This window comes from Jatrophihabitans endophyticus, assembly GCF_900129455.1.
Classification (GTDB): domain Bacteria; phylum Actinomycetota; class Actinomycetes; order Mycobacteriales; family Jatrophihabitantaceae; genus Jatrophihabitans; species Jatrophihabitans endophyticus.
Genome location: NZ_FQVU01000002.1, coordinates 962,250 through 1,017,319, shown reverse-complemented (window position 1 = coordinate 1,017,319; position 55,070 = coordinate 962,250). Strand labels below are relative to the sequence as shown.

Below are 55,070 nucleotides of genomic sequence, written 5' to 3'. Positions count from 1 at the left end.
TCACCGTTCCCCGCGCGGCCGAGACCGGGGTGACCGCCACCGTCACCGAGCGCGTCGGGCTGACCTACCTCGCCACCGACCCCGCGTCCCTCGCCGTCGCCGACGCGACCGCCGCGCGTGGGCACGCCACGTTGCAAGCCGTCCTGCACCCCAAGCCCGCGGTGACGGTCGACGGGCCCGCCCTGCTGCTGGCCGACGGGTCCTTCCGGCCGGCCGCCGCCGTGACCGGCACCTACGGCTACCCGGGCACGGGGACGCTGACGCTCACCGGGCCGGTGCAGGCGAGCGGCGGCGCCGGGTGTCGCAGCCTGGACCCGGAACGTCTCCGCGGGGCCGCGGTGGCCTGGCAGGACGCGTACAGCTTCACCGGCGACGCGCGCTACCGCGCCACCGAGACACCGCAGCTGACGCCCGGCTGCTACGCGCTGCGGGCGACCGCCACGACGCGCAGCTCGCCACCGGCGACGGCCGAGTCGCGGCTGAGCGCCGACGACTACCTCACCGTGGCGACGCTGACCGTGAGCACGGCCGCGAAGTCGCCGGTCGCGGGACCGGGCGACCTGGCCGCGATCGTGACCGGCACCGACCCGGGCCGCGCCCGCCTGACCACCTCGGTGACCGCCCGCGGCCCGTTGCCCACGCACGACGGCAGCTGCCGCGGGGTCGACTTCGACGACGCGCCGACCGTCGGCACCTCGGCGCCGGTGACGGCCTCGCGGGTCGGCGACGCCCTGCGCGCCACCGCGACCGTGCCGTCGGTCGACGAGCTCGGCTGCTACTCGCTGACGGCCACCAGCGAGGTCAGCCTGGACGGCGCGACGGTCGATGCCCCGGCCACGCCGGCGGGCCCGCAGACCACCGTCGCGGTGCTGCGGCCGTCGCTCACCGTTGCGACGGCGGCGACCTCCGGCGAGCAGGGCAAGCCCATGCCGGCGACGGTGCAGGTCGCCGGCGCGCACCGCTACCCCGGCGAGCTGGCCGTAGGGCTGGTCCGCGGCGACTCGGTCCCGATCACCGGGTGCGGCGACGCGCACTACCCGGCGCCGGCGTCGGCCGGGGGCACGTCGTCGTCCGCCGCGGCCGCGATGCCGACGCGTACCCGCTCGCGCACCACCGGTGACGGCAGCTACGCGGTGCGTACCCCCGTCACCAGCGCCAACGCCTGCTACGCCGTCGTGGCCGAGCTGACCCTGACCGACAACCGGGCCGTCACCGCGTCGTCACCGGTGTCGACCACTACCGCGGTGTTCGTGGCCGGCGTCCGACCCGTACAGGCGGCGCCGGCCGTGGTCCGGCACGCCACGGGCGGCGGCTTCGGGCTGCGCGCCCTCGTCATCGGCTCGACCTTCGTGCTGCTCCTGCTCGCAGGCTCCGTGACGGTCTTCGTCCGGACGTTCCGCGGCGCCCGCACCCGGGCCCGCTGGCACTGGCGTCCCTACACCGACGACGACGGCTCGCTGCCGTCGCTCGGCCTGTCCTGAGCGCTACTCGACGAGGTCGTCGGCGGGCAGCGGGCCCAGCCCGCCGAAGCACTCGACGTAGGGCTCGACGTCGCCCTGCGTCGTCCAGGCCCGTAGCTGCGCCGCGGACCGGCGCGAGAGCACCAGCCGAGCGAGGTCGAAGTCGGATGCCCGCACCACGACGTCGGCCTGCGGTGGACCGAAGTCGTAGTTCTCGCCCTGCAGCCGCAGCGGCTCGAGCTCCCGGGCCACCGCGCGGTCCTCGCACGCCCCGGCCATCCGCTCGAACAGCGAGCGCAGCGCGTCGCCGTCCCGGGCACCGGGCGCCTCCAGGGCGCCGCGGAGGTCCTGCTCGTGGATCACGACGTCGCCCATGGGTCGGGGGTTGTTGTCGCGCATCCACTGCTGCAGCGGCTCGGTCATCGCCCGCCACTCGGCCACGAGCGTCGCGACGTCGTGCCCGGCCCGGTCGTCGACCTGCCGCTGCGTCCAGGTCGGGTTGTGGTCGTCGGGCTCGTTGCCGGCGAGGATGTCGGCGTCCAGCCCGATCATGTGCGAGAGCAGGTCGCGGACGGTCCAGTCGGGCGTCGCCGGCACGCGCCGCTCGACGGCCGCCGCGTCGAGCGACTCGACGAGGTCGATGACGCGGGCCTGCGCGGCGGCCCATTCGGCGACGGGATCCACTAGATGAGCCCGGGTCCGCTGCCGACCGCCTCGAGCAGTGTGTCGGTGTCGGCGAAGGTCTTGGCAATGACGGCCGTGCGCTTCACGTAGTGACCCACCGGGTACTCCATCGTCATCCCGATGCCGCCGTGCAGCTGGATCGCGTCCTGCCCGACGTGGCGCGACGACAGGTCGATCTGCACCTTGGCCGCCGCGACCATGCGGTGCCGCTCCGCCGGATCGTCGACGGCCAGCGCGCGCTGCGCCAGCATGGACATGCTGCGGGCCTGCTCCAACGACACGAACATGTCGGCCGCGCGGAACTGCAGCGCCTGGAAGGTCGCGATCGGGATGCCGAACTGCTGCCGTGTCTTGAGGTAGTCGACGGTCAGCCACAGCATGCGCTCCATGGCGCCGACGGCCTCGGCGCACAGCATCGCGGTGGCGGTGTCGACGACGAGCTCGATCGCGGCGAGGGACTCCCCCGGCGTACCGAGGGCGCGCGCCGACGTCCCGGCGAGCAGGACGTCGGCCCCGCCGAGGCCGTCCTGCTGGCGGTAGGTGTCGCGTCGCACGTCCGCGGCCGCCACGAGGAAGAGCCCGACCTCGCCCTCCGGCGTCCGCGCCGTGACGAGCAGCTGGTCGGCGACGTCGCCGCCCAGGACGGCGATCTTCTCGCCGTCGAGCGTCCAGTCCCCGCCTGCGGGCGTCGCCGTCGTCGTGACGTCGGTGAGCGACCACCGGGAGCCGGCCTCGGTGTGCGCGAAGGCGAGGAGCGTCTCGCCGGCGGCGACGTCGGGCAACAGCTCCTGCTTCTGCTCCGGCGTTCCCGCCGCCGACACCAGCGACGCGCCGAGCACGACGGTGGCGACGAACGGTTCGAGGACGAGGGCGCGGCCGAACTGCTCCATGACGACGGCGAGCTCGCCGCTGCCCATGCCGGCACCGCCGCACTGCTCGTCGACGGTGAGCCCCAGCAGACCGAGCTCGGCGTACTGGCGCCACAGGTCACGGCTCCAGCCGTCACCCTCGAGCAGCTGCAGCCGGGCGTTGGCGTCGTAGCGCTTGTCGAGCAGGCTGCGCACGGCGTCGGCCAGCATCTTCTGCTCGTCGGTCAGGTCGAGTTCCATGTCGGCTACCTCAGAACTTCAGGATCTGCTTGGCGATGATGGTGCGCTGGACCTCGTTGGACCCGCTGTAGATCGAGGCCTTGCGCCAGTTGAAGTACGTCGGCAGCGCGTCGACGGCACCGTCGGGCAGCGCCGCGAAGCCGTCCGGGACGTCGGTCGACTCGCGGTAGGCCAGTCCGGCCGGGCCGAGGACGTCGACCAGCAGCTCGGTGGCCTCCTGCTGCAGCTCCGAGCCCTTGAACTTCAGCACCGACGACACCGGGTCGGGCGTGCCGGGGCCGCGGCGGCGCTCGCCGTCGAGCACGCGCAGCACGGACATCTCGATCGCGGTGAGCTCGATCTCGAGCTTGGTGAGCCGGGCGCGGAACAGCGGGTCGTCGATGAGGGCACGGCCGTTGGACCGGGTCTCGGCCGCGACCTGCTTGATCCGCTTGATGCGGGCCTTGGTCTGGCCGACCGCGACGACGCCGGTGCGCTCGTTGCCGAGCAGGAACTTGGCCTGGTCCCAGCCGGAGTTCTCCTCGCCCACGAGGTTGTCGACCGGCACCCGGACGTTGTCGAAGAAGACCTCGTTGACCTCGTAGCCGCCGTCGATGAGGTGGATGGGCCGGACGGTGACGCCGGGCGTCGCCATGTCGACGAGCAGCATCGAGATGCCGCGCTGCTTCTTGACCTCGGGGTCGGTCCGGACGAGGCAGAAGATCCAGTCGGCGTACTGGCCCAGCGTCGTCCACGTCTTCTGACCGTTGACGACGTACTCGTCGCCCTCGCGTACCGCGGTGGTCTTCAGCGAGGCGAGGTCGGAACCGGCGTTGGGCTCGGAGAAGCCCTGGCACCACCAGATGTCGAGGTTCGCGGTCTTGGGCAGGAAGCGTTCCTTCAGCTCCGGCGAGCCGAAGGTCGCGATGACCGGGCCGATCATCTGCGTGTTGAACGACAGCGGCGCCGGGGCGTGCGCGAGCAGCATCTCCTCCGACCACAGGTGCCGCTGGACGGGCGTCCAGTCCTGGCCACCCCACTCGGTCGGCCAGTGCGGGACGGCGAGCCCGTGCTCGTTCATGATCCGCTGCGAGGTCACGATGTCCTCGCGCGACGGGTGCCCGCCGTGCGCGAGCCGCTCGCGGATCTCGCTGGGGATCTCGGTGGTGAAGAACGTCCGCATCTGCTCGGCGAACGCCCTCTCCTCCTTGCTGAGGACGATGTCCATGGACGGGCTCCCGGGGTCTACCTGCTGGTAACCACAGCATGCCCGCCGGGAGCCGGTTGCAGGCAGGTGGGGGGCGGTCAGCCCGGGAGCTGCGCGCAGCGACGCGTGTTGCGGGGCGAACGGCGCCGCTCGAGGCGGCCGAGCAGGATCCCGCGGGCGACGTCGTGCCGGCCGGCCCGGGTCGCGGCGAGGATGAGCGTCTCCTCGACGATCTCGCGCTGCGCCGCGCTGCCACCGAGCGCCTCGACCCCGCGCAGGCCCAGCAACTCCTCGGTCGCGCGGTCGGCGTCACCGTGGACGAGATCGGCCAGCGCGTCGGCGAGCGGCGCGAGCGTGTCGCGGAACGCGGGCTCGGGCCGCCGGGACGCCGAGCGACGCAGCCGGGCGAGGCCCTGGCAGTCCCCCGCCGCTGCGAGCGCGACCGCCGCGTGCAGCCCGATGAACGGCGTAGGCGGGTCGGCGACGAGGTCGGCCGGCACCGAGGCGAGCACCTCGCCGACGTCGGCACTGCCCCACGCCCCGTTGACGTAGCCCCGCCACAGCAGCGACGCCGAGTCGACGAGCGCCCGGACGCCGGACACCGTCGGCGGGGCCAGCTGCCCGGTATAGCGACGCAGCGCCGCCCGGTCGTCACCGAGGGCGAGCTCGTGCAGCGCCGCGTGCCAGGAGAAGTGCGCGCGGTGCGACGCGCGCGCGCCACAGGTGGTGATCCAGCCGTCGAGCCAGGCGAGGCCGGCCGCGTGGTCGCCGGTCTCGTAGTGCACGTGGGTGCGGGCGTGGACGGCGTGCCCGGCGGCGGGCTCCTCGGCCAGGGACCGGTCGGCGAGCTCGCGTGCCTCGTCCCAGCGGCCCTGCTCCTGGCGGACGAAGGCGAGCAGGCCGCGGTGCCACCAGTCACCGCCGTACGCGGGGGTGAGCCCCTCGACGAGCGCCCACGCCTCGGCCGGGATCTCGGTGGCACCGCCGAAGGCGATGGTCGGGACGGCGATGCTGACCGCCAGGGCGTCCTCGGGGTAGGTCTGGATGTAGGCGAGCAGGCTCGCGGCCGACGCCGCGCCGGGCTCGCGCACGCGGGCGGTCGCGACCTCGACGAAGCGCCGCTCACGCTCGTCGCCCTTCGCCATCGCGCGGTGCGCGGCATGCAGCGACGACGCGACGTCGACGTCGGCGCCCCATTCGACGCCGAGCAGCGCCTGCACGGCGTGGCCGAGCGCGAAGTCGGGGTCGGTGCTGACGGCCTCGGCGAGGAGGTCCTCGGCGCCCGACTGCACGCGCAGGATGCGGCCCAGCGCCTCGACGTAGGCCTGCGCCGCCCCGTCGGTCGCGGTGAGCGGCAGCCCGTAGGGGTCCCGCGCGCGGCGCCGCAGCGACGGCGCCGGGAGCGTGGCGACGAGATCGGCGGCGAGGTCGGCGGCCTGGCTGCGGATCTCGGGGACGGCCGTGCTCTCCCACAGCTGGCCGCGACGCAGCGGCCCGATCGCCCAGATCGAGGCGGCCGGACCGGACGCGGGGACGAGGCGCCCGGCGGGGTCGGTGGCGAAGCCGAGGTCGAGCGGCCCGGCCTGCGCGGTGCCGGCGTTGAGCAGGTTGAGCACGAGCGGGTCCTCGTCCTGCTGCACCGCCACACACGTGCCCGTGCAGTTGAAGACGGCCGCGGCGCGCACGGTGGTGCCGTCGCCGAGCTCGACCGCGAGCCCGCCCGCGACCTCGCGGGCGTCGCTGACCTCCCCGGCGTGCACCACGAGCGAGCCGTCGGCGACCCGCTCCCGCAGCCAGGCGTCCACGGCCGGGTCGACCCGGTGGCGGACGCGGTCCCAGCGGCGGGCGGCCGTGCGCAGGAAGCCGCGCCGGGCGTGCTCGTCCATGCGCGACCACAGCGTGGTCGTCACCGGACGCAACCCGTCGATCACGCGGCGCCAGTCGCCGTCGTTGGCCCGCACGGCGTCGAAGACGACCCGCCGCACGTCGCGCAGGGTGAGCGGCGCGGTGTCGGGCAGCTCGGGCGCCGCGGCCGGGGACTGCGGATCGCGCGCGTGCGGCAGCGGCAGCATCCCGTGACGCGACACGACGTGCACCCGTACCCCGGCCCGGCCCCAGCGCTGGGCCATGTCGGCCATCGTCAGCCCGGCGCCGACGAGCAGGATCTCGTCGCCGCTGCGGACGGCCGGGGCCGCCGACCCCCGCCAGGGGTCGGCGACGAAGCGGTGCGAGCGGCGCAGCGCCTCGGGTGCCCACGACACGGCCGGCGCGCCGTGACCGGTCGCGAGCACGACGGCGTCCGCGGGGCGGCTGGTCCCGTCGTCGAGGGTGATCCGCAGCCGGCGGCCGTGCCGACGCACGTCGGTGGCCCGGGCGCGGACCTGCGTGCACCGGACCGAGTCGCCCCCCGTCTCGTCGGCGAGGCACGCGGCGAGGTACTCGGCGTACTGCATGCGCGGCGCGAACCCGCCGGCCGGGAAGTCGACGGCGACGTGGCGGCGCAGCCAGCGCAGGAAGTGCTCGGGATCGTCCGGGAAGGCGCTCATGCCCTTGGCCGGGACGTTGAGGCGGTGCCGGGGGTCGCGCGTCGAGTACGCGAGACCCTCGGCGACCTCGGCCGGCTCCACCAGCACGATGTCGACGCTGCGCCGGGCCGCCGCCGCGGCGCGGGCGACGTGGACGGCGGTCAGCGTCCCGCTCGCCCCCGCTCCGACGACGGCGACGACGGCGGGCCCGGTACAGTCAGGCATCGTTACCCCTCTTTGCCTACGGATATGAGCGGGAATAGTCGAATAGTAGCCCGAACACGATCCGAACGTGCGTCCGTCGTGACCCCGCTATCGTTCCCGGGGTGCCCGCTGCCGACCGGCCGCGCGGTCTCGTGCTCGTCGTCGAGGACGAGCCTGCGATCGCCGACGTCATCCGGCTGAACCTGTCCGGAGCCGGCTACCGGGTCGAGATCGAGGGTCGCGGCGACCGCGCGCTGGATGCGGTGCGGCGGCACCGGCCGGCGGCGATCGTGCTCGACGTCGGCCTGCCGGGGCTCGACGGCGTCGAGATCTGCCGTCGGCTACGGGCCGCGGAGGACTGGACGCCGGTGCTGTTCGTGACCGCCCGCGACGACGAGGTCGACCGGATCATCGGCCTCGAGCTGGGTGCGGACGACTACGTCACCAAGCCGTTCTCCCCACGCGAGCTCGTCGCCCGGATCGGCGGCGTGCTGCGCCGCGCGCAGGGCCCGCCCAGCAGCGCGCCGCGGACGGTCGGCGGCGTCACGCTCGACACCGTCCGACGACGCGCGTTCCGCGGGGACGAGGAGCTCGCGCTGACGGTGACCGAGTTCGACCTGCTCGCGCACCTGATGCGCCGGCCGGGGCAGGTCTTTACCCGCGAGCAGCTGCTCAGCGAGGTGTGGGGGTACTCGTCGGTGGCCGGCGCCCGCACCGTCGACGTCCACATCGCGCAGTTGCGCGCAAAACTGGGCGACGCCAGCCCCATCCGGACGGTGCGTGGAGTCGGTTACGCCGCCGAGAACGCGTCCGCATGAGCCGGCGACGGCGCACCACCCTCGCCACTCGTATCGCGCTGCTCAGCGTCGGGATCGTCGTCGTGACCGCGCTGGTCGCGGGAGTGCTCGCGACGGGGCTGATCCGCACGTCCGGCGCCGACACCGGCCGACGCGCGCTCGCGCGGACCGCCGACATCGCGCAGACGGTGACCGTCGACCGACCGGCGGCGCAACGCCAGGTCACGACGGCACTGCGGCAGGCCCGCATCCGGGTCGGCCTCGTGGGCGCCCGCGGCCGGGTCCGCACCAACGCGACCCTCGTACGCCGCGCGCTGACGCCGGCCGATCTCGCGCGGCTGCGCTCCGGCGCCGAGCTGTCCGCGACGCGGGACGCGGGCGGGACGACGGTCTTCGTCGAGGGGCGCGCGGTCGGTGACGGGCGGGCGCTCGTGCTCGTGCAGGCCCGCCGCGACGCGACCGCGGCCGACGAGCGGGCGATCCGCCGGATCGCACTGGCCCTGCTCGTCGCCGGGGCGGTCGCCGCGTTGCTCGGCTTCGTCGTCGCCTGGCGGCTCGCCCGCCCACTGCGTCGCACCGCGGCGGCTGCGCACTCCGTGGCCGCGGGGAACCGCGACGTCGTGCTCCCGGCCCAGGGCCCGCGCGAGGTCGTCGAGGTCAGCGACGCCGTGAACGGCATCGCCGGCGCGCTCGCGCACTCGGAGGCCCGGCAGCGCGACTTCCTGCTCTCGGTCTCGCACGACCTGCGCACGCCGCTCACCGCGATCTCCGGGTACGCCGAGTCCCTGGCCGACGGCATCGTGCCGGCGGACGAGACGGCCCGCGTCGGTGCGGTCGTGCTCGGCGAGGCCCGGCGCCTCGAGCGGCTGGTCGGCGACCTGCTCGACCTCGCCCGCCTCGGGGCCCAGGACTTCCGGGTCGACCTCGCCCGGGTGGACCTCGTCGCGCTCGCCGGCGACGCGGCGCGGGTGTGGCAGGACCGGTGCGCGGCGGCGGGGGTCGAGTTCCGCCTCGAGGCCGCGGCCGCCGAGCTGCCGGCCCGCACCGACGCCGTCCGCGTCCGCCAGGTGCTCGACGGGTTGTTCGACAACGCCCTGCGCGTGACTCCGGCCGGCCGCCCCGTCGTGCTCGCCGTCCGCACCGAGCCGGGGGCGGCGGTGGCCGAGGTGCGCGACGGCGGCCCCGGCCTCGCACCCGACGACCTCGCCGTCGCGTTCGAGCAGGGCGCGCTCTACGAGCGCTACCGCGGCGAGCGGCGGGTCGGCACCGGGCTCGGCCTCGCGATCGTCCACGGTCTCGTCACGCGTCTCGGCGGGACGGTCGAGGCCGGCCACGCGGCCGAGGGCGGCGCCCGCTTCACCGTGCGCCTGCCCCCGGCCTGACGGGCTACTTCTTCGGCAGTTCCACGACGTGCTTCGCGGTGACCTTGCTCGTCCCGGTGCCGACGACCGCGACGTTGTCGCCCTTCGCGATCTTCGACAGCGACGAGGCGGTGGGCTTGTGCCCCTTGCTGCGCTCGCGGTACTTGGTGTCACCGTTCAGCGCATAGGCCTGCGACTTGCCGTCCGCGGCCTTCACGGTCAGCGAGGACGAGGACACCGCGGTCACGGTGCCGTGGTAGATCGTGCGGGTCACCGTGGCGCCCTTGTGGCGCGTCACGATCTGGGCGTGCTCGACCCCTCGCAGGGCGCCGTGCTTCTTCGCGTGCTTCCCGGCCGGCTTGGCCGTGCTCCCGCTCGGGGTCGCCGTCGGTGCCGCCGCCTGCTGCGCGCCGGCGCCGGTCAGCGTGCCCGAACCGGTGGTCGCGAGCGCGGTGCCGCCGACACCCAGCAGGGCGACGAACGTCCCGCCGGCGGCGAGGGTCTTGCGATAGGTGAGGTTCACGAATGCTCCTTCTCGAGTGCGGTACGTGATCACTCTGCGGTGCGCGTGTACGCGCGAGCGTCGGGAAGTATTCGGGTTCGGTTCGGGTCGATACCCTCGGCGCACCTGCCGCCCGTCCTGAGAGCCGATGAACGATCTCGCCGAGAAGGCCCTGCACGGCCTCGACACCGCCCGCCGCCAGGTCACCGACCGACCGGTGGCCGCGCTGGCCATCGCGGGATTCGTGGTCTCGGCCGCCGTGGTCGCCGCCGGCGGGGTCGAGGCCGCCACCCGGCCGACCCGCGTCCTGAGCGGCTGGCTGGGGCTGCAGGACGACCACGGCCTGACCTCGCGCGCGCTGGCTCCCGCCACGCTGCTGCTGCTCGCGGTCGTCCTGCTCGTGCTGCTGTGGCTGGCGGCGCTCGAGATCGTCCGGCGCACCGAGGTGCCCGAGCACCGGATCTGGCTGCTCGTCGCCGCGTGGAGCACGCCGTTCGCGATCGGGCCGCCGCTCATGGACACCGCCGCCTACGCGTCCGCCGCCTTCGGGTTCGTGCAGCGCGCGGGGCACGACCCGTACACGAACCCGCCGTCGTCACTGGGCGCCGACACCCTCGTGGACGCCGTCGACCCGGCCGCGAGGGGCACCGTGAGCGCGGCGGGCCCGCTCGGCTCGATGCTGCAGCACCTCGCCCCGACCGTGGCCGGCGGGACGGCGCTCGGCGCGGTGCTCGTGCTGCGCGTGCTCGGCGTGCTCGCGGCGATCGCCATCACGAGACTGGCCGCCGAGATCGCCGGCGCGGCCGACACCGACTCCGTCGCCGGGCAGCGTCGCCAGGCGATGGTGCTCGCCGGGCTCAACCCGCTGCTGCTGTTCTACGTCGTGTCCTCGCCGCACGTCGACGGGCCGATGACCGCCCTCGTGCTCGCCGCGCTGCTCGCCGCGCGCCGGCGCCGGTGGTCCCTCGCCCTCGGCCTCGCCGCGCTCGCCGGGTCGGTGTCGCCGCAGGCCTTCGTCGTCGTGCCCGTGCTGCTGGCGGTCCACGTCGCCGGCCGCCGACGCGCGCCGGTCTGGCTCGTCCTCGCCCGCGACGTCGCGGTGGCAGGCGTGGTGGCCGTCGCCGCCGGTCTCCTGCAGCCGCACGGCTTCGGCTGGCTGGGGGCGCTGTCGGAGCAGTTCGCCGCGCACACGCCGTACGCCGCCGGCAACGCCGCGGGACGCCTGCTCGCCCCGATCGTCCAGGGCGCGTCCTACGACGACCTCGCCACCGCCGGGCGCATCAGCGCGGCGGCCGCGGGCGTCTGCACGGTCGCGTACCTGCTCGTCTCCGCCCGGCACCGTCCGGTCGAGCGCACCGCCGGCTTCGCCCTCCTCGCGCTCGCGCTGCTCGCCCCGAACCTCTACCCCTGGTACCTGACGTGGGGGCTGCTCTGCCTCGTGCCCGGCGCGACGGGCGAACGACGGCGCGGGGTGATCGCGCTCGCCGCGGCGGGGTGCGTGCTCGTGCCGCCGGGCTTCGCCGACACCAGCGCGACGGTCGTGACCGGCGTGGGGCTGGCCGTCGTGGCGGCGGTCGCCCTCGTCGTCGCGGCCCGCGCCCGGGGCGGACGGGTCAGCGCGGCCGAGTGACGAGGCGGGCGCCGCGCGCCGGCACCTGGGTGATGTTGCGGGCCCGCGACGGTTCGGCGTGCCCGGCGGGCTCGATGTCGACGCTCGTGAGGACGGTGCGCAGCACGGCCACGGCCTCGACCATGGCGAGCGCGGCGCCGAGGCAGCGTCGCAGCCCACCGCCGAAGGGGATCCAGGTCGCGGGTGGCGGGGTGACGCCGAGGAAGCGTTCGGGGCGGAAGGCCAGCGGCTCGTCGTAGAGGTCGGGACGCAATTGCACGAGCTTGATGGACGGGAACACCACGACGCCCGCCGGCAGGTCGTAGCCCCCCACCCGGACGGGCTTGGCGAGCCGGCGCGCGACCTCGCTGATCACCGGCCGCAGCCGCAGCGACTCCTTCACGACGGCCTCGAGGTAGTCCTCGTCCCCCTCGTCGGCGGCCCGGCGCGCGCGGGCGAGGACGTCGGGCGTCCGGGCGAGGTCGTGCAGCGTCCACGCGAGCGTCGAGGCGGTCGTCTCGTGCCCGGCGAGCAGCAGCGTCATCAGGTGGTCGCGGAGCTCCGCGTCGCTCTGCTCGGGCGCGGCGACCAGCAGCTTGGAGAGCACATCGGTGCGCTCCGCGAGATCGGCGACGGTGCGCCGCTCGGCGATCTCGGCGTAGACGAGTCGGTCGACGGCGGCCTTGAGCCGCAGGAAGCGGCGCCACGGGCCGATGCGCTCGAGCTGCGGGTAGACCCAGCCGAGCAGGATCGTCGGCCCGATGCGCACCAACCGCTGCAGCAGCGGCCGCATCCGGGCGAGCCGGGCATCGTCGGACACGCCGAAGACGATGCGCAGGATGACCTCGAGGCTCACGTCGTTGAGGTGCGGATGGACGGCGAACGGCCGGTCGACCGGCCACGTCGCCACGTCGCGGGCGGCGACGTCGGCGACGACCGGGCGCCAGCTCGCCGTCGTCTCGCCGCGGAACGCCGACATCACCCGCTTGCGAGCGACGCGGTGCTCCTCCTCGTCCAGCAGCAGCACCGAGTGCTCGCCCATGATGGGGCCGAGGATGGCGTTGCCCTCACCGGCGTGGAAGGTGTCGGCCGGGCCGTTGAAGACCTCGCGGATGTGCTCGGGGTTGCTCAGCACGATCCCGTGCCCGGCCGGCGCGACGTGGACGGCGAAGACGTCGCCGTACCGGCGACGCCAGATGGGGGCCACGATGTTGCCGAGCCCGAGGAACAGCGCCGTCTGCACCGGGACGGGCAGCCGTGGGCCCGGTGGCAGCGCCGCGGTGTCGAGGTGCCGGGCGCGGTGGGTGACGAAGTCGGCGACGGACGTCATGACGACCCCCTGGTCGTGGGTGCGACTGCAGGCGCCCAGATATACGCCCGTATAAGACGGATGTCTAGGCCCCGCTCACTAGGCTGGCACCGTGGGTCATCGGGAACAGTTGCTGGCCGCGGCGCGCCGGCTCATCGAGGAACGCGGCTACGCGCGCATCACCGCGCGCGACCTGGTGGCGGCCTCGGACACGAACCTGGGCAGCATCGGCTACCACTTCGGCTCGAAGGCGGGCCTGCTGAACGAGGCGATCGAGCTCGCCTTCCGCGACTACGCCGAGCAGATCGCCGGGCAGGCGATGGCCGGCACGACCGCGACGCCCCTCGAACGGGCCGCGGCGACATGGACGACGGCGATCGACAACTTCGCCGACCAGCAGCCGGTGCTGCAGGCCTACGTCGAGGCGTTGGCCCAGGCCATGCGGGTGCCCGAGCTGCGGGCCCAGCTCGCCGGCCACTACGCGCGGGCCCGGAGCCGGGTCGCCGAGCTCGTGGCGGTCGCGTTGGCCGACGGGTCGAGCGCAGACGAGCCGCACTGTCGGGCCGTCGCCGCCGTGGTCATCGCGACGTGCGACGGCCTGGCGATGCAGTGGCTGCTCGACCCCGAGGGCGTGCCCTCGAGCGACGAGGTCGGCGCCGGTCTCGCCGCCGTGCTGGCGGCGTCCTACCGGCCGCCGGAGACCTCGCGGACGGCCGGCCGGACGTCGGCGAGGTAGATCATCGCCGCGACGACCGACGCGAGCGAGAAGATCGACACCACGGCGCCGGGCGTGGCCGGGCTGCTGAAGAACGTGCCGAGCAGGCCGGCGATCAGCAGGATCGCGACCCAGGCGGGCTTGGTCAGCTTGTCCACGGCCGGGAAGGCCGCGGTCTTGCGGGTGAGGCAGTCGACGAGCGCCCACGCCCGCAGCGCGACGAGGCCCCAGTAGACGACGATGTTCGTCCAGAAGTACAGGCCCTCGACCAGATCCACGACAGGAAGCCTACCTACCCCGACACGATGCTGCCCCGTTCCCGGCGGGGGAACGGGGCAGCATCGTCGGCGTGGGCCGGCACCGTGCGACTCACCCCCGTGTCGTCGCCCGGCTCCCGCCGCACACGGTCCTGGACCTGCCGTTCGCGACTCACCCCCGTGTCGTCGCGGCGCAGGTCGGGACCGGCCCGACCGGGTCGGTCAGGCGCTGGTCGCGCGCTTGGCCGCAGCTTTGCGCGTGGTGGTCTTCTTGGCCGCGGGACGCGTGGTGGCGGCCTTGCGAGCCGCGGTCTTGCGCGGGGTGGTCTTGGCCGCCGGCCGCGGGCTGCCGGCCGGCGCCGTGGTGGTGCCGCGACCGGTCAGCGACTGCACCGGCTTGACGACCCGCTCCTGCATCGTCTCGACGACGGCGTCGGAGACGCTGTCGGCGACGTCGAAGGCCCGGGCGAGGCGCGGGTCCTTGCGCAGCTCGGCGAAGATCGCCTCGGCACGGTCGGTGACGGAGGCCTGGTAGCCCTTGGCCTGCGCGACGTAGGGCTCCAGCGCGGCCTTGATGGCGTCGACGTTGACGGCCTTCTCGGCCGAGGCGCGCAGGTCGTGCACCGCGCTGTTGGCGCGGTTGACGATGTCGTTGGCCTGACCGGTGACGCCGCCCAGCTGCGCCTGCGCGGTGCTCAGGGTGGAGTCGAGCACCTTGCGGCCCTCGGTCACGGCGTTGTCGGCGTAGGCGCGGATGTCGCTGGCGATGGACATGGTCGGTTCGCTCCTCGAAACGGGTCGGTCGGGACGGGTGGTTCGGCGGGCCGGGGTCAGCGGGCCGGGTCGGCCGCGGCGTGCGCCACGGGTGCGGACGCCGTGTCGGCCTCCGCCCGCAGCTGCGAGTTCTCGCGTCGGAAGGACTCGTAGATGTCGAGCAGCACCTGCTTCTGCCGCTCGTTGAGCTCCTCGTCGGTGAGGATCGCCGCCACGATCTCCGGGTTGCCCTCGCGGAACTCGAGGAAGCCGGCCCGGACGTACAGCTGCTCGGCCGAGATGCGCAGCGCCTTGGCGATCTGGGCCAGGATGTCGGCGCTCGGCTTGCGCAACCCGCGCTCGATCTGCGAGAGGTACGGGTTGGACACCCCGGCGAGACGGGCGAGCTGACGGAGGGAGACCTGGCCCTGCTCGCGCTGCTCACGGATGAACTCCCCGATCGCGGCACCGCTGCGCTTGGCCTGTTCCTTCGGCCCCTCGGCTATCACGTATCCGAGTCTGGCCGAGTACTGCTAGCTATTGCAAGCAGGCCAGCTAGCGACGTCGGTCACGCTGCGAGCAGATCACGGGCGGCACGTCGCGCGGTCGCGACGGCGTCGGCGTCGCCGCCGGCCGTCAGCGTCACGATGGCGCCCTCGTAGAGCAGGTGGACGGCAGCACCGAGGCGGGCCGCCCGCGCCGCCGGCATGCCCGCGTCGCGCAGGCCCTCGACGAACCACGCTCGCATCCACTGCTTCTCGGCCCGCACGACCGCCTCGATCGCGTCGTCCCGGCCGCCGTACTCGGCATAGGCGTTGACGAACCCGCAGCCGCGCCGCTCGGTCCGGGTCCAGCTCGCCAGGGCGTCGAACACGGCCAGCACCCGGGAGATCCCGGGCCGGCGCCGGTCCGCGACCTCGGCGAGGTAGGCCTGCCAGCGTCGGCCCCGGCGCACGAGGTACGCCGCGATCAACGCGTCCTTCGACCCGAACCGGTCGTAGAGCGTCTTCTTGGTGGTGCCCGCCGCCTCGGCGATGGCATCGACACCGACGGCATGGATGCCGCTCTCGTAGAACATCGACGACGCCGCGGCGAGGATGCGCTCCCCGGCCGGCGGCAACGGAGCGGGCTCGGCGAAGAGGTCGGTCATGGTCGTTCCCGTCTGGAGGCGTCGGGGTGCACTGCGAGTATACCGACCGGTATGGTTATGTCGACGGCATGAGACGTTCGCCCGCCACCGCCCTGCTCGCCGTCCTGCTCGTCGTGTGCTGGTCCTCGGGCTTCGTCGGCGCGACGCTGAGCACGCAGGTCGTCCCCTTCGACACCGCACTCGCGTGGCGGACGATCGTCTCCGCCGGCGTCCTCGCGGTCATCGCCCTGCTCCGTGGCGAGCGCGTCTCGCTCGCCGACGCACGCCGGCAACTGCCACTCGGACTCCTGGTGCAGGTCGTCTATCTGGGGGGCGTGTTCGCGGCGGCTGAGGCAGGTGTGCCGACGGGGACGGTCGCGTTGATCGCGGCGTTGCAGCCGCTGCTCGTCGCGGGCCTCGCCGGCCGCGTCACCGGCACGTCGCCGACCCCCCGCCAGCTGGCCGGGTTGCTGCTCGGCGCGGCGGGTGTCGGCCTGGTGGTGGCCGGCGACCTCGGCACCGGCGCGGCGCCGGCCGCTGCGTTCCTGCTCCCGGTGCTCGCCGTCGCGGGCCTCGCCGCCGGCACCCTGCTCGAGGGCCGGTGGCGGCCCACCACCCCGCTCGTCTCGTCCCTCGCGCTGCAGAGCGGCGTGGCCGCGGTGGTCTTCGCCGCCGTCGCCGCCGGCCGCGGGCACCTCGCCCCGCCGCCGACCGCGCACTTCTGGTGGGCCGTCGCCTGGCTGGTCGGGCTCGCGGCGCTCGGGGGTTACGGCAGTTACCTGCTCACCGTCCGCCGCAGCGGCCCGACCTTCGCGAGCGCGCTGCTCTACCTCACCCCGCCGACGACCGCGCTCTGGGCGTGGGCGATGTTCGGCCAGGTGCCCGGGCCGCTCGCCGCGCCCGGCGCGGTCGTGTGCGCGGCCGGTATCGGCCTGTTCGCCGGCCGGCGGCGCAGAGCGGTCGTCCGGTCGCGTCCGGCCGTCCCGTCGCCGCGGGCGGCCGTGCCCTCGCACTAGCGACGGGCGAGCGCCTGGGCTGCGAAGCCGGCCACGAGGAGCAGCAGCGCGCGCGTGTCGGCGTCGATCTCGCACCGTCCGGCCCACCCCACGGCGAGCGTGCCGAAACTCGCCCCGGCCACGGTCAGCGGCAGGTGCGCGACGCCGTCGATCCCGGCGGCGTCGAGATGCGCACCGACGCCAGGCGTGGCCCGTTCGGCGGCGTCACGGTTCACGTGGAAGACCGGGTCGGCCTCGAGCGCGGCCCGGGCCACGGGGCTCGAGCCGTCGAGCGGGAACGCGATCCACCGCGCCGCACGATCGACCGGGACGGGGTCGAGGCTCAGGAAGCGGAGCACGCCGTCGTCGGTGTCGGTCAGCGCGATGCCGACGCAGACCGCGCCGACCTGGTCGCGGACCGTGTGCGTGATCGTGTCCGCGACCTGCTCCGGGGTGGCGGCGCGACCGACCGCCTCGACGACGCGCAGCAGCAGGCGTGACCGGTCCCGCGCCGTGCGCGGCGCGGGAGGGCCGACCTGCCGCCCGTCGGCCGCGGCGCTCGTCCCGACGCCGCGGTCGCCGACCTCGATGCGGAACCAGGTCGTGGTGGTGCGGTGCCGCCGCGTGACGCCCCACTCGGTCGCGAGCCGGTCGACGATGCCCATCCCACGGCCCGTGGTGGCACCGTCCGGCACCGCCGTCACCGACGCGACGACGTGGCGCGGCTCGGCCGACGGGCGGTCCTCGTGCACCTCGACGCCCACGGCGTCCGCGTCCGCCGTCACCACCACGCCGACACGTTCGGAGCGCGCGTGCCGCACCACGTTCGTGACGAGCTCGCTGGTCAGCAGCTCGGCCTGCGCGATGACGGCGCGCTCGACGGCGTGCACCAGGAGCGTCGAGCGCACCTGCGCCCGCGCGAGCGCGGCGGCCTGCGTGCCGGCCTCGAACCACGCGACGTCGCGATTGCCCGCGGCGTGTTCCGCCACGTCGTGACGGGCGTCGGCCGCAGCACCGGAGCCGGCGGTCGGGACGCCCTCGGACGACGGCGATGCCATGCGCTCGGCCCCTTCCGCGACGCCCCCGGGTGCCGCTGCGCGCGGCAGGCAGTCAGTCAACTAGCGGCGGGCCGCCGGGTCAATCACCGACGCGATCGTGGCGACCGGTGCGCGGTCGCGGGCACCGTCGATTGCCACCCTCTCGGGTCCCCCTGACCGGTGGCCGGGACCCACGCGGCGATCACTGCTACTGTCGGTCCCGGTTGTCAGCACCTCCTTCTTCGGCACGACCAGCGACGCAGGGATTTGTTGAGATGCGTCTGTCGTAGCCCCGGTGCCCAGTCTTCGAAAGCCACGTCGCCGCAGACCGCGATCCGCGCACGGTGCGCGTGATCACTGGCTCCCGAGAGGACCAACAAGCATGGCTCAAGGCACGGTCAAGTGGTTCAACAGCGAGAAGGGCTTCGGCTTCATCGCCCCCGACGACGGCACCAAGGACGTTTTCGTCCACTTCTCCGCCATCGCCGGTGACGGTTACAAGAGCCTGGACGACAACCAGCGCGTCGAGTTCGACACCACGCAGGGCCCGAAGGGCCCGCAGGCGGAGAACGTCGTCGCGATCTGATCGTCCGGCCTCCGGGCCGACAGCTCGGCCACCGGCGCCGATCGCATTCCCGCAGGGGACGCGATCGGCGCCGCGTGCATTCCGGCGGCGGTGCCGACCAGATGTGATGCCTAGGCCTCGTCGAGCGCTTCCAGCGAGTGGATGACGGGGCGTCCCGCGAAGCCGTCGCCGGCCTTGGCGAACGCCGCCGCGATGTGCTCGGAACGCATGTGCGCCGCCAGGTCGTCGGCCTCCCGCCACGACTCGACGGTGACGAACACGGTCGGGTCCTCGGTCGAGCGGTACAGCGAGTACGCGAGGCATCCCGATTCGTCGCGGGTCGGGGGGACGAGCTCGCTCAACGCCTCCCGCACGAGGTCCTCGGAACCGGGCTTGGCCGTGATGACGGCGACGACGGGCAACGGCATGGCGGGTCCTTCCGCTGACGGTGCGGGCATGCGCGACGTCGGTGTCCGAAAACCGCCGGACAATTCGGCGCGCGTGCCCGAGAGTGACGTCCTGGACGATAACCGGCCCGTGCCTGTGAGGAGTTCCCCGTGACCGAGCTGTTCCGTTCGCTGCACGTGCCCGGCCACCCGCTCGTGCTCGTCAACGCCTGGGACGCGGGCAGTGCCCGCGTCGTCGAGGCCGCCGGCGCGACCGCGGTGGCCACGACGAGCGCGGGCGTCGCGTGGAGCCTCGGCGTACGCGACGGCGACGCGCTCGACCGCGACACCGCGCTCGCCGCGGTGCGGCGGATCGTCACGGCGGTGGGTGTCCCGGTCAGCGCCGACTGCGAGTCCGGTTTCGCCGACGACCCGGCCGGCGTCGGCGAGACGATCGGCCTGCTCGTCGCCACCGGTGCCGCCGGCGTCAATCTGGAGGACGCCTGGCACGGCGGCCCGACGCCGCTGCGCGAGACCGCCGACCAGACGGCACGACTCGCGGCCGCGCGTGCCGCCGCGGGCACGGAGCTGTTCGTCAACGCCCGGGTCGACACCTACCTGCGCGACGTCGGCGACCCCGAAGGCCGCCTCGCCGACACCGCCGCACGCGCCGCGGCGTATCTCGACGCCGGCGCGGACGGCATCTTCGTGCCCGGTGTGGTCGACCCGGCCACGGTCGCATCCCTCGTCGACGCGATCGACGCGCCGCTGAACATCCTGGTCGGCCCGGGCGCGCCGCCGGTGACCGAGCTCGCCGCCCTCGGCGTGGCCCGCATCAGCCTCGGTTCGTCGGTCGCGGCGGCCGCGTACGGTCTCGCGCGCAACGCCGTCCGCGAGGTGCTCGCGTCCGGCACGTACGAGTCCTCGGCGGACGCCCTGCCCTACGGCGAGCTCAACGGCCTGTTCGGGTAGTCGGGGTCGGCAAAGGTCACCGGCGCCTCGAAGTTCGCCCGGCGCGCGGCACGACGGAAGGTCGCGAGCGCGGCGGGGCCGACGACCAGGATCGCCACGAAGTTGGTGACCGCGCGCCCGGTGTCCCAGCCCAGCGAGGTCGCGAGGTCGAAGAGCAGGTAGCGGTGCCACTGGTCGCTGAACGAGGCGCCCGGGAGGAACGCGATCGAGCTGTTCGGGTCGACCGAGAACGGCCAGAACGACAGGTTGAGCATGAATCCGAAGAAGTACCCCGAGAGCGCGCCGTAACCGGCCAGCATGGCGATCTCGACCCGGCCGCGCGCCCGCGGCAGCAGGCCCGCGAACAGCCCGACCCACGCGCAGCCGAACATCTGGTAGGGCAGCCACGGCCCGACGCCCCCGGTGAGCAGTGCCGACGCGAACAGCGACGTGCAGCCGAGGCTGAAGCCGAAGCCCGGCCCGAAGACCCGGCCGGCGAGCACGAGCACGAAGAACACCGTCTCGATGCCGGCGGTCCCGGCGCCGAGCGGGCGGAGCGCGGCGTTGACGGCCGACAGCACGCCGAGCATGGCCACCGCCTTGGCGTCGATGCCGCCGTCGGCGATCTCGCTGAACACGACGGCGAGCACCAGCACGAGCAGGCCGCCGAACATGAGCGGCGCCATCGTCCGGTCGTCGAAGCGGCCCGGGTCCACCAGGAACGGCCACAGGAAGGCCACGAAGCCGACGAAGCTCGCGAGCGTCACGCTGATCACGGTCCGGCGCGGGATGCGCACCGCCCGCGCGCGGCGTGCCGGCGTCGTCGCGGTCACGACGCCGCTCCCGGCAGCGCCCGCGCCACCTGGGCGACCGTCAGGTAGGGCAGCGGCCGGAGGATCTTCGCCGTCTGCGGCGCGAACGCCGGCGACGCGACGACGACCTCCGCGGTCGGGCCGTCCGCGACGACCTCCCCCTCGGCGAGGACGACGACGCGGTCGGCGGCCGCGGCGGTGAACTCGACGTCGTGGGTCGAGATGATCACGGCACGCCCCTCGGCGGCCAGCGCGTCGACGATGCCGATGAGTGCCTGCTTGGCCAAGTAGTCCAGGCCGCGCGTCGGCTCGTCGAGCAGCACGACGCGCGGCGCCGCCCGCAGCTGCACGGCGAGGACGAGCGAGAGCCGCTGCCCCTCGGACAGGTCACGGGGATGCAGCTCGTCCTCGATGCCCGGTGCGAGCCGGTCGAGCAGCGCGCGGGCGCTGCCGCCCGCGGTCGCCGCGTCGACGCCCGCCTCGCGGTCGGCCTGGGCGAGCTCGGCCCGCACCGAGCCGAGGTAGAGCAGGTCGGCCGGGGTCTGGGGCACCAGGCCGACGAGCCGGCGCGCCTCGGCCACGGCGAGCCGGCGCGGGTCGCGACCGGCGACGTCGACGGTGCCGTCGTGACGCCGGCCGGCGCCCTGCAGGGCCCAGAGCAGCGAGGACTTGCCCGAGCCGTTGTGCCCCATCAGCGCGACGACCTGCCCCGCCGGCACGTCGAGGTCGACCCCGGCGACGGCGACGACGTCGGCGTAGCGGACGACCACGTTGCCCGCCGTCAGGGCGATCGAGCCACCGGCGGTGCCGGTGCGTGCCGGCGGCAGCGGCCGTCCGGCCAGCGCGTCACGCAGCGGGCCGGCGCGGCGGCGGGCGTCGCGCACCGACAGCGGCAGCGGCCGCCAGCGCGCGAGCCGGCCGAGCTCGACGACGGGCGGGGCGACGGTGGTCGACTCGAACGCCGCGGCCGGGAGGTCGTCGGTGACGGTGCCGTCGCCGTGGACGAACACGACCCGGTCCGCGTACTGGACCACGCGTTCGAGCCGGTGCTCGGCGAGCACGACCGTCACGCCGAGATCGTGGACGAGCCGGGTGATCGCCGCGAGGACGCCCTCCGCGGCGGTGGGGTCGAGCGCCGAGGTCGGCTCGTCGAGCACGAGCACCCGCGGGTGTGCGGTGAGCACCGCACCGATCGCGACCCGCTGCTGCTGCCCGCCGGACAGCTCGTGCAGCGCGCGGTGCCGCAGCTCGACCAGGTCGAGCAGCACGAGAGTCTCCTCCACCCGCTTGCGCATCACGGCGGGCGGCACGGCCAACTGTTCCATGCCGTACGCCAGCTCCTCCTCGACGGTGTCGGTGACGAAGGACGCGAGCGGGTCCTGCCCGACGACACCGACGACGTCGGCGAGCTCCCGGGGCGGGTGGTCGGCGGTCGAGCGTCCGTCGACGCGGACGCTGCCGGCGAGCGTCCCGCCGGTGAAGTGCGGCACCAGGCCGTTGATCGCCCCGAGCAGCGTCGACTTGCCCGAGCCGGTGCGACCGACGACGAGGCACAGCTCGCCCTCGTCCACCCGCAGGGAGACGTCCCGCAGGACCGGGGTCGTGCCGCCGGAGTAGGTGACGCTGACGTGGTCGAACTCGATCATCTACACCCCCGCCAACTCGTCGCCGGCTCGGCTCGGTCGGGCCGCGCGCGGATCGCGGGCCGCGCCGCTGCCCGGACGTGGCGCCGGACTCCGGCGCACCGGCGGCGGCGCGGTCAGGGCGGCCGCCCCGGCAGCCAGGATCGCGGCCACCGGCAGCAGCGGCAGCGAGGGGAAGGCGAGCGGGTACAGGCCGGGGTTGAGCTGGGTCGGGTCGTAGCCGACGGTCAGGAACATCACCGTCGCGCACACGACGCCGCCGCCGGCGACGAGTGACTCGGGCGTGCGCCAACGATCCGGGCGGTAGGCGGTGCGCTGCACCCGTCGGCCGCCCGCGTGCAGGCCGGCCGCGCACAGCAGCACGCCCGTCGCCACGGCGGGCAGCCCGAGCAGCCGCGGCACGGTCGGGTCGACCAGCCCGTACACGCCGACGCACAAGCCGCACATCCCCAGCGACAGCAGCAGTCCGGTGATCCGCCGACGGGCCCGGCTCACGTCACCGACGCGGCCGTACCCGCGCGAGTCCATGCCGGCGGCGAGGCGCAGCGAGCGCTCGAACGCGTCCTCCAGCACCGGGACGACGATCGAACGCAGCGGCCGCAACCCCCTGCCGTGGCCGCCGCGCAGCCGGCGCGCACGGTTGACGCGCTGCGCGCTCTCGACCAGCTGCGGGGCGACGCTCAGCGCGACCACCACCGCGACCCCGAGCTCGTACAGCGCGCCCGGCAACACCCGCAACGCCCGTTTGGGGTTGGCCAGCACGTTCGCCGCTCCCACGCAGCACAACAGCGTCCCCAGCCGCAGACCGTCGAAGGCGGCCGACAGCGTGGCCTCCAGCGAGACGGCACCGCCCAGCCGGATGCCGGCGTACCAGTCGGGGGTGTCGAGGTGCGGGAGCGAGAACAGGATGTGGTCGTCGGGCTGGATCCCGGATGCGAACACCGCGCGGAAGACCACCCGCGTCACGATCACGACCAGCGCGAGGACCAGGTAGTACTGGAAGGCCCGCGCCCACGGCGCGTCGCTACGACGACACGCGATCACGAGGCCGAGCACGGCCAGCACGAGCACGAGCAGCAGCGGGTTGCTCGTCCGATTCGCCGCCACCGCCATTCCGATCGCCCAGCTCCACCAGGCCACCGGGTGCAGCTGCCGCGGCGTGCGCGCGGTCGCGAGGGCGCTCGCCGTCGGCACCCGCTCAGCCCTGGTCGGTGTCGAGGCGTCGCCGTCGCCGGACGGCCCAGCCCGCGCCGACGGCGAGCACGGCGGCGAGGCCGATGCCGACGACGAGCGGTACCGCCGACCCCGCCGGCGGCCGTGTCGTCGACGCAGGACGCGCGTCGACGACGTTGCCCGCGGCCCGCGCGCCGAGCGACGAGCCGGCCGCGGACGAGGCGACGGCCCGACCCGCTGCCGTCGTCGCGGTGCCGTGCGTGGCGGCGCTGCGGCCGGCGGTCGGCGCGAGCGGCGCGGTCGAGGCCCGGGCCGTCGACCGTCCCGCCTGCGTCGCGGTCGGCTCGGCCCGCCGGGCGGCTGACGACGTCCGGTGCCCGTCCGCGGCCCCGCCGTGACCGCGGCCGACCGCGGCGGTCCGGCTCGCGGCCGTCCGTCTCGACCCGCCGTGGCCCACGCCCCGGCCGGCCTCGGTGCCCGTGGGGGTGCACGTCGAGGCGGACCCGCCGGCACGCAGCGAGTTCGGGGTGCACACCGGGAAGCCGTTCACCGGGTCGCCGTCGGCGCCGGTGATGTCGGTGCCGCCGAAGATCCACAGCTGCACCTCGCCCTCGGTGGGCTTGTCGGCGTACGCGCCGAACTGGCTGTACGACCAGCTGTTCCTGCCCTTCGGGGCGAGCCAGTAGGACCAGTACGCCGAGGCCGGCGGCGTCCGGACGCACGCCTCGTCCCTCGGCGTCGGGTACTGGGTGCCGTGATCCCAGGCCTGGTTGCCGATGCGGCACAGGAACTGCGGGCCGTCGTGCTGCGTGCCGGTGGTGCGGAACCCGGTGTCGTTCAGCAGGGCGATGCCGGACGCGGGCCTGTCGAGGTCGCAGCCGCGCACGATCGGGCCGTCCCAGTGCGAGTAGTCGACGGCGACGACGGTTCCCGTGCTCGGCCCGCAGTCGCCGACCGGGCTCGCCTGGGCGGCGGGCGACCCGAGCACCGGACCGACCACCACGACGAGCGCGACGGCGATCGCGCCGAGGACGGCGGAGCGCCGCCACGCCGTCATCGGTGCGTCCCGCCACGCCCGGGGCGCGCGCCGCGGCGGGCGGCGACGCTCAGGGCCGCGCCGAGCGTGAGCAGGGCGGCCGCCCACAGCAGCAGGGTCAGCGTCGGGACGCCGGTGTCGGCGGTGCCCGCCGCACCGTCGGCGACCGGCGACGCCGAGTCGCCGTTCGGCACGGCCCCGGAGGTCTCGGTGCCCGGGCTGCCGCTCCCGTGGCCGGCCGCCGAGGAGGTCGTGCCGGGGCCGGACGGCGTTCCGCCGGAGCTCGAGCCGCCGCCGGGGACGGCGGGCGGGTCGGCAGCCGCGGCACGCGGCAGCGACAGGATCGTCGCGCCGGACAGCTCCAGCAGGCTGCGCTGGGCCGCCGCGGCGACCGCCTGCGTGGAGGCGCGCAGGTCCGGCGCCGCGCCGCCGGTGAGGGCGAAGCCGCCGGCCGGGGTCGCGAGCGAACGCAGGCCGCGCAGCGACGACTGCCACGGCGCGATCGGCGTGATCGTCTGCGGCTGCGGCGGGTCCGCGGTGGGGCTGGTCAGGGCCGTGACGAGCGACTGCAGGGCGTCGGCGGCCAGCGCGGTGGAGTTGGCGTTGTCCCCCGCTGCCCCCGGGAACAGACCGGTCGTGCGCTGCCGGTCCTGCAGGTAGTGCTGCGCCGCGCCGATCCACGTGTCGGTACCCGCCACGGCGGCGAGCGCCTGCACCGCGTACCCGGTGGTGTCGACGTCGGAGGTGCAGCCGTCCCCGGCACTGCGCAGCGTGCTGGCGAAGCCGCCGTCGTCGCACTGCAGCTGGTGCAGCCGCACGACGGCGGGGTCGGTGGCGGCGAGATGGTCACCGTCGTCCGGCGATGCCTGCAGGGCGAGGACTCCGAGCGCCTGCGAGACCGTGGCGTAGTTGTTGCGGAAGTCGCCGACCGCGACGCACGGCTGCCCCGCACCCTGGGCCTCGGTGCACACGTTCGCGGCGAGCACTGCGAGCAGATCGGCCCCGCCGAAGGAGTGCGGATCGCCGCCGGTGGCCTCGGCGACCAGCGCGAGCTTGGCCAGTGACCCGCTGTAGGGCCCGAAGTTCGCCCCGGTCGGGTCGGCGTACGCGTCGACCTGCTTCTCGAGGTAGGACGTCATGGCCGAGACCGACGCGGCGTGCCCGCCGGTGGCCAGCAGCGCGAACACGCCGTCGGCGGTGAGCCCCTGGTCGGGGTAGGCCGTCCCGTCGTAGACCGTCTCGTAGTGGTCGCCGCCGGTCAGCTGGTCGACGAGGTAGGTGGCCCCGGACGTACCGACGTCCTTGGCGTCGAGGTCGTCGAGCACGGAGCCGAACGGGGTGCCGACGACACCGCCGAGCACCTGCGTCGTGGCTCGCATGTCCGAGCCGTCGGCGTCGGCGTCGACGTCGAAGCCGCCGTCGGCGTTCTGCGCCGCGGCGAGGAACGCCTCGGCTCGCTCGATCCGGGTCGCGTAGGTCTGCGCGTCGAGCCGCAGCGCCTGGATCGCGATGGCGGCGGAGTTGGTCGAGTCGCCGGCCGCGCCGGGGAAGCCGCCGTCGGCGGTCTGCTGCGAAGCGAGCCACGACAGCGCCTTCGCCAGCCGGGTGCGCGCCTCGGCGCCCGGCACGAGGGCGAGCGCCATCGCGGCGATGCCGGTGCTGTCGGTCTCGGAGTCGGCGCCGGGCAGCACGCTGGGGAACGCCCCCGACGCGTGCTGCAGGCTCTCCAGGTAGGCGATCGGACGCTTCGCACCCTTGGCGTCGCCGGCGCGTAGCTGCGCGATGATCGGCAGCGCCTGCGCGAAGGTCGACGGCGAGTAACGGTAGTTGCCGGGCGCGGCGCAGACGCTATCGATCGCCTTCGTGCAGACCAGCTCGGCCAGGGTCGCGACGAGATCGTGGCCGGCGAACGCGTGCGGGTCGTAGCCGGTCATCAGTGCGGCCAGCGCGACCTTGCCGACCGAGCCGCCGCCGGCGTACTCCGTGCCGACGCCGGTGTAGTCGTTGATCGACCGGTCGCTGCCGTCGGTTCCGGCGCTGTCCAGGAACGCCATGATGCGACGCAACGCGGCGTCGTCCGAGCCGGACGCGGCGAGCGCGTACACCGCGTCGACGGTCAACCCGTAGTCGGCGAAACCGAGGTCGTACTGGTCGTAGTAGTGGCCGTCCTTGAGCTGCGGTCCGTCGCCGGCACTGTTGGGGGCGGTGAGCAGGTAGTCGGTCGCCTTCCCGACGTCGGCGCGCGGCGCGGGCGCAGCCCTTCGCTGCGCAGCCGGCGCGGATCTCGCCGTCGCGCTCGATCCCGCCCGCACCTGGTTCGGCGTGAAGGCGGGCTTGCCGGTGGTGCCCTCGACGTCGGTGGCGCCGTAGGTCCACGCCTGGACGTCGCCGTCGATCGTCCGCTGCGAATATGCGCCGAACTGCGCATAAGACCAGGTGTTCGATCCCTTCGGCGCCAGCCAGTAGGACCAGTACGCGCTCGCCGGCGGCGTCCTCACACACGACTCGGTGGCCGGCTTCGGGTACTGCGTGCCGCTGTCGAACAGCGCATGGCCGATACGGCACAGGAACTGCGGGCCGTCGTGTTGCGTGCCGGCGGTGGTGAAGCCGGCCGTGTCGAGCAGGTCGATGCCGGTGGTCGGGGTCGTGTCGCAGCCACGGACGATCGGCCCGGACCACGTCGCGAAGCTGACCGCCACCAGCGCGCCCTTGCTGGTGGTGCACGAGCCGGTGCTGCCGACGATGGTGCCGGCCGCCGGTTTCGGGGTCGTGCCGGGTCTCGCCGCCACCGTGACGGTGCGCCGAATACTCGACGCACGGTAGGCCCGATGCTTCGACTTCGCGCTCGCTCGCACCCCGGAGTACCGGACGGTGACGGTGCGCCGGCCCGCGGCCGGGGCGGTGGCGGCGCACCGCGCCGACCCGGCGCGCACCGCGACCTTCGCGCACGTCTTCGGCGTCCTGCCGGCGATGGTGAAGCGCATCGTGCCGCCCGTCGGACGCGGCCTGACCCTCGCGGTCAGCGCGAGCGGCGCGCCCGCGACGGCGCGTGACGCGCTCACGGATGTCGTGGTCTTCCTCGGCTCGGCGGGCTTGGTGGTCTTGGCGGGCTTGGCACCGGCGGGCGCCGCGGTGATCAGAGCACCGGCGAGCAGGAGGATGACCCCGGCCGCGACGGCGCGGCTCCGGCGGGTGGGGCAGGGAGTCATGAGCGACGTCCGTTCGTTCGGAGTGCTCGCAACGCGACACGGCGACGACCGACGAACGGGCCGGGCACCGTCTCGCTACCGCGACGAGACACTGACCACCCAGCCCGGCAGGCATTCCGGCTCGCCTCGCATCGCTGCGCGGCTCACGGTTGCGGGTCAGCGCCGGGTTCACACCGGCTTCCCCTGCGTGGGCTGGTCTTGCTGCACGGGCGGCTGCCCGGCCGAGCGCACCGTAACAGCCCCGCGCCGATCCGGTCAATGCGCATCGGTCGGTGTGCCGACATGATCACGTCGCCACCTCGGCGGCCGACGCCCGCGATCACGAGTTCCAGCCGGTGGTCACCTGGCCGCGTGACACGGCACCCGATCCGTACGCCGCCGGTATGTCAGGAGAAGACGTCGCTGGGTCGCGACACCCACGGGTAGTAGTCGAGGCGACTGGTGAGCCGTAGCTCCAGCAGATCGAGGGGCACGACGTGCGCGGGGTCGGCGGGGGTCGCGGCAATGCGGAGCTCGCGGATGCGCTCGTCGCGCGGTTCGGCCCGCCACGACAACCCGGCCGAGGCCGTCCGACCGGGCCCGAGCATGAACGCTCGTTCCTGCCGATGCGCAACGGGGGTCGGCACGACCCGGAGCGCGCCGCTGCGGCCGGCGGCGGTCACCCCGGTGACGACCGGTCGAGTCAGCCGCACCGGACGGCCCGTGCAGTTGCGCACGTCGACGGCCAGGTAACGCCGGCCGAGAGCTGCATCGAGAGCCGACCTACCGACCGCCAGCACCTCGCCGCGGTGGCACCGGGGTGGGACGTCTCGGTCCGGCGAACCGACGCTGCGGGACGCGGACGAGGTGGTGGGCGTCGATGCAGGTGCGCTGCGTGATCCGGCGATGGTGTCACCGCCCCGGGAGGCGGAACCCCCGGCGCACCCGGATATCGCCAGCGCCGGCGCGAGGATCAGACCGGTCGTGCGCGTCCGCAGGTTTCGATGCGCGGGACCGCCCACGGCGGCGATCATGCCAGAACGTCGCTCTCGCCCCCTTCGTCCCAGGGAGGATGAACCCGTGCTGCCGTGGGACCACAACGCCTACTACGACCGGCTGCTGCTGCGCGCCGTGCCCGCGGGCGCCGAGCGCGTCCTGGACGTCGGCTGCGGGGCCGGCCGGCTGGCCGGTGCGCTGGCCGCCCGCGTCCGCCACGTCGATGCCCTCGACCGTGACCCGACGATGATCGACGCCGCCCGCCGCCGCGTGCCCGACAACGTCGACTGCCGGCTGGCCGACGTCACGACGGTTCCGTTGCCCGCCGGGCACTACGACGCGATCGTCTCGATGACCGCACTGCACCACCTGCCGCTCGCCGCGACGCTCGCCCGGCTGGCCGAGGCGCTGCGCCCCGGCGGCGTGCTGGCCGTCGTCGCCCTGCCGCGTCGCGACCTGCCGCGCGAGCTGCCCGTCGAACTGGTCGCTTCGACCTGGCACCACCTGATCGGTCTCGTACTGGCCGCCGGAGGCGACCGCACCCGGCCGGGCTCGCCCCTGCGCCACGATCCCGACCACCGGCGCATGCCGACGCGCGACGCCGAGCTGACCACGCGCCAGGTGCGCGAGCAGGCCCGGGTGGTGCTGCCCGGTGTGCACGTGTGCCGGCTGCTTGCTCTGGCGCTACCTGCTGATGTGGCGACGTCCCGACCCGCCCTTCCCATAACGGACGGTTCTCGGCACTATGACCCGCAGGTCACGACGATGACCGATTCGGAGGGATTGCCATGCGCACGAAGCTTTTCGCGGCCTTGCTCGGACTCCTGACCTCGGCGGCGCTGCTCATCGCCTCGGCGACGTCGGCATCGGCCGCCACCGCCAAGTCGCAGAACGGCTGGACGGTCATCACCAAGTCGACCTCGTCGAAGCTGGCGACCTACAAGGTGCCGGGCACCAAGCACGGGTTGCTGCTGCGCAAGGGCGACGCCGGCGTGCTCCTGGTCGACTTCGCCAACTGGTACAACAAGCAGGTCGAGAAGCTGAGTCTCTACAAGGCCGGTGACGACTACGGCTGGTCGTACCGCAAGATCCGCGGTTCCCAGACCACGTACTCCAACCACGCGTCGGGCACCGCGATCGACCTCAACGCGACCCGCCACCCACTGAACACCACCGCGGCCCACTCGTTCACGAAGAAGCAGATCGCGGCCATTCACAAGCGGCTCAAGCGCTACTCGGGCGTGATCCGATGGGGCGGCGACTACCAGCATCGCAAGGACCCGATGCACTTCGAGATCAACAAGAGCGTCGCGGCCACGCACAAGGTGTACAAGAAGCTCTTCCCCTGCCACTCGCCCACCTGCTAGCCCGGGCAGGTCGGTCACGCGCGTCGTTGCGCGTCCTCGACCGCGACCCGGAGCCGATCGACCGACCGCATGGCGGACGTGCCACCGGCGCCGGCGGAGCTGCGCGAGCTCGTGATGCTGTCGCAGCACAGCGCCGTCGCGTCCCGCCGGACGACGCGTAGCTGCCAGCGACCGTTGCGCGGTTCCGAGCGATACCTCAGCTCCACGACGGCGATGTCGGCGAGTGGCACGTCGTCGCGATACAGCCCGCGGCGCAGCGTGAAGCCGGGAAGGGACAGGCCGGTGGGCGTGAGGATCACCGTCCGCCAGGTCGAGACACCGCCGACCAGCACCGCGGCCATCACCAGGCAGCTGACGAGGGCCAGGATGCCGCCGGCACAGGACCAGCCGACGTCGCTGCCGCGCGAGACCTGGATGCCGCACACGACGGCGAGCGCCGCGAACAGCGGCGCGAAGACCGCGCCCAGCACCGCGTTCACGGTGCCGTGCAGACCGGCGCGGAACTTCATGGGTCCATGGTCGCAGCGGTTCCCGGACGGACGAGCGGGCGCCGGGTAACCGCGCCGAAACAGTGGTCGGTGAGAGTGCGACAGGTGAAGGTCGCCGTTGTCTCGGTTCGTGACGTCCTGCCGCTCGTCGACGCGCTGACCGCCGAGCTGGCCTCCAGCGGGTACGACGAGAGCGAGATGTTCGGCTACTCCGTCGAGCGACTCGAAGCGGGCGGCGTCCACCTCGTCGGCGCGTCGGACGACGGTGCCTACGTCGGCGTCGGTGGTGTCGAGGTGGCCGACGACGGCACCGCCGAGCTGAAGCGGTTCTACGTCCTCCCCTCGCACCGCGGACGTGGCGTCGCGTCGGCGGTCATCACCGCGCTGCTCGACCACGCCGCCGCGGCCGGGGCGCACCTCGTCCGTCTCGAGACCGGCGTCCACCAGCACGCCGCGATCCGGTTCTACGCCCGGCACGGTTTCGAGCCGATCGCGAAGTTCGGCCCCTACGTCGACAGCGCGTCGTCGGTCTGCATGGCCCGGTCCCTGGCGACGTGACGGAGTACTCCCGCAACGCCTTCGACGGGGGCAGACTGGGGCGGTGCCCTCGCTGTCGACGCTGACGACGTTCGTGCTGGTCGTCGCGGCGTTCGCGGCGGTTCCCGGCCCCAGCAACCTGTACGTCACCGCGCAGGGTCTGCGCGGCGGGCGGCGCGTGGCACTGGCGGCGGCGCTGGGGTGCGCGCTCGCCGCCGCCGCCTATGCCGTCGCCACCACCTTCGGGCTCGCCGCGCTGCTCGCGTCCTCCGCCCCGGCGCTGTCGGCCCTGCACTATCTCGGCGGCGCCTACCTGCTGTTCCTCGGTGTGCGCGCGTGGCGGGCCGGCGGGAGGATCGGCGAGCAACCGCCGGCGCAAGCCGCGAGCGACGAGCGCGACATCGCGAGCCGCAGGCGCCGCGCCTTCGTCCAGGGCGTGGTCGTGGAGTTGTCGAACCCGAAGGTCGCGCTGTTCTTCCTCGCCTTCTTCCCGCAGTTCGTGCACCGTGGCTCCGGCTCCGTCACCGGGCAACTGGTCGTTCTCGGCGCCGTGTTCTGCGTCGTCGGACTGCTCTCGGACTCGATCTACGCCCTACTCGCCGGTGCGTTGCGCCAACGCATTGGGAGCAGCCGCCGGCTGCTCGGCACGAGCACTCGTGCCAGCGGGGTGTTGTACCTCGGGTTGGGCGGCTGGTCGATCTGGTCCGGTGCCCGCGTCCGCGCTCAGTGACGTTCCGCTCGCGGTCGGGCGATACTGCGGGCGTGGATGACGAACGCGCGTTGCCTGCACCGCGGTGGCGGGTGCGGACCGATCGTCGTCGACCGCGGCGCAAGCGGCTGTCGGCACAGCTGATCGCGCGGGTCGACGTCTACTCACCGCAGGGTGAGCTGTACTACGTCAACGTGGTCCGCAACGCCCCGCTCGCCGGGGCCGGCGAACTGGCCATGGGCTCTGATCTCGGCTCCGTGGCGCAGTACCTGGGACGCAACCTCGAGGCATGGGGTGACACCGGATGGAAGATCACGGTCGACGCCCCTGCCACTTCGTTCAGATCCGCGCGAACTCTCTTCGTGATGCCGGTGTCGGCGAAGGCGATCCTGATCGAGGTGACCGAGGTCGTCGTCGCCGCGGTCGCCCGCGGTGATTGCCTCTGGCCAGACGACTAGGACGCGTGTTCGTCGGCTTCAGCAGCCCGCGGCGGCCGGCCAGCTGCGGCTGTTACTCGCTGATCCGCGTGGCTGAGGCCTCCGCCGCAGCCCCATCCGGACGGGCAGTCGGCGAACCGACCCGTTCCGCCCAGGGCGGGTAATCCTCGTCGTACCCAGTGGGATCGATCCCGCGCAGTCGGACGTCGATGATCTGTTGATCTTCGCCGCCCTGCAAGGCGATCCGTGCCCAGATGGTCGCTGCCCGTCCGTCGGAATGGGCAGCGACCCACGTGAGCACCTCGTCCACGTCAGCTTCGTAGATCTCGACCCACTCCTCGGTGGTCCCGGTCCACAAGCTCACCCGGTAGTGGGGCTGGTTGTACTCATCACCAGGCAGGTAGTGGGAGTCGAGATCGCCGCCGAGCCGCACGACAAGATTGTGCCTCGGGGTGGCAGACACTGCGCCCGGGCATCGGCAGTCGCGCTAGGTCATCGCTCGAGTTGGGCCGGCGCACTCGAGCTCCGAGCGCGCCGGCCGCGTCGTCAGGCTGCGGTGTAGTGCAGCGTTCCCCGCAGCGGGTAGGCAGAGCCGTTGCAGTAGACGGCGAAGCTGAGGGCGACGGCGGTGATGACGCCGCGCTTGTTCGCCCGCAGCGACGAGACGTGCAGCGAGCCGCTCTGGGTGTCGCAGGCGTTGCCGCCGCCGTACATCATCACGCCCGCGGACGTCGCCGTCGGCCCCTGCTGCGTGTGCTCGTACGTGCCGGGGCGCAGTGCCGTGCGGGTCGGTGATTGCACGACGACGTCCCACGAGGCGTCACCGCCGACGTCGACGGTGATCTTTCTCGTCGTGGCGGAGATCGGCATCTGGCTCGAGGTCGGCGTGTACGCGGCAGTGGCGCCGGTGGCGAGTCCGTCGCCGCCGACGGAGCGGAACCAGAACGACGTCGCGCTTCCGTCGACGCGCTGACGCACCCGGACCGACGAGTGCTTGCCCCTGCGCGCGGTGAGCTGGTGGGTGCCGGCCTTGAGCGTGGCCGTGGTCAGGCGTGCGAGCCCGAACGAGTCTGCCTTGGCCCGGCCGATGCGCTTGGTGCCGTCATAGAAGAAGACGGACGAGCCCCGGTGCACCTGCGCGGTGAGCGTCGTCGGCTGGCCCAGCACCGTGACGGGGTGCGACGAGGTCAGCGTCACCGCGTGCCGCACGGGGGCGTGGTACTGCAGGCTGCCGTTCAGCGGCACCTTCGACCCGTCGCAGTACTGCGTGAAGGACGCGTCCAGCTCGGTGACGCCGCCGAACTGGTTCGTCGTGATCGAGCGGATCAACACGCTGCCGGTGAGGGTGTTGCACGCCCGCCCCTGGCCGGAGACCGACAGACCGGCGTGCGTCCCGTTGAAGCCGGCACGGGCAACGTTCGTGTAGGTGCCGGTCGTGAGCTGTCCGCCCACAGGCGCGGCCAGCTCCACCTCGTAGTCGGTGTTGCCGTCGCCATAGCGAGTCGACAGACGCCAGGTCAGCCGGCCCTCATTGCCGGAGAACTGCAACAGGCCGTCGGTGTCGTCGAAGGTCCACACCTTGCCCTGGGTGATCGGCTCACCGGCGGCGCCGGCGACCGTCAGGAACGATGTGGGTCCATGGCGGCTGACGCCCGCGACGCTGTCGGTCGCCGGCACCACCACCGCCGCGGCCGCCAACGACGCCACGATCAGAATTGCCCTACTGAGTCGGCTCATCCGTCCCCTCCCAAGGTCCAGAGCCACACTTCGACGGCGCGGATATGCCCCCGCCCGCGCCGACTCTAACGTCGGTTGACGCGTGCCGACGCGATTCGTCGGGGCTGCCCCATATGTCGATCCTGGTCGCCAACGGCTCGGCCGCGGCCCCGTGCCGGAGCGTCACTCCAGGCATGCAGGATGCGCGGAGCGCTGCTTCTCCGAGTCGCAACGGCAGGAGATCGGCATCGTCGAGCCGGGCACACCGTGACCATGGACATCACCGCCCGCCGCGCCGACTCCGTCGCAACCCTGACCGTGCACGGCACGATGGATGCCCGCGAGGCCTACCGCGTGTACGAGACGGCGGCCGCCGAGGCCGAGGCGGGCGCGACCCTCGTCGCGATCGACCTCAGCGGCGTCGACTTCATCGACTCCGTCGGGCTGGGCATGCTCGTCCGCACGCAGGAGGAGCTGACCCGCGACTACAAGTCGGAGCTGACGCTGCTCAACACCTCCCCCACCGTCCTCCGGCTGCTTGAGCTGACGGGCCTGCAGGATCACTTCCGCCTGGCCTGACGCAAACACGGCAACGCACCTTTGCCCTGCCCACCGACTGACCACGACAAGGGACCATCAGCCGTGTACGCCATGGACGAGGACGGCAAGCTTCGACCCATGACGCGTCACGAGATGGAAGAGATCGCGGCGCGCGCGTTCGAGGACGAACCGGAGAGTCTCGCCGACCGCTACCTGAACTCCCGCCTCGCCGGTCGAGTCGAGTGGCTTCTCTTCACGCGCCGATTCTCGTAGGTACGCACGGCTGCATTGGTCTGCCACCGCTGAGGCATGAGGATCTCAGGGATGTCGTCGGGCGAAGAGGTCATGGGTGACCCTCCTCACGAGTTGGATCGGTGGATGTCGGGTCGGCGGCGCAGCAGGCGCCCGCCGGGTACGACGTCCAACACGGTTCGCGCGAGCTGGTCGCGCCGTCGCTGGTGGCGGTCTCCGGCCGGATGTGCCGAGCTGAGATCGTGATAGCCGGCCAGTGCCCACACGGCAGCGACGACGGTGTCGACAAGGGCAGCACGCGCGCGAGCCCGGTCGCTGCCGGCCAGGCCTGCTGCGGTGGCTGCGTGCACGGCGTCGACCCACACCCACATTGCAAGCACCTCGTAGGACGGGCGGATGCCTGACAGGGCAGCCTGCGTCAGGTGCCGGCCGCCCAGCATGCGGGTGACCACGACCGCCCGACGGTCCTCGCGTCCGGCTTCCGTAGGGCCGAGGACCATGTGTGGGACCGCGAGGAGCAGACCGCCCCACGCCGCGCGTACCAGTTCGATGCGCCGTGTAGGGGCCGCACCGCGAGCACGCCGTGATCGCCAGCTGAGTGCGGTGCTGTCACTCATCGCCCGCCGCCGAAGCTGGCGTCATCGCGCCGGCAGGCTCGTGTGGGTGACCAGGTCATGTCGGCGGCCTCACCAACCCAACACCGAGACGGCGTCGGGTCTGGGGTCCGGCTCACCGGCAGCGTCGGCGAAAGCCCGGAGCGCCGCGACGAGCGGCCCGCGTTGTCGCTCCGGGACGGCGGCGACGATGCGGGCGATCTCCTTGCGCCGGCGACTGGTCACCCTCGCCACCAGCCGGGCGCCCTGCTTGGTGAGGCCGAGGAGCACCTGACGGCGGTTGGCTGGATTCTCCGTTCGCGTGACGAGATCCGCGGCGAGCAGCCTGTCGATGGTGCGCATCGCCGTCGAGGCGTTGACACCCAGGATGTCGGCGAGCTGGTTGAGGTTCACGCCGTCGTGACCGTCGAGCACGACCAGGGTCCGGAACTGCGTGGGGGTCACCGCATCGTCGAGCGCTGACAACGACCTGACCGAGACCGCGACGAGGACACGCGATGCGCGCAGCACTGCCTCGACGACTTCGTCGTCGCCATGGTGGTGATCCGCTGCTGGAGGACCCACGTCAGCGCCCAATCCGGCCGAAGATCGTTCGCGTCGCGCGGAGCATCGTCGTCATGGGCTCGTCGCTCCTTGCGCTTCGGCTCGGTCGGGGCCGCGAGCGTCGTCGCGGTCGACCCCGTCGTTTGCATTGATGTTAGCAAAGATTGCATCATGCAATTGTGTCTGTGATGCGAGTGATCCCGTCCCGTCTGGGCGCTGCCCGTTCGGAACGGCTGAGACTGGTCGTTCTGTCGCTGTTCATCGGCGGCGGGGCAGGGCTCGGCGCCGTGGCGTTCCGGTACCTGATCGAGGGGCTGACCCGGCTCTTTTCCGGGCACGAGGACTACGCCGGTCTCGGCCACGTCGCGAATCCGCACGTCGCGTTTCTCGGCCGGTACTTCGTCGTGCTGACGCCGGTCGTGGCCGGGCTGCTGTACGGACCGTTGATATATCTGTTCGCACGCGAGGCCCGCGGACACGGCGTGCCCGAGGTCATGGTGGCGGTGGCCCGCAATGGGGGGCGGATCCGGCCGCAGGTCGCCGTCGTCAAGGCCCTGGCGTCCGCGCTGTGCATCGGCGGTGGCGGATCGGTGGGGCGCGAAGGACCGATCGTCCAGATCGGATCCGCGCTCGGCTCCACGCTGGGCCAGGTCTGCCGGCTGGGAGAGCAGCGCACCAGGCTCCTCGTCGCCTGCGGCGCGGCCGGAGGTATCGCCGCGACGTTCAACGCGCCGCTGGCAGGCGTCTTCTTCGCGATGGAGATCATCCTCCGGGAGTGGGCCACCGAGTCGTTCGGCATGGTCGTGCTCTCCTCGGTCACCGCCAGCGTCGTCGGCCGGTCCGTCCTCGGCGACAACCCGTTCCTGTCCCTGCCCGCGTTCCGCGTAGACCACGTGTCCCAGTACCCGCTCTTCGCGGTGCTCGGGCTCATCGCCGGCCTGACCGGTGTCGCCTTCTCCCGCGTGCTCTACGCCGTCGAGGACGTCTGTGACTGGGTCTGGCGGGGTCCGGAGTGGGCGCGGCCCGCCGTCGGGGGGCTGCTCCTGGGCGGCCTGCTGCTCGCACTGCCCGAGATGTACGGCGTGGGTTACCCCGTGCTCGGCAGGGCCGTGGCCGGCGGCTACGGAGTGGCGTTCCTCGTCGCCCTGCTCGTCGGCAAGCTCTTCGTCTGCAGCGTCACCATCGGTATCGGCGGGTCGGGCGGGGTCTTCGCTCCCGCCCTGTTCTGCGGTGCGATGACGGGCGCCGTGTTCGGGGACGCCGCGCATGCGATCGCACCCGATACCGCAGGATCCATCGGAACGTACGCGCTCATCGGCATGGGCGCGGTCTTCGCCGGTGCCGCCCGGGCGCCGATCACGGCCGTGGTCATCCTGTTCGAACTCACCGGTGAGTACACCATCATCCTGCCGCTCATGCTCGCGATCGTGCTGGCCGCCGGCGTCAGCCACTTCGTTTCGCACGACACCGTGTACACCCGCAAGCTCCTCCGCCGCGGGATCGACATCGACGAGCCCGCCGACGCCGCACTGCGCCGGAGGCCGGCATCGGACGTGATGACCGCACCCCCCACCGCGGTGCGTGAGAGTCTGCGCCTCGAGGACGGCGCCGCGATGTTCGCCGACTCCGCCGAGAGCCATCTCCCGGTCGCCGACGACCGCGGAACTTACCTCGGCGTCCTTGCGGCGGTCGACGTCATCAACGCGCTGGCCGCCGGCGAGACGACGACCGCTCGCTCGCTGACAACGACGACCACCCCCGTTACGCCGGAAACACCACTCGGCGTCGTCCTGCACGAACTGGAACGCGGCGCCGGAGCGGTCCCCGTCGTCGACTCCGAGAACGCGATCACCGGGTGGATACGGCACCGCGATCTGCTCCTGGTCCTCAGCAGCGGAACTCTTCCCATCGGAGCTTCGCTCAACGCTGCCGGCCCGGACCCCGGGATGCCGGCACCCCGATCCCACGACGATTCGACCGCCATCGACAGGAGAACGACATCATGAGTCTTGGATCCGCTCACCACATCTTGGTCAAACTCAGCGACCAGGGCCAAACCCTCTCGTCCGACGACGAGGACATCCGCGGCCGGCGAGTCCTCGACCGGAACGGCGAACAGCTCGGCCGGATCCAGAACCTGCTGGTGGACCAGACCCATCACAGGGTCCGCATGCTGCGCATCGAACACGGCGGCGTCCTGGGCATCGGCGCCACCGCCTCGTTCGTGCCCGTCGAAGCCATTGCACGCATCACCGACGACGTCGTCCACATCGATCAGACCCATGAGCGCATTGCCGGAGCCCCGCGGTACGACCCCGAGGTGGTGCCGGCCCCCGCCGCCTACAGCGAGCTGTACGCCTACTACGCCTACCCGCCGTTCTGGGGATCCTTGTAACTGTCCACGGGACGGGCCGTCATCACCCCGCCTGGTCGGCGGCGACGGTGGTCGCTCACCTGCAGGCCCAACATCGCGAGATCGAGACCCTGCTCGACGCCCTGATGGCCGCCGACGCGGAGACCCGCTGGCCGTCATTCGACCAGCTGCGTCGTCATCTCGCGGTCCACGAGACCACCGAACAGGAAATCGTCCATCCTCGCGCTGCGGTCGAGCTGGCGGACGGCGCCGCCGTCGTCGCCCGGCGGCTCGCCGAGGAAAGAGCCATATTCGAGGTCGTCACCGCCCTCGAAGCCACCGACGCCGACTCGTCGGCCTTCATGACGGGCGTCGCGAACCTGCGATCGTCCCTGCTCGCTCACATGCAAGCGGAGGAGGCCATGGAGTTCGCGGAGCTGTGCATCGAACTGGGCGTCCGTCAAGCCCGTCGCATGGACAACGCCACCCGGCTCGCCGCGGGCGACTGCGCCATACACCTGCCAGCAGATCGAACGCTGAGCGCGCTGCTGACCTGTTCTCGCAAGGCCATCCACGGAGGCGAGCAGGTCCATCGGTGATCCAGTGCCAGACCCGCTGCTCCCGTTCGGCGCCGACGTCGAGACTCCGACGACCGACAGCCGTGCCGCAAACAAGACGTGCGGACCTCGCTCGTTACGAATGCCGTCGTCGTCAGCTGGGCATGTCGGCGAAGCGGGAGTAACGGCCCTGGAAGGCGACGGCGACGGTGGCGGTGGGGCCGTTGCGGTGCTTGGCGATGATCAGGTCGGCCTCGCCGGCGCGCTCGGTCTCGGGCTCGTAGAGGTCCGGGCGGTGGACGAGGACCACGACGTCGGAGTCCTGCTCGATCGAGCCGGACTCGCGGAGGTCGGAGAGCATGGGCTTCTTGTCGGTGCGCTGCTCGGAGCCACGGTTGAGCTGCGACAGGACGACGACGGGGACGTCGAGCTCCTTGGCCAGCAGCTTGACGGCGCGGCTGAACTCGGAGACCTCCTGCTGGCGCGACTCGACCCGCTTGCCGCTCGTCATCAGCTGCAGGTAGTCGATGACGATCAGCTGCAGGTCGTGGCGCTGGCTGAGCCGGCGGGCCTTGGCCCGGATCTCCATCATCGTCAGGTTGGGCGAGTCGTCGATGAACAGCGGCGCCTCGGCCAGCTCGGACGACCGCAGCGCGAGACGCCGCCAGTCCTGGTCGCTCATGTGACCCGAGCGCATGTTCTGCAGCGCCACGCCGGCCTCGGCGCTGAACAGCCGCATCATGATCTCGAGCTTGCCCATCTCGAGGGAGAAGATGGCCGTGGGCTTCTGGTTCTTGATTGCGGAGGAACGCGCAAAATCGAGGGCGAGCGTCGACTTGCCGCTACCCGGCCGGCCGGCGACCGTGACCATCTGCCCCGGGTGCAGGCCGTTGGTGATCTCATCGAGCTGCTGGAAACCGGTCGGTATACCGGTGCCAATGCCGCCGGTGGCCGAGATCTTCTCGATCTCGTCGAGGGTGGACTGCAGCAACGTCTCGATGTGGACGTAGTCCTCGGTCGCGCGCCGCTCGGTGACGTCGTAGATCTCGACCTGGGCGCGGTCGACGACGTCGTCGATGGCGCCGGAGTCCTCACCGTCGCCGGACGACGCGTCGTAGCCCATCTGGACGATGCGGGTGCCGGCGGTGACGAGCCGCCGCAGCGTCGCGCGGTCGGCGACGATCTGCGCGTAGTACCCGGCGTTGGCCGCGGTGGGCACCATCGAGATCAGGGTGTGCAGGTACGGCGCGCCGCCGACCCGGCCGAGTTGACCCCCCCGAGTCAACTCGGCCGAGACGGTGACGGCGTCGGCCGGCTCGCCGCGCGAATAGAGATCGAGGACGGCGTCGTAGACGAGCTGGTGCGCGGGCCGGTAGAAGTCGCCCGGCCGGATGACCTCGACGACGTCGGCGATCGCGTCCTTGCTCAGCATCATGGCGCCGAGGACCGACTGCTCGGCCTCGACGGCTTGCGGCGGCGTGCGGTCGAACTCGGCAGCGCCGGCGCCGTTGCGCCCGCGCGCGTCGTCGACCACCGTCATCGTTTCGACCCTCTCATCCACCCAGGATATTCGAACGCGCCGGCGAATACGAGAGGGATCGCAAGATCAGGGACGGCAGGAGATGCAGTACTCGTCGGCGTGCCGTGCGAGACGTTAGAGGCAGCGTCGCACGGACTCCAACTCGCCTTGTGCACCACGCCGTGGACAAGCTGTGGGAAACGCCGAGCGGGCTGTTCACACAGCTGTGGACGGGCCTGTGGACGAATGCCGGGCTCGCGCCGGAGGCCCCGGAACACGGGCGCTGCGTCGTCCCCCGGCTGTGGACCGAAGAAAGTTCCGGCGTCGCGTACCGCGACTGTCGCGCGAACGTCCGGTCGCCCCTTTTCGGCCCGGGCGGCCATGCGCTAGGAATGCAGCGAGCTCCACGAGAGGAACCCCGGCGTGTCGATCGGCGATTTCCCCCGCTACCCCCTGCTGTTCGGGCCGAGCCCGGTGCACCCGCTCGAGCGGTTGTCCGAGCACCTCGGCGGTGCACGCATCTGGGCCAAGCGCGAGGACTGCAACTCCGGCCTCGCCTACGGCGGCAACAAGACGCGCAAGCTGGAGTACCTCGTCCCCGACGCGCTGGCCAAGGGCGCCACCCACCTCGTCTCGATCGGCGGCGTGCAGTCCAACCACACCCGGCAGGTGGCCGCGGTGGCGGCCAAGCTGGGGCTGCAGGCGCGGTTGGTGCAGGAGAGCTGGGTCGACTGGCCGGACTCGGTCAACGACCGGGTCGGCAACATCCTGCTGTCGCGGATCATGGGCGCGGACGTGCGCCTCGTGGAGGCCGGCTTCGGCATCGGCTTCAAGTCCAGCTGGGAGCAGGCGCTCGCCGAGGTCGAGGCCGACGGCGGCGTCCCCTACCCGATCCCGGCCGGCGCGTCGGACCATCCGCTCGGCGGTCTCGGCTTCGCCAACTGGGCCGACGAGGTCGCCGCGCAGGAGCGCGAGCTCGGCGTCTTCTTCGACACCGTCGTCGTCTGCAGCGTCACCGGCTCGACGCACGCCGGGATGATCGCCGGCTTCGCGGGCCAGGATCGTCCCCGCCGCGTCATCGGCATCGACGCGTCGGCCAAGCTCGCCGAGACCCACGCCCAGGTCGCCAAGATCGCACGCAACACCGCCGAGCTGATCGGGCTCGACCGGGCGCTGCGCGACGACGAGATCACCGTCCTGCCCGGCTGGGCGGGCGACGCGTACGGCATCCCCGTCGAGTCCACGCTCGACGCGATCCGGCTGACCGGCCGGCTCGAAGGCATGATCATCGACCCGGTGTACGAGGGGAAGTCGATGGCCGGGCTCGTCGACCTCGTGACGACCGGCGAGATCGGCCGCGACTCGACCGTCCTCTACGCCCACCTCGGCGGCCAGCCCGCGCTCAACGCCTATAGCGCGCTGTTCCGCAGCTGAGGCCGCGGCACTCACCGGACGGGCTGCAGCTCGGTCTCCAGCCGCGCGACGCGCGGCCGCCGCCGGCTGATCGCCACCCCGGCGAGGGCCAGGACACCACCGAGCAGCCCCCACACCGTCGGCACCTCGCCGAGCGTCACCCACGACAGCAGGACGGCGATGGCGGGCACGCACAGCGTCGTGGCCGCCATGCGCCCGGCGTCGGTGCGGGCGAGCGCGTAGGCCCAGGTGGTGAAGGCGACGGCCGTCGGCCCCAGCCCGAGGAAGACCGCGCCGACCACGGCGCCCGCCGGTGCGTCGGCGATCTCGCCCACCGCCTGCGGCGCGAACGGCACGGTCGCCACCAGCCCCGCCGCGCACGCCACCCAGGTGGCCGTCACCGCGTCCACCGTCCGCAGGGCCACCTTCTGCAGCAGCACCCCGGCCGAGTACAGCACGGCGGTGACGACGCCCAGGACGATGCCCAGCGAGTCGGCGACCCCGCCGTCGTCACCACCCACGGCGATGACCACCACGCCGGCGAACGCGACGACGAGGCCGAGCACCAGCGGCCGCGGGAAGCCGTCGCCGAAGACGACGCCGGCCACCACCGCCACCAGGATCGGCGCGATGTTGACGAGGAGCGCCGCGGTGCCCGCGTCCAGATGCCGCTCGGCCCAGTTCAGCACCACCGTGTACGCGGCGAACCACAGCACGCCGTAGCCGAGGACGTACCCGAGCGCTCGACCCCGCGGCACCGGGCGCCGGTAGCGCACCGCCAGCAGGCCGAGCGCGGCCGTCCCCACGAGCAGCCGGAGGAACGCCAGGGAACCCGGCGAGAACGCGTCCCCGGCGGCGCGGATCACCACGAACGCCGACGCCCACAGCAGCACGGTGACAAGGGCGGCGGCGGGCGCGAGATTGCGAGGGGGCACAGCACGACGATGCCCACGATGCGGGGTCACGGACAAGCGGAATTCGGACATCGAGTTCCCGGGGCCGGGCCGTGTGCTTTCCCCGGACGTGCTCGCTCTCCCCGCTGGTGGTCGGCTGCGCCACGTGAAAGCGAGCAGCAGCGGGGAGACCCAGGGGGCCTTTCCCCGCTGGTGCTCGGGCCGGCCACCCGAGAGCGAGCACCAGCGGGGAGACCCAGGGACGACCCGGGGACGACGAAGCCCGGCCGCCCGCGAACGGGGGCCGGGCTCCGAAGGTGCGAGGCGGGACTCAGACGCCCGTGACCTGGACCGGGATGGTCGCGATGACGTCCGGGTGCAGGTCGACGGTGACGGTGTGCGTGCCGGTCGACTTGATGTGGCCGTCGATCTGGATGCGCTTCTTGTCCAGCGTCGGGCCGCCTGCGCTCTTCACGGCGCCGGCGACGTCGGCCGCGGTGATGGAGCCGAAGAGTCGGCCGTCGCTGCCGGCACGGGCACCGACCGCCACGGACAGGCCCTCGAGCGCGGTCTTGATCTCGCGGGCGTGGCCGAGGTCGCGGATCTCGCGGGCGTCGCGGGAACGCTTGATCTGCGTGATCTGCTTCTCGGCACCCTTCGTCCACGTGATGGCGGCACCGCGCGGAACCAGGAAGTTGCGGCCGTAGCCGTCGGCGACCTCGACGATGTCGCCGGCGAGGCCCAGCCCCGCGACCTCGCGGGTCAGGATGAGCTTCATCGGATCTCTCGCCTCCTTAGCGGGCGGTCGAGGTGTAGGGCAGCAGGGCCATCTCGCGGGCGTTCTTGATGGCCTTGGCGATCTGTCGCTGCTGCTGGGCGGTCACGCCGGTGACGCGACGCGCGCGGATCTTGCCGCGGTCGGAGATGAACTTGCGGAGCAGGTTCGTGTCCTTGTAGTCGATGTAGTCGATCTTGGCCGCGACGAGCGGGTTCTGCTTCTTCTTCGGCTTGCGAACCGGAGGCTTGGGCATGCGAATTCTCTTTCCGGGAAGTGAGGGGTTAGAAAGGCGGTTCGTCGGAGAAGCCGCCGCTGCCCGACGACGGGGCCGAACCCCACGGGTCGTCGGACGGGGCGCTGTCGGAGCCACCACCGCTGCCGCCGCTGCTGCCCGAGGAGCCGAAGCCGCCGCCGGACGAGCCGCCGCGCGAGGTGCGGTTGACCTTGGCCGTCGCGTACTTCAGCGACGGGCCGATCTCCTCGACGTCGAGCTCGATGACGGTGCGCTTCTCGCCCTCGCGGGTCTCGAAGGAGCGCTGCTTGAGCCGGCCCTGCGCGACGACGCGCATGCCCCGCTGCAGCGACTCGGCGACGTTCTCGGCCGCCTGGCGCCAGATCGAGCAGCGCAGGAACAGCGCTTCGCCGTCCTTCCACTCGTTGCTGTTGCGGTCGAACTGCCGCGGCGTCGAGGCGATGGTGAAGCTCGCGACGGCGGCGCCGGACGGGGTGAAGCGCAGCTCCGGGTCCGCGGTCAGGTTCCCGACGACGGTGATGACGGTCTCGCCGGCCATGCCTACCGCTGATCCGGCCGCAGGACCTTGGTCCGCAGCACGTTCTCGTTGAGGTTCAGCTGCCGGTCGAGCTCCTGCACGGCGGCCGGATTGGCCTGCAGGTCGACGATGGCGTAGATGCCCTCGCTGTGCTTGTTGATCTCGAACGCCATCCGGCGCCGGCCCCAGACGTCGACCTTGTCGACGCTGCCGCCGTCGCTCTTCACCACCGTCAGGAACTGGTCGAGCGACGGGGCGACCGTCCGCTCGTCGAGGGTGGGGTCGAGGATGACCATGACTTCGTAATGACGCATGGGTGTACGCGTCCTCCTGTGGACTGGTCGGCCGCGGACGGTCCGCGGCAGGAGGTGGCCCGCCACCGCAGGACGCGGGAGCGGGCGAACCCGTTCACGATACCCGGCGCCGCGCCCCAACCCGAAATCCGCCGGGTCGCGCGAGCGCGGTCAGGTGCGCTTGACCAGGAACAGCCGGGCGTAGGTGCCGGCGACCAGCGCGAGGGCGATGATCGCGAGGATGGCGAGGACGACCGGGAGCTGGCTGGAGCCCGAGCCGGCCTGCTCGGCGGCGAGATCGACGGTCTGCGGGCTCATCGCGTCGCTGTCCTTGGCGCTCTTGGCCGTGCCGGCGCCGGCCTGCTGCAGGGTGGACGAGTCGACCCCCGCGCCGCCACCGCTGTTGGGCACCAGGCCGTTGAAGCCGCCGCCCCCGCCGCCGCCGGCGTAGTCACCCGCGGCACCGCCGCCGCTCGGGACGACCTGCTCGGGGACGGACTTGCCGGGCAGCTCGTAGCCCGAGCCGGTGCTGCGTGCGGAGCTCGAGGACTTCGGCTTGGCGGCACCCTTGGTGGCCTTCTCGACCTTGCCCGGCAGCTTGGTGAGGTCGCCGGCCGAGGGCAGCTTGTTCGGCAGCGTGCCCGGCACGTTCACGTCGCGCTGCGGGACCTTGACCTTGACGCGGCCCACCGAGGCCTCGACCTTCGGCACGCTCACGCCGAGCTTGCACTTCGGCGCGCTGTTGGTGACGTGGACGACGCCGCTCCAGCTGAGCTTCGCGCCGGACTTCAGGGCGCTGGAGCTGAGCGGGACGGATGCCTTGAGCAGACCCGGCACGAGCGCGACGCTGGTGACGGTCCAGCTGATCTTGTGATCGCCCTTGCCGAGCGCCTGCTGCCCGGACGACGGGAACGTCGTGGTCTTGCCGCCGGCGACCTTGACCGTCTGCGCGCTGCTGCCCTTGCCGATCTTCGCCGTCACGTTGAGCCCGGCGATCTTGCCGGTCAGGTCGTTCAGCAGGCCGGGCAGCGCGAGCTGGTTGGTGTCGATCCCGGCCAGCGTCGACTTGAAGTCGATCTTGTCGCCGGGCTTGATCCAGATGGCCCTGCCGCCGGCGGAGACCAGGCAGTTGCGGTCGAGGACGCCGAGGGCCGTGAACGTGGCGGTGTCCTTGCCCGCGTGGTAGTTCGGCTTGGGCGCGGCGTTCGCCGGCGCCGAGGTCGCGAGCACGGCAGCGGCCACGGACGCTGCCGCGACGGCACCGGCGGCGATCCCGGCCAGCAGCTTCGGGCGCGGCCGAACGGCCGTCGCGTGGGTGGCAGCGTTGCCCCGTCGCCCCGTCATCGAATGCTCCTCGCGATCCTCGTGCCCGCCGGTACGGGAGAAAGGTCCGGAATCGGCGCCCAGAATACCTGTGACGTCCAGTACAACGAGACCGCGCCCACCCTGGGTACGGGCGAACACGTGCCTCACGCCACAGTCGTACTGTGCCCATCATGCCCACGAAGACCCCCGTCGCAATCGGGGCGCACGTCCGGTCCGACGACCCCGTCGCCTTCGCCGAGACGACCGGCTCGCAGGCCGTCCAGCTCTTCCTCACCGATCCGCAGGCCTGGAAGGCGCCGGGCGAGCACCCCCATGCGGACGCGATCCGCGCAAGCGGGCTCGCCGTCTACGTGCACGCGCCGTACCGCATCAACGTGGCCACCACCAACAACCGCATCCGGGTCCCCAGCCGCAAGCTGCTCGCCCAGCACGCGAAGGCCGCCGTCGCGCTCGGCGCGAAGGGCATCATCGTGCACGGCGGTCATCTCGCCGAGACCGACGACCCCGCGGTCGGGGTCGAGAACTGGCGCAAGACCTTCGCCTACGCCGAGAACGACGGCGGGTTCGGGCTGCCGGTGCTCATCGAGAACACCGCGGGCGGGACGAACGCGGTGGCGCGCCGCTTCGACCGGCTGGCGATGCTGTGGGACGCCGTGGGCGGGCTCGGGGCCGGGTTCTGCCTGGACACCTGCCACGCCTTCGCCGGCGGCGAGGAGCTCGACGACATCGTCGACCGCGTCCGGGGCATCACCGGCCGCATCGACCTCGTGCACGCCAACGACAGCCGGGACGCCTTCGACTCCGGCGCCGACCGGCACGCGAACTTCGGCACCGGGACGATCGACGCCGCGGCGATCGCCGACATCTGCCGGGCGGCCGGCAGCGACGTGGTCGTCGAGACCCCCGCCGAGGGGCAGGGCGACGACGTCGCCTACCTGCGTTCGTCGGTCTGAACCGCAGGCTCCTCGGTCTGAACCGCAGGCTCGACCGTTGCCCGCCGCCGGGTCCGCCAGGTGGCGTCCGGCGCCCCGTCGAACTCGCCCCCGCCGGGATCGTCCGAGCCGTCCACCCGCACGACGTCGAGCCAGGGGCACCACATCTCGCGCACCACGAGGCCGGCCAGCACGAGCAGCAGCACGTCGCGGACGATCAGGACGAGCATGAGCCAGCCGTAGCTGATGCCGTGGTCGGGGACGCTCAGCCCGAGCAGCACGGTCAGCGTTAGGATCCAGACCACGACCTCGACGAACTGCCAGATCAGCGCCAGGCGCCAGCGCGGCCGGGCGAGCGCGAGCAGCGGCACCAGCCACAGCGAGTACTGCGGGCTCCACACCTTGGTGGTCAGCAGGAACGCGAGCACGCAGAGGAACGCCAGCTGCGCCACCCGCGGCCGGTGCGGGGCCGTCAGCGCGAGCCAGGCGACTGCCCCGAGCACGCCCACGAGCAGCAGCGCCACCGCCGTCCCCGGCGGGACCCAGTTCGGAGCGTCGGCGTCACCCACCGACCCGACGGCCAGCAGCCGTCCCATCGCCCACACCGTCGAGCGTTCGGTGGGGCGCTCCATGCTGAAGCGGTAGAACTCCCACCACCCGTCGTGGTACGCGACCGCCACCGGCCCGTTGACCGCGAGCCACACGAATCCGGCCGAGAGGACCGTCCACACCGTGTCGCGGTACCGCCCGGTGCGGATCGCCAGGATCACGAACGGGACGAGCAGGAAGACGGGGTACAGCTTCGCGGCCGTGCCGAGCCCGATCAGCGCTCCGGCCAGCACCGGCTTGCCCCGGGCCCATGCCCACAGCGCCCCCGAGGCGAACGCCATAGCCAGCAGGTCCCAGTTCGAGAACGCGTGGAAGATCAGCAGCGGTGACAGCGCGAAGATCGCGGCGTCCCACGGCCGACGCCGTGCGGTCTGTGCGGTGGCGACGGTGACGACGAGGGCGCAGACGGACAGCAGCAGCATCGTCAGCGCGCCGAACACCACCAGCTGGTCGGCGTCGGTGGCGATGGCCGAGACACCGCGGGTGAGCTCGGCGGTCAGCCACATGAAGCCGCCGGTCAGGAGCGGGTACTCGACCTTGGTGTCGCGGTAGGGCACCCCGCCGACGTCCAGCCGCTCGTCGGACCACAGCGGGATGACGTCGGAGTAGCAGAAGTGCGTATACTGCTTGCTGCCCGTCCACGCGCCGGTCGCGCACGGCGCCTTCTGCATGACACCGAGGATGAGCGTCGCGAGCGTCATCGCGAGCAGCCAGCGCAGCGGCGTCCACCACGACAGCCGTCCCACCCCCGCGTGGCGCCCCCAGGCGCCGCCCAGCGCGCGGGCGGCCCGCCACGCCATGGGGTCGGTGCGGCTCGGCAGCCGGGCGGGGGCGTCGTCCGGTCGCGGGCCCTCGGCGACGCTGGTCACCGCGCCATCCTGGCATTGCAGCCCGCGGGCCGGATCACGCCGTCGGTCAACCGCCGGGCGATGTCGAGCACGGCCGGCCGAGCAGCCCGCCGCAGGTGTTCGTGGGCGTCGGCGAGGAAGTGCGCGTCCGGGTGCGGCTCGGCGTCGACGGCGGGCTGGTGGTGGACGGCGCGGCGGTGGTGCTGGGCGCCTCGGTGCTCGGGCTCGTCGACGTCTCGTCGGAGCTGTCGGTCGGCGAGGGCGTGTAGACCGGCGCGGTGTAGGTCGGCTTCGGCGCCGGCTTCTTGCCGTTCGCGGCGACCTGCTGGTCCTCGGCCATGGACATCTTCTTCGAGCCGCGCAGGTAGGTGTCCATGAAGGTCTTCCACGTCTGCGCCGGCAGGCCCTTGCCGTAGAGCGGGTTGCCGGCGGAGTTGTAGATAGGCTTGGAGTACCCCGTCCCGACCCAGACCGCGGCGCTCACCTGCGGTGTGTAGCCCACCATCCATGCGTCGCTGTTGTCCTTCGACCGGCCGCTCACCCCGGCCGTGCCCGTCTTCGCGGCGGACTGCCGACCGTTCGCGAGGCCCACCCCGGTGTAGCCGGCGATCGGCTCCAGCGTGAGCGTGACGTCGTTGGCCACTCGCTTGTCGACGGCCTGCGAACGCTTGCCGGCGAAGCTGTACAGCGGGGCGCCGTCGGAGCTCGTCACCTTCGACACCAGGTGCGCCTCGTTGCGGATGCCGCGGTTCTGCAGCGTCGCGTACCCGTTCGCCTGGTCGAGGACGGTGACGGGGTAGTCGCCGATGCCGATGCCGAACGTCGTCCGACCCTTGTCGTCGACGAGCGTCTTCTTGCCGTTCGGGTCGGTGTAGGAGATGCCGAGCCGGTGGGCGATCGAGGCGACGTCGTCGGGCCCGGTCTCGGACGCGAGCAGGTCGAAGGTCGTGTTCAGCGAGTACTTCATCGCGTTGGACAGGCTGACCGCGGGCCCGCTGAGGTAGCGGTCGCCGTCGTCGTTGCAGATCTTGGTGCCCTCGATCGTGCGGCAGAAGCTGCCGTCGACCTTGCTCTTGATCGTGTAGTGCGCCTTGCCCTCGGCCTGCTCGACGGTGTCGGTCAGCGCGGTGGCGAGGACGTACGGCTTGAACGACGAACCCGGCGGGCGGGTGCCCCGCGTGGCGTAGTCGTTGTAGTCGACCTTGCCGTCGTAGCCCTTCACGTCCGGGCCGCTGCCGCCGTAGTAGGCGAGGACGGCGCCGTCGTCCGGCCTGATCGCGACCAGCGCGTTCTTCAGATTGCGCTGCTTCTTGGTGAGGTCGCTGAAGTTCTGCCGGATCGCCGTCAGCGCGGCGCTCTGCGCCTTCTTGTCGATGGTCGTGCGGATGACGGCCCCGGTCTCGGCGATCTTCCTGGCGCTGATGCCGTTGCGGGCGAGCTCGGCCAGCACCGCGTCCTTGAGCAGGTACTTCCAGCCCGTGACGCCGATGCCGTTGCCGCGCAGCGGTTGCGTCTTCGGGAACTTCATCGCGACCTGCTGCTCGCCGGTCAGGTGACCGGTCTTCACCATGCCGTCGAGGACGTACTGCCAGCGCGCGACCGCCGCGGTCTTGTTCTCCAACGGGTCGTAGTACGCGGGCGCTCGCAGCAGACCGGCCAGCACCGCGCCCTGCGCGGTGGTCAGCTTCTCGACGTCGCGGCCGAAGAACGCGCGGGCCGCCGCCTGGATGCCGTACGCGCCGCGGCCGAAGTAGACGGTGTTGAGGTAGTACTCGAGGATCTGGTCCTTGCTGTACTCGCGCGAGAGCTTGACCGCGATCATGAGCTCCTTGAGCTTGCGCCACACGGTGCGCTCGGTGCCCACGCTGGAGTAGGCGTTCTTCACGTACTGCTGCGTGATGCCGGAGCCACCCTGCGTGTCGCCGCCGGAGATGTTGGACAGCGCGGCCCGCGCCGTGCCCCGGATCGAGATCGCGGAGTCGCTGTAGAAGTTGCGGTCCTCGGCGGCCAGGACGGCCCACCGCACGTGCTCGGGGACCTGGCTCAGGTGGACGTTCGTGCGGTCCTCGGTGCCGATGCGCGCGAGCGTCGAGCCGTCGGAGTACTGGATCGTGGCGACCTGCGGACGGGGCAGGTCCTCGGGCCGCGGGACGTCCGTGAGCGTGTAGAAGAGCACGATCGCGGCCACCATCAGCGACGCGACGAGGCCGAGCGCCCAGGTCGACAGGATCATCACGCGCCGGCCGAAGCGGCGGCGGCGGGACATCGCCGCGACGCGGGCCTTCGTCCGCCGGCGCCGCAGCGAGCGCTTGTGCCAGCGGGTGGCGAAGAATCCGGCGTCCTCGTAGTCGCCGTCGTTCCAGTCGTCGACGGGTTGCGCCCGGGTGGGGCTGGGTCGGCGTCGCGGCGCGCGCGAGTCGGCCACGTGATCGACCTCCGAGGCACTGTCGTTGCTGAAGCACTGTCGTTGCTGATTGCCAGTTGGAGGCTAACCGGCGTACCTGGGAGGGCTCACCTCGAAGCAGGGACGTCTCAGCAACGACGGCCGAAGCTCAGCGCAGCACCTTCGCGTCGAACCAGGTACCGCGATGACCGGGATCGGGCGCGATCTCGACCCGTTCGACGATGGCCCGCAGCGCGGCCCGGCTCATCCCGACGTAACCGCTGACCCGCATCGGGACGCCGGCGACGCGCAGCTCGGCCGTCGCGGCGCCCACCGTCTCGCTGAAGGTCCAGGTGCGGCCGTGGACGACGACGGGCCGCGGATCCTCGCCCACCGCGTTCCCGGTCAGTACGGCGGCGTCGCCCCAGTCGACGCTCGCGACGAAACCGGAGCTGCCGGGCGTCATGATCTCGTAGCTCCCGCCCGCCGTGGAGTGCTCGTCGGCGTAGATGTTGAGGTACTCGCGCTGCCGTGGCACCAACGCGACCGGGGTGCGCACGGTGACCGCCGCCGGCCGCACCGACTCGGCCACCGCGTGTTCCGCGGCGGTCGTGGCGGCCTGGACCGAGGCCCAGACACCGGGCGCGTACTCCCAGAACAGCCGCGGGCGGCTGCCGACCGAACGTGCGTTCACGATCGTGTCCGAGCCCAGCCGGCCGTAGACGGCGCGATGACCGTCGACGTCGGGCGCCGGGCGCCGGTCGTGCACCTCCCGCAGGGAGAAGGGCCCGTAGTCGGCGTACCGCGGCGTCCCCGCGTAGTACAGCGTCACGACCGCCACCCGCCGGCAGTACGGATCGACGACCCGCGAATCACCGCTCGTGACGCAGCGGCGACCCGTCGGCGGCCGACTGAACTCGAGCTGCTGGCCGCCGCGGTCCGCGGCGTAGGACACGACGGTGCGACCGCCCGCCGGCGCGTCCGCGGTGAAGCGGAACGTGGTGTCGACCGATTCGTCCACCCGGGGCGAGCGCAGCGGCTGCACCGTCCCCGGACCGGAGCTGGGCACCGGGCGGCGGTCCGCGTGCAGGGTCGCCACGACGACGACACCGACGGCGGCGGTGGCGAGCGCGGCGACGGCGGGGGCCACCCGCCGCCGTCGCGGGCCGGGCCGGGCCGTCGCCGCGGGCCGCGTCAGGAACGCCGCGTCGGGGGCGGTGGCGGCGAGGTCCGCGAACGCGGCCTCGAGATCGTCGACGGTCCTCATCGGGTTGCCTCCTTGGCTCGGGGAGCGGGATCGCGCGACGGGTGCGGGTCGCTCGGGTCCGCCTCGGTCATCCGTACGCGCAGCGCGGCGAGCGCGCGGGCGGCGATGCTGCGCACGGTCGCCCTCGAACAGCCCAGGGCGGCCGCGATCTCGTCGTCGGGCAGATCCTCGAAGTAGCGCATCGCGAGCACCGCGCGCTGCCTTCTGGGCAGCCGCACGATCTCGGCCACGAGCTCGGCGCGGTCGTCGCGGCTGGCGCCGTCGTCGGACACCGCCACCGCGGGCTCGACCTCGGCGCGCGGCTCGAGCCGCGACCAACGCCGGCGCCACGAGACGTGCTCGTTGACGACCATGCGCCGGACGTAGGCGTGCGGGCGCTCCAGCACCGTGATTCGCTCCCAGCGCTGGAACGCCCGGAGCAGCACGTCCTGCACGATCTCCTCGGCGAGGCGAGGATCGCCGGTCAGCGTCACCGCGAAGCGCAGCAGCGCGTCGCCGTGCTGCTGGACGTACGCGTCGAAGTCCGCCGCGGATCCCATGTCCGTCCCTCCGTCGTCGAGAGCTGCCGGCTCTCTAACGCGACGGAGGGACGAACTGTGGCACGGCGCGTCTGCCTCAGCCGGCCGCGGGCTCCGGGTCGGGCGTCGGGTCCGGGTCGGGTGCGGGGTCGTCGACGGTCTCCGCCGCCGGCGGGGCCGGCGGTGCGCCGAGCGACTGGCGCAGCAGCTGTGCGACGTCGAGCACCGCGACGTCCTCGCGGGCCTCGCCCTCGCCGACCTTCGCCGCGACGGCGTCGGACAGCATGACCATGCAGAACGGGCAGGCGGTCGAGATGACGTCCGGGTCCCAGCTCAACGCCTCCTCGGTGCGCTCGACGTTGACGCGCTTGCCGAGCTTCTCCTCCATCCAGAAGCGTGCGCCGCCGGCGCCGCAGCAGAAGCCGCGGTCCTTGCAGCGGTGCATCTCCTGGCTCTTGAGGCCCTGGATCGCGCCGAGCACCTCACGAGGAGGCGTGTAGACCTTGTTATGCCGGCCGAGGTAGCAGGGGTCGTGGTAGGTGACGTTCTTGTCGACGGTCTCGACGGGGACGAGCTTGCCCTCGTCGACGAGCTTGCCGAGCAGCTGCGTGTGGTGGACGACCTCGTAGTGGCCGCCGAGCTGCGGGTACTCGTTGGCGATCGTGTTGAAGCAGTGCGGGCAGGTGGCCACGATCTTCAGCGGCCCGGCCCGCTCGATCGAGTTCAGCGTCTCGACGTTCTGCATGCCCTGCATCTGGAACAGGAACTCGTTGCCCAGGCGACGCGCCGGGTCACCGGTGCACGACTCGCCCTGGCCGAGCACCGCGAACTCGACGCCCGCAGTGTGCAGCAGCTCGGCGAACGCGACGGTGACCTTCTTGGAACGGTCCTCGAGCGCGCCGGCGCACCCGACCCAGAACAGGTACTCGATGTCGGCGTCGAGCTTCGTGCCCGGCTCGGCCTGCCGCACCTCGAAGGACAGGTCGCTGAACCACTCGCTGCGGCCGTTGTTGGACATGCCCCACGGGTTGCCCTTGTTCTCGATGTTGCGCAGCATGACGCCGGCCTCGGACGGGAACGCGGATTCGATGAGCACCTGGTAGCGACGCATGTCGACGATGTGGTCGATGTGCTCGATGTCGACGGGGCACTGCTCGACGCAGGCGCCGCAGGTGGTGCAGGACCACAGCACGTCGGGGTCGATGACGCCGCCGGAGGCCGCGTCGCCCACGAGCGGGCGCAGCGCCTGCTCGATGCCGGAGCCCTGGACGCGCTCGAAGCCGGACTCGGGCACACCGTGGACGTGCTCGACGCCCTCGTCGGAGAAGCTCGGCTCGGCGTCCTCCGGCACCTCGCGTCCGAAGATGTACGGCGCCTTCGCGAACAGGTGGTCGCGCAGGTTCATGATCACGAGCTTCGGCGACAGCGGCTTGCCGGTGTTCCACGCCGGGCACTGCGACTGGCACCGACCGCACTCGGTGCAGGTCGCGAAGTCGAGGTAGCCCTTCCACGTGAAGTCCTCGATCTTGCCCTTGCCGAAGACGGTGTCCTCGGAGAGGTTCTCGACGTCGGCGAAGTCGATCGCCTTGCCCTCGTCGTCCTTCACCGGGAGCAGCGGGCCGAGCGCGTTCGGCTCGCGCTTGGTCAGGACGTTCAGCGGTGCCGTGCCGATGTGCAGGTGCTTGGAGTACACGACGAGCACCGAGAAGGCAAAGATGACCGCCATCTGGGCGATGATCCAGAACGTCTCGAAGCCGGTGAGGTACGCGCCGTCGGGCAGCGCCTTGCCGATCGCCCACGACACGAACGGCGCCTTGGAGTCGCCCCACGGGAAGTGCCCCGAGGCCGACTGCGCGCCGCGGTACATGAACAGGGTCACGACGACCAGGGCGATGAAGCCCAGCACCATCCACGCCGGCCCGTTGTGCGAGCCGTAGAAGCGGCTGTCGCGCTTCTTGCGCTCCGGCGCGTTGCGCAGCCGGTTGATCGCGAAGTAGACGATGCCCAGCAGCACGGCGAGGCCGAAGAAGTCCTCGAGGAAGCCGAACCAGCGGGCCCGTCCGAAGATCGGGAAGGCGAAGTCGCGGCTGACGATCAGGGCGCCGTAGGCCTCGACGATGGTCGCGCCGAGGACGATGAAGCCCCAGAACGTGAAGAAGTGCGCGACGCCCGGCACGTTCCACTTGAGCAGCTTCTTCTGGCCGAACACCTCGACGACCTGGTCGCGGGCGCGCTGCTCGATGCCCTCGAGGCGCGAGTCGTCCTTCTTGCCCGAGCGGATGAGGCGCACCAGCCAGGCGATGCGACGGCCGGCGATCGCGACGGTGACGACGAGCATCGCGACGGCGATGCCGATCCGCCACCACCCGACCGGGTGGTACTCCCAGTCGACGAACCAGTTCTCCGCCATGACGTCCGTGACGGTCTGCTGCACGCGCGTCTCCTTGCGTCGGGTGCGAGGCAACTCGCCCGAGACTATTCGTTATTACCGACCGGTAACCACTTCGCGGCGGCGCTGTGGCCTGGCCCACCGCATCGCCGCGGGCCACCCGTCGTCCGGCGGTTCCTCCGCACGGTACGACGCGGGCGGTTGCCGGCTGAGCGCGGGCCCGAAAGCAGCGGGCTGCGACGCCCGCATTGTGGGACCATGCCAACCGATGTCCGCCACCGTGACCGCCGAGGCGTCGGCGCCGACGACCCCGTCGTCGGCCGTCGACCGACCGGTCGCACGACGTCGGCTCACCCGCGGTTCGCTCGCCGCGGCGCTGCCCACCGTCGTCACCGCACTCAACGCGGTGGCCTTCTTCCTCGTCCGCCCCGACGTCAACGACCTGTGGGCGGCCCGGGCGCGCGCGGCCGCCGTCCACGACGGGGTCGGGCTCACCTACTGGTTCGGCTGGTTCGGCGGCGGCAGCACGCCCGGCACCTACTCGGTCGTCACGCCCCCGCTCGCCGCGCTCGTCGGCACCGAGCTGCTGTGCGCGCTCGCCGCGGTCGCGGTGGCGGCGATCGGGACGCTGGCCGTC

At 72.6% G+C, this 55,070-nt stretch carries 56 protein-coding genes and 1 riboswitch (2 of these 57 cut by a window edge); of the genes, 21 read left to right on the top strand and 35 right to left on the bottom strand.

Annotated elements, in window-relative coordinates; translation table 11 throughout:
- A protein-coding gene (locus BUE29_RS10035; protein ID WP_073389297.1) for a hypothetical protein crosses the window boundary here: on the top strand, positions 1–1,481 show its 3' portion. Its footprint begins 646 nt before the window's first position; only the last 1,481 of its 2,127 coding nucleotides appear in the window; its start codon lies beyond the left edge, outside the window; its stop codon occupies positions 1,479–1,481.
- Positions 1,482–1,484: 3 nt separating this feature from the next.
- Here BUE29_RS10035 and BUE29_RS10030 read toward each other — a convergent pair whose 3' ends face one another.
- The 4 genes from BUE29_RS10030 to BUE29_RS10015 form a co-directional block, all read right to left on the bottom strand.
- Positions 1,485–2,144: a maleylpyruvate isomerase family mycothiol-dependent enzyme gene (locus tag BUE29_RS10030; RefSeq protein WP_073389295.1), complete on the bottom strand. Its 660-nt coding sequence runs from the start codon at positions 2,142–2,144 to the stop codon at positions 1,485–1,487.
- Positions 2,144–3,253 carry an acyl-CoA dehydrogenase family protein gene (locus BUE29_RS10025; protein WP_073389292.1) on the bottom strand — a complete coding sequence of 370 codons (1,110 nt, stop codon included), beginning with the start codon at positions 3,251–3,253 and terminating at the stop codon, positions 2,144–2,146. Before BUE29_RS10025 ends, BUE29_RS10030 begins: the two co-directional genes overlap by 1 nt.
- Positions 3,254–3,263: 10 nt before the next feature.
- On the bottom strand, positions 3,264–4,460 hold the full coding sequence (locus tag BUE29_RS10020) for an acyl-CoA dehydrogenase family protein (RefSeq protein WP_073389290.1): 1,197 nt from the start codon (positions 4,458–4,460) through the stop codon (positions 3,264–3,266).
- A 77-nt stretch (positions 4,461–4,537) separates the two neighbouring features.
- On the bottom strand, positions 4,538–7,189 hold the full coding sequence (locus BUE29_RS10015) for an FAD/NAD(P)-binding protein (protein ID WP_073389287.1): 2,652 nt from the start codon (positions 7,187–7,189) through the stop codon (positions 4,538–4,540).
- A gap of 101 nt (positions 7,190–7,290) precedes the next feature.
- On the opposite strand from BUE29_RS10015, the gene BUE29_RS10010 reads away from it, so the two are divergent.
- Both BUE29_RS10010 and BUE29_RS10005 read left to right on the top strand, forming a co-directional pair.
- Positions 7,291–7,986, top strand: a complete 696-nt coding sequence (locus BUE29_RS10010) for a response regulator transcription factor (protein WP_073389284.1) — start codon at positions 7,291–7,293, stop codon at positions 7,984–7,986.
- Positions 7,983–9,347 (top strand): sensor histidine kinase, encoded by a 1,365-nt coding sequence (locus BUE29_RS10005; RefSeq protein ID WP_073389281.1) that lies wholly within the window; start codon positions 7,983–7,985, stop codon positions 9,345–9,347. The genes BUE29_RS10010 and BUE29_RS10005 overlap by 4 nt, the downstream gene beginning before the upstream one ends.
- Positions 9,348–9,351: 4 nt before the next feature.
- Here the strand turns inward: BUE29_RS10005 and BUE29_RS10000 are convergent, their stop codons facing one another.
- Positions 9,352–9,849, bottom strand: coding sequence for a hypothetical protein (locus BUE29_RS10000; RefSeq protein WP_073389278.1), 498 nt, complete (start codon positions 9,847–9,849; stop codon positions 9,352–9,354).
- 127 nt (positions 9,850–9,976) lie between these two features.
- On the opposite strand from BUE29_RS10000, the gene BUE29_RS09995 reads away from it, so the two are divergent.
- Complete coding sequence (locus BUE29_RS09995; RefSeq protein ID WP_073389275.1) at positions 9,977–11,458, top strand: MptA/MptB family glycosyltransferase; 1,482 nt, start codon at positions 9,977–9,979, stop codon at positions 11,456–11,458.
- Here BUE29_RS09995 and BUE29_RS09990 read toward each other — a convergent pair.
- Positions 11,442–12,767 carry a cytochrome P450 gene (locus BUE29_RS09990; RefSeq protein ID WP_073389272.1) on the bottom strand — a complete coding sequence of 442 codons (1,326 nt, stop codon included), beginning with the start codon at positions 12,765–12,767 and terminating at the stop codon, positions 11,442–11,444. The genes BUE29_RS09995 and BUE29_RS09990 overlap by 17 nt on opposite strands.
- 91 nt (positions 12,768–12,858) lie before the next feature.
- Between BUE29_RS09990 and BUE29_RS09985 the strand changes: the two genes are divergently transcribed.
- Positions 12,859–13,482: a TetR/AcrR family transcriptional regulator gene (locus tag BUE29_RS09985; protein ID WP_073389269.1), complete on the top strand. Its 624-nt coding sequence runs from the start codon at positions 12,859–12,861 to the stop codon at positions 13,480–13,482.
- Here BUE29_RS09985 and BUE29_RS09980 read toward each other — a convergent pair.
- The 4 genes from BUE29_RS09980 to BUE29_RS09965 form a co-directional block, all read right to left on the bottom strand.
- Positions 13,431–13,739 carry a DUF2516 family protein gene (locus BUE29_RS09980; protein WP_084180895.1) on the bottom strand — a complete coding sequence of 103 codons (309 nt, stop codon included), beginning with the start codon at positions 13,737–13,739 and terminating at the stop codon, positions 13,431–13,433. The genes BUE29_RS09985 and BUE29_RS09980 overlap by 52 nt on opposite strands.
- Before the next feature lie 201 nt (positions 13,740–13,940).
- Positions 13,941–14,492, bottom strand: coding sequence for a hypothetical protein (locus BUE29_RS22470; protein WP_073389266.1), 552 nt, complete (start codon positions 14,490–14,492; stop codon positions 13,941–13,943).
- Between the two features lie 56 nt (positions 14,493–14,548).
- Positions 14,549–14,980, bottom strand: a complete 432-nt coding sequence (locus BUE29_RS09970) for a helix-turn-helix domain-containing protein (RefSeq protein WP_073389263.1) — start codon at positions 14,978–14,980, stop codon at positions 14,549–14,551.
- A 59-nt stretch (positions 14,981–15,039) separates the two neighbouring features.
- Positions 15,040–15,621, bottom strand: a complete 582-nt coding sequence (locus BUE29_RS09965; RefSeq protein ID WP_073389260.1) for a TetR/AcrR family transcriptional regulator — start codon at positions 15,619–15,621, stop codon at positions 15,040–15,042.
- Positions 15,622–15,689: 68 nt separating this feature from the next.
- Here BUE29_RS09965 and BUE29_RS09960 point away from each other — a divergent pair, with 68 nt between their 5' ends.
- Positions 15,690–16,616, top strand: coding sequence for a DMT family transporter (locus tag BUE29_RS09960; RefSeq protein WP_073389257.1), 927 nt, complete (start codon positions 15,690–15,692; stop codon positions 16,614–16,616).
- Here the strand turns inward: BUE29_RS09960 and BUE29_RS09955 are convergent.
- Entirely contained in the window at positions 16,613–17,653 is a 1,041-nt protein-coding gene (locus tag BUE29_RS09955) for a GAF domain-containing protein (RefSeq protein WP_073389254.1), read from the bottom strand. The genes BUE29_RS09960 and BUE29_RS09955 overlap by 4 nt on opposite strands.
- A gap of 361 nt (positions 17,654–18,014) precedes the next feature.
- Between BUE29_RS09955 and cspE the strand changes: the two genes are divergently transcribed.
- Positions 18,015–18,218 (top strand): transcription antiterminator/RNA stability regulator CspE, encoded by a 204-nt coding sequence (gene cspE, locus BUE29_RS09950; RefSeq protein ID WP_073389251.1) that lies wholly within the window; start codon positions 18,015–18,017, stop codon positions 18,216–18,218.
- 110 nt (positions 18,219–18,328) lie between these two features.
- Here cspE and BUE29_RS09945 read toward each other — a convergent pair whose 3' ends face one another.
- A complete protein-coding gene (locus tag BUE29_RS09945; RefSeq protein ID WP_073389249.1) occupies positions 18,329–18,625 on the bottom strand; it encodes a putative quinol monooxygenase in 297 nt (98 codons plus the stop codon).
- Positions 18,626–18,754: 129 nt separating this feature from the next.
- Here BUE29_RS09945 and BUE29_RS09940 point away from each other — a divergent pair, with 129 nt between their 5' ends.
- Positions 18,755–19,555, top strand: coding sequence for an isocitrate lyase/PEP mutase family protein (locus tag BUE29_RS09940; RefSeq protein WP_073389246.1), 801 nt, complete (start codon positions 18,755–18,757; stop codon positions 19,553–19,555).
- On the opposite strand, the gene BUE29_RS09935 is transcribed toward BUE29_RS09940, so the two are convergent.
- The 6 genes from BUE29_RS09935 to BUE29_RS23110 form a co-directional block, all read right to left on the bottom strand.
- Positions 19,525–20,367 carry an ECF transporter S component gene (locus tag BUE29_RS09935; protein WP_073389243.1) on the bottom strand — a complete coding sequence of 281 codons (843 nt, stop codon included), beginning with the start codon at positions 20,365–20,367 and terminating at the stop codon, positions 19,525–19,527. The genes BUE29_RS09940 and BUE29_RS09935 overlap by 31 nt on opposite strands.
- Positions 20,364–21,992, bottom strand: coding sequence for an ABC transporter ATP-binding protein (locus BUE29_RS09930; RefSeq protein ID WP_073389240.1), 1,629 nt, complete (start codon positions 21,990–21,992; stop codon positions 20,364–20,366). The genes BUE29_RS09935 and BUE29_RS09930 overlap by 4 nt, the downstream gene beginning before the upstream one ends.
- The gene (locus tag BUE29_RS09925) at positions 21,993–23,183 is read right to left on the bottom strand and encodes a CbiQ family ECF transporter T component (RefSeq protein ID WP_073389237.1); all 1,191 of its coding nucleotides are present in this window, start codon (positions 23,181–23,183) and stop codon (positions 21,993–21,995) included.
- Positions 23,184–23,187: 4 nt separating this feature from the next.
- On the bottom strand, positions 23,188–24,219 hold the full coding sequence (locus tag BUE29_RS09920) for a hypothetical protein (RefSeq protein ID WP_073389234.1): 1,032 nt from the start codon (positions 24,217–24,219) through the stop codon (positions 23,188–23,190).
- Positions 24,216–27,407, bottom strand: a complete 3,192-nt coding sequence (locus tag BUE29_RS09915; RefSeq protein WP_073389232.1) for a prenyltransferase/squalene oxidase repeat-containing protein — start codon at positions 27,405–27,407, stop codon at positions 24,216–24,218. Before BUE29_RS09915 ends, BUE29_RS09920 begins: the two co-directional genes overlap by 4 nt.
- 89 nt (positions 27,408–27,496) lie before the next feature.
- Positions 27,497–27,648, bottom strand: a riboswitch (cobalamin riboswitch).
- A 145-nt stretch (positions 27,649–27,793) separates the two neighbouring features.
- The gene (locus BUE29_RS23110) at positions 27,794–28,420 is read right to left on the bottom strand and encodes a DUF4232 domain-containing protein (protein WP_073389229.1); all 627 of its coding nucleotides are present in this window, start codon (positions 28,418–28,420) and stop codon (positions 27,794–27,796) included.
- 46 nt (positions 28,421–28,466) lie between these two features.
- Here BUE29_RS23110 and BUE29_RS09905 point away from each other — a divergent pair, with 46 nt between their 5' ends.
- Positions 28,467–29,210: a class I SAM-dependent methyltransferase gene (locus BUE29_RS09905; protein WP_234971406.1), complete on the top strand. Its 744-nt coding sequence runs from the start codon at positions 28,467–28,469 to the stop codon at positions 29,208–29,210.
- The gene (locus BUE29_RS09900; RefSeq protein WP_073389226.1) at positions 29,171–29,749 is read left to right on the top strand and encodes a M15 family metallopeptidase; all 579 of its coding nucleotides are present in this window, start codon (positions 29,171–29,173) and stop codon (positions 29,747–29,749) included. Before BUE29_RS09905 ends, BUE29_RS09900 begins: the two co-directional genes overlap by 40 nt.
- 14 nt (positions 29,750–29,763) lie before the next feature.
- On the opposite strand, the gene BUE29_RS09895 is transcribed toward BUE29_RS09900, so the two are convergent.
- Positions 29,764–30,258, bottom strand: coding sequence for a hypothetical protein (locus tag BUE29_RS09895; RefSeq protein ID WP_073389223.1), 495 nt, complete (start codon positions 30,256–30,258; stop codon positions 29,764–29,766).
- Positions 30,259–30,342: 84 nt separating this feature from the next.
- On the opposite strand from BUE29_RS09895, the gene BUE29_RS09890 reads away from it, so the two are divergent.
- From BUE29_RS09890 to BUE29_RS09880, 3 genes are read left to right on the top strand one after another with little or no spacing between them, the layout of a single operon-like run.
- Positions 30,343–30,795 carry a GNAT family N-acetyltransferase gene (locus tag BUE29_RS09890; protein ID WP_073389220.1) on the top strand — a complete coding sequence of 151 codons (453 nt, stop codon included), beginning with the start codon at positions 30,343–30,345 and terminating at the stop codon, positions 30,793–30,795.
- 43 nt (positions 30,796–30,838) lie between these two features.
- Positions 30,839–31,504 carry a LysE family translocator gene (locus BUE29_RS09885; RefSeq protein WP_073389217.1) on the top strand — a complete coding sequence of 222 codons (666 nt, stop codon included), beginning with the start codon at positions 30,839–30,841 and terminating at the stop codon, positions 31,502–31,504.
- Between the two features lie 32 nt (positions 31,505–31,536).
- Complete coding sequence (locus tag BUE29_RS09880) at positions 31,537–31,941, top strand: hypothetical protein (RefSeq protein WP_143168096.1); 405 nt, start codon at positions 31,537–31,539, stop codon at positions 31,939–31,941.
- A gap of 52 nt (positions 31,942–31,993) precedes the next feature.
- On the opposite strand, the gene BUE29_RS09875 is transcribed toward BUE29_RS09880, so the two are convergent.
- Both BUE29_RS09875 and BUE29_RS09870 read right to left on the bottom strand, forming a co-directional pair.
- Positions 31,994–32,353 carry a hypothetical protein gene (locus BUE29_RS09875; protein WP_143168095.1) on the bottom strand — a complete coding sequence of 120 codons (360 nt, stop codon included), beginning with the start codon at positions 32,351–32,353 and terminating at the stop codon, positions 31,994–31,996.
- A 113-nt stretch (positions 32,354–32,466) separates the two neighbouring features.
- Entirely contained in the window at positions 32,467–33,657 is a 1,191-nt protein-coding gene (locus BUE29_RS09870; protein WP_143168094.1) for an Ig-like domain repeat protein, read from the bottom strand.
- 252 nt (positions 33,658–33,909) lie between these two features.
- Between BUE29_RS09870 and BUE29_RS09865 the strand changes: the two genes are divergently transcribed.
- Positions 33,910–34,215, top strand: coding sequence for an STAS domain-containing protein (locus BUE29_RS09865; protein WP_159440857.1), 306 nt, complete (start codon positions 33,910–33,912; stop codon positions 34,213–34,215).
- Between the two features lie 63 nt (positions 34,216–34,278).
- Positions 34,279–34,449, top strand: a complete 171-nt coding sequence (locus BUE29_RS22460; protein ID WP_159440856.1) for a hypothetical protein — start codon at positions 34,279–34,281, stop codon at positions 34,447–34,449.
- Positions 34,450–34,535: 86 nt separating this feature from the next.
- Here the strand turns inward: BUE29_RS22460 and BUE29_RS09860 are convergent, their stop codons facing one another.
- Both BUE29_RS09860 and BUE29_RS09855 read right to left on the bottom strand, forming a co-directional pair.
- Positions 34,536–34,880: a hypothetical protein gene (locus BUE29_RS09860; protein WP_200800119.1), complete on the bottom strand. Its 345-nt coding sequence runs from the start codon at positions 34,878–34,880 to the stop codon at positions 34,536–34,538.
- A 234-nt stretch (positions 34,881–35,114) separates the two neighbouring features.
- Entirely contained in the window at positions 35,115–35,618 is a 504-nt protein-coding gene (locus BUE29_RS09855; protein ID WP_200800118.1) for a MarR family winged helix-turn-helix transcriptional regulator, read from the bottom strand.
- 155 nt (positions 35,619–35,773) lie between these two features.
- Here BUE29_RS09855 and BUE29_RS09850 point away from each other — a divergent pair, with 155 nt between their 5' ends.
- From BUE29_RS09850 to BUE29_RS09840, 3 genes are read left to right on the top strand one after another with little or no spacing between them, the layout of a single operon-like run.
- Positions 35,774–37,591 (top strand): chloride channel protein, encoded by a 1,818-nt coding sequence (locus BUE29_RS09850; protein WP_084180893.1) that lies wholly within the window; start codon positions 35,774–35,776, stop codon positions 37,589–37,591.
- A complete protein-coding gene (locus tag BUE29_RS09845) occupies positions 37,588–37,980 on the top strand; it encodes a PRC-barrel domain-containing protein (RefSeq protein ID WP_073389198.1) in 393 nt (130 codons plus the stop codon). Before BUE29_RS09850 ends, BUE29_RS09845 begins: the two co-directional genes overlap by 4 nt.
- A 47-nt stretch (positions 37,981–38,027) precedes the next feature.
- A complete protein-coding gene (locus BUE29_RS09840; protein WP_073389197.1) occupies positions 38,028–38,537 on the top strand; it encodes a hemerythrin domain-containing protein in 510 nt (169 codons plus the stop codon).
- Between the two features lie 112 nt (positions 38,538–38,649).
- Here BUE29_RS09840 and dnaB read toward each other — a convergent pair whose 3' ends face one another.
- Positions 38,650–40,035 (bottom strand): replicative DNA helicase, encoded by a 1,386-nt coding sequence (gene dnaB, locus BUE29_RS09835; protein WP_073389196.1) that lies wholly within the window; start codon positions 40,033–40,035, stop codon positions 38,650–38,652.
- 402 nt (positions 40,036–40,437) lie between these two features.
- On the opposite strand from dnaB, the gene BUE29_RS09830 reads away from it, so the two are divergent.
- Positions 40,438–41,448 carry a 1-aminocyclopropane-1-carboxylate deaminase gene (locus tag BUE29_RS09830; RefSeq protein WP_073389193.1) on the top strand — a complete coding sequence of 337 codons (1,011 nt, stop codon included), beginning with the start codon at positions 40,438–40,440 and terminating at the stop codon, positions 41,446–41,448.
- An 11-nt stretch (positions 41,449–41,459) separates the two neighbouring features.
- Here BUE29_RS09830 and BUE29_RS09825 read toward each other — a convergent pair whose 3' ends face one another.
- The 6 genes from BUE29_RS09825 to BUE29_RS22455 all read right to left on the bottom strand — a co-directional run bounded on the left by BUE29_RS09825 (position 41,460) and on the right by BUE29_RS22455 (position 45,505).
- Positions 41,460–42,362 (bottom strand): DMT family transporter, encoded by a 903-nt coding sequence (locus BUE29_RS09825; protein WP_073389190.1) that lies wholly within the window; start codon positions 42,360–42,362, stop codon positions 41,460–41,462.
- Between the two features lie 289 nt (positions 42,363–42,651).
- Positions 42,652–43,098 carry a 50S ribosomal protein L9 gene (rplI, locus tag BUE29_RS09820; RefSeq protein ID WP_073389187.1) on the bottom strand — a complete coding sequence of 149 codons (447 nt, stop codon included), beginning with the start codon at positions 43,096–43,098 and terminating at the stop codon, positions 42,652–42,654.
- Positions 43,099–43,114: 16 nt separating this feature from the next.
- Entirely contained in the window at positions 43,115–43,351 is a 237-nt protein-coding gene (gene rpsR / locus BUE29_RS09815; protein ID WP_073389184.1) for a 30S ribosomal protein S18, read from the bottom strand.
- A 28-nt stretch (positions 43,352–43,379) separates the two neighbouring features.
- Positions 43,380–43,889, bottom strand: a complete 510-nt coding sequence (locus BUE29_RS09810) for a single-stranded DNA-binding protein (RefSeq protein WP_073389181.1) — start codon at positions 43,887–43,889, stop codon at positions 43,380–43,382.
- A gap of 2 nt (positions 43,890–43,891) precedes the next feature.
- On the bottom strand, positions 43,892–44,182 hold the full coding sequence (rpsF, locus tag BUE29_RS09805) for a 30S ribosomal protein S6 (protein ID WP_073389178.1): 291 nt from the start codon (positions 44,180–44,182) through the stop codon (positions 43,892–43,894).
- Between the two features lie 150 nt (positions 44,183–44,332).
- Positions 44,333–45,505, bottom strand: a complete 1,173-nt coding sequence (locus BUE29_RS22455) for a hypothetical protein (RefSeq protein ID WP_073389176.1) — start codon at positions 45,503–45,505, stop codon at positions 44,333–44,335.
- 152 nt (positions 45,506–45,657) lie between these two features.
- On the opposite strand from BUE29_RS22455, the gene BUE29_RS09795 reads away from it, so the two are divergent.
- Entirely contained in the window at positions 45,658–46,440 is a 783-nt protein-coding gene (locus BUE29_RS09795; protein WP_073389173.1) for a deoxyribonuclease IV, read from the top strand.
- Here BUE29_RS09795 and BUE29_RS09790 read toward each other — a convergent pair.
- The 5 genes from BUE29_RS09790 to BUE29_RS09770 all read right to left on the bottom strand — a co-directional run bounded on the left by BUE29_RS09790 (position 46,419) and on the right by BUE29_RS09770 (position 54,454).
- Positions 46,419–47,897 (bottom strand): glycosyltransferase family 87 protein, encoded by a 1,479-nt coding sequence (locus BUE29_RS09790; protein WP_084180890.1) that lies wholly within the window; start codon positions 47,895–47,897, stop codon positions 46,419–46,421. The two genes, BUE29_RS09795 and BUE29_RS09790, sit on opposite strands and share 22 nt — an antisense overlap.
- 46 nt (positions 47,898–47,943) lie before the next feature.
- Positions 47,944–50,301 (bottom strand): transglycosylase domain-containing protein, encoded by a 2,358-nt coding sequence (locus tag BUE29_RS09785; RefSeq protein ID WP_073389167.1) that lies wholly within the window; start codon positions 50,299–50,301, stop codon positions 47,944–47,946.
- Positions 50,302–50,428: 127 nt separating this feature from the next.
- Positions 50,429–51,526 carry a hypothetical protein gene (locus tag BUE29_RS09780; RefSeq protein ID WP_073389164.1) on the bottom strand — a complete coding sequence of 366 codons (1,098 nt, stop codon included), beginning with the start codon at positions 51,524–51,526 and terminating at the stop codon, positions 50,429–50,431.
- Entirely contained in the window at positions 51,523–52,065 is a 543-nt protein-coding gene (locus BUE29_RS09775; RefSeq protein ID WP_073389161.1) for a SigE family RNA polymerase sigma factor, read from the bottom strand. The genes BUE29_RS09780 and BUE29_RS09775 overlap by 4 nt, the downstream gene beginning before the upstream one ends.
- Before the next feature lie 76 nt (positions 52,066–52,141).
- Complete coding sequence (locus BUE29_RS09770) at positions 52,142–54,454, bottom strand: (Fe-S)-binding protein (RefSeq protein ID WP_073389644.1); 2,313 nt, start codon at positions 54,452–54,454, stop codon at positions 52,142–52,144.
- A 247-nt stretch (positions 54,455–54,701) separates the two neighbouring features.
- On the opposite strand from BUE29_RS09770, the gene BUE29_RS09765 reads away from it, so the two are divergent.
- A protein-coding gene (locus tag BUE29_RS09765) for a hypothetical protein (RefSeq protein WP_073389158.1) crosses the window boundary here: on the top strand, positions 54,702–55,070 show its beginning. 1,284 nt of this gene lie beyond the right edge of the window; 369 of the gene's 1,653 nt are visible here — the first part of the coding sequence; it begins with the start codon at positions 54,702–54,704; its stop codon lies beyond the right edge, outside the window.

What these genes read in the sequence shown, in the direction of transcription:
- BUE29_RS10025 (WP_073389292.1), bottom strand. Translation starts at nt 3,253, where the DNA reads ATGGAACTCGACCTGACCGACGAGCAGAAGATGCTGGCCGACGCCGTG.
- BUE29_RS10020 (WP_073389290.1), bottom strand. Translation starts at nt 4,460, where the DNA reads ATGGACATCGTCCTCAGCAAGGAGGAGAGGGCGTTCGCCGAGCAGATG.
- BUE29_RS10015 (WP_073389287.1), bottom strand. Translation starts at nt 7,189, where the DNA reads ATGCCTGACTGTACCGGGCCCGCCGTCGTCGCCGTCGTCGGAGCGGGG.
- BUE29_RS10005 (WP_073389281.1), top strand. Translation starts at nt 7,983, where the DNA reads ATGAGCCGGCGACGGCGCACCACCCTCGCCACTCGTATCGCGCTGCTC.
- BUE29_RS09995 (WP_073389275.1), top strand. Translation starts at nt 9,977, where the DNA reads ATGAACGATCTCGCCGAGAAGGCCCTGCACGGCCTCGACACCGCCCGC.
- BUE29_RS09990 (WP_073389272.1), bottom strand. Translation starts at nt 12,767, where the DNA reads ATGACGTCCGTCGCCGACTTCGTCACCCACCGCGCCCGGCACCTCGAC.
- BUE29_RS22470 (WP_073389266.1), bottom strand. Translation starts at nt 14,492, where the DNA reads ATGTCCATCGCCAGCGACATCCGCGCCTACGCCGACAACGCCGTGACC.
- BUE29_RS09965 (WP_073389260.1), bottom strand. Translation starts at nt 15,621, where the DNA reads ATGACCGACCTCTTCGCCGAGCCCGCTCCGTTGCCGCCGGCCGGGGAG.
- BUE29_RS09960 (WP_073389257.1), top strand. Translation starts at nt 15,690, where the DNA reads ATGAGACGTTCGCCCGCCACCGCCCTGCTCGCCGTCCTGCTCGTCGTG.
- BUE29_RS09955 (WP_073389254.1), bottom strand. Translation starts at nt 17,653, where the DNA reads ATGGCATCGCCGTCGTCCGAGGGCGTCCCGACCGCCGGCTCCGGTGCT.
- cspE (WP_073389251.1), top strand. Translation starts at nt 18,015, where the DNA reads ATGGCTCAAGGCACGGTCAAGTGGTTCAACAGCGAGAAGGGCTTCGGC.
- BUE29_RS09945 (WP_073389249.1), bottom strand. Translation starts at nt 18,625, where the DNA reads ATGCCGTTGCCCGTCGTCGCCGTCATCACGGCCAAGCCCGGTTCCGAG.
- BUE29_RS09930 (WP_073389240.1), bottom strand. Translation starts at nt 21,992, where the DNA reads ATGATCGAGTTCGACCACGTCAGCGTCACCTACTCCGGCGGCACGACC.
- BUE29_RS09920 (WP_073389234.1), bottom strand. Translation starts at nt 24,219, where the DNA reads ATGACGGCGTGGCGGCGCTCCGCCGTCCTCGGCGCGATCGCCGTCGCG.
- BUE29_RS09915 (WP_073389232.1), bottom strand. Translation starts at nt 27,407, where the DNA reads ATGACTCCCTGCCCCACCCGCCGGAGCCGCGCCGTCGCGGCCGGGGTC.
- BUE29_RS23110 (WP_073389229.1), bottom strand. Translation starts at nt 28,420, where the DNA reads ATGATCGCCGCCGTGGGCGGTCCCGCGCATCGAAACCTGCGGACGCGC.
- BUE29_RS09900 (WP_073389226.1), top strand. Translation starts at nt 29,171, where the DNA reads ATGCGCACGAAGCTTTTCGCGGCCTTGCTCGGACTCCTGACCTCGGCG.
- BUE29_RS09895 (WP_073389223.1), bottom strand. Translation starts at nt 30,258, where the DNA reads ATGAAGTTCCGCGCCGGTCTGCACGGCACCGTGAACGCGGTGCTGGGC.
- BUE29_RS09870 (WP_143168094.1), bottom strand. Translation starts at nt 33,657, where the DNA reads ATGAGCCGACTCAGTAGGGCAATTCTGATCGTGGCGTCGTTGGCGGCC.
- BUE29_RS09865 (WP_159440857.1), top strand. Translation starts at nt 33,910, where the DNA reads ATGGACATCACCGCCCGCCGCGCCGACTCCGTCGCAACCCTGACCGTG.
- BUE29_RS09850 (WP_084180893.1), top strand. Translation starts at nt 35,774, where the DNA reads ATGCGAGTGATCCCGTCCCGTCTGGGCGCTGCCCGTTCGGAACGGCTG.
- BUE29_RS09845 (WP_073389198.1), top strand. Translation starts at nt 37,588, where the DNA reads ATGAGTCTTGGATCCGCTCACCACATCTTGGTCAAACTCAGCGACCAG.
- dnaB (WP_073389196.1), bottom strand. Translation starts at nt 40,035, where the DNA reads ATGACGGTGGTCGACGACGCGCGCGGGCGCAACGGCGCCGGCGCTGCC.
- rplI (WP_073389187.1), bottom strand. Translation starts at nt 43,098, where the DNA reads ATGAAGCTCATCCTGACCCGCGAGGTCGCGGGGCTGGGCCTCGCCGGC.
- rpsR (WP_073389184.1), bottom strand. Translation starts at nt 43,351, where the DNA reads ATGCCCAAGCCTCCGGTTCGCAAGCCGAAGAAGAAGCAGAACCCGCTC.
- BUE29_RS09810 (WP_073389181.1), bottom strand. Translation starts at nt 43,889, where the DNA reads ATGGCCGGCGAGACCGTCATCACCGTCGTCGGGAACCTGACCGCGGAC.
- rpsF (WP_073389178.1), bottom strand. Translation starts at nt 44,182, where the DNA reads ATGCGTCATTACGAAGTCATGGTCATCCTCGACCCCACCCTCGACGAG.
- BUE29_RS22455 (WP_073389176.1), bottom strand. Translation starts at nt 45,505, where the DNA reads ATGACGGGGCGACGGGGCAACGCTGCCACCCACGCGACGGCCGTTCGG.
- BUE29_RS09795 (WP_073389173.1), top strand. Translation starts at nt 45,658, where the DNA reads ATGCCCACGAAGACCCCCGTCGCAATCGGGGCGCACGTCCGGTCCGAC.
- BUE29_RS09780 (WP_073389164.1), bottom strand. Translation starts at nt 51,526, where the DNA reads ATGAGGACCGTCGACGATCTCGAGGCCGCGTTCGCGGACCTCGCCGCC.
- BUE29_RS09775 (WP_073389161.1), bottom strand. Translation starts at nt 52,065, where the DNA reads ATGGGATCCGCGGCGGACTTCGACGCGTACGTCCAGCAGCACGGCGAC.
- BUE29_RS09770 (WP_073389644.1), bottom strand. Translation starts at nt 54,454, where the DNA reads ATGGCGGAGAACTGGTTCGTCGACTGGGAGTACCACCCGGTCGGGTGG.